Here is a 57,671-nt window from a genome sequence, read left to right as displayed (position 1 = left end):
TTATGCGGTTTCCGCGATGCATTGCTTGAAATGCGTATTCCGGTTGATTTAAGTGAATTTGCTCCGATAGATATCGTAGGAACCGGAGGTGATGGAAAAAATACATTTAATATTTCTACAGCTTCCTGTTTTACTGTTGCCGGAGCCGGTTTCCCCGTTGTGAAACATGGTAATTACGGAGCAACATCAGTCAGCGGTGCCAGTAATGTAATGGAGCAACACGGTGTAAAGTTCACCAGTGACGTCGATCAACTGCGCCGTAGCATGGAGAAATGTAATCTTGCCTATCTGCATGCTCCTTTATTCAATCCGGCATTAAAGGCAGTTGCTCCGGTTCGTAAAGGATCGGCAGTGCGCACTTTCTTTAATATGCTCGGTCCGTTGGTTAATCCGGTATTACCGGCCTATCAGCTTTTAGGAGTTTACAACCTCCCGTTACTTCGCCTCTATACCTATACTTATCAGGAAAGCAAGACGAAATTTGCCGTTGTTCATAGTCTCGACGGATATGACGAAATCTCTCTGACAAATGAGTTTAAAGTGGCGACCAGCGATCATGAAAAGATTTACGCTCCCGAGAGTCTCGGATTCTCCCGCTATAAGGAAACTGATCTGGATGGTGGACAAACACCGGAAGATGCAGCTAAGATTTTCGACCAGATCATGAATAACACGGCTACGGAAGCTCAAAAAAATGTAGTGGTAGTCAATTCAGCTTTCGCCATCCATGTGATTTGTCCGGAGAAGACTATTGAAGAATGTATTGCTCTCTCCAAAGAGTCATTGGAAAGTGGACGCGCATTAGCTACCCTAAAAAAATTCATTGAATTGAACAGTTAATGTTTTATTTTTGCAAATCCATCATTTACAATTAATAATCCCACATCAATGAAAGATATATTATCAGAGATTATAGCAAACAAACGATTTGAAGTTGACCTGCAAAAGCAGGCTATCTCCATCGAGCAATTACAGGAAGGTATCAGCGAAGTTCCGACCTCTCGTTCTATGAAGCAGGCATTAGCCTCGTCTGCATCGGGTATTATCGCTGAATTCAAGCGTCGGTCTCCATCCAAAGGATGGATAAAGGAAGAAGCATGCCCGGAAGAAATTGTTCCCTCCTATGCAGCAGCAGGAGCTTCTGCCCTTTCCATCCTCACCGACGAGAAATTTTTCGGAGGAAGCCTGAAGGACATCCGCACTGCACGTCCTTTGGTAGAGATCCCCATTCTTAGGAAGGACTTCATCATTGACGAATACCAGCTTTATCAAGCCAAAATTGTCGGTGCCGATGCCGTACTTCTTATCGCAGCCGCATTAGAACCGGAGAAATGTAATGAACTTGCAGAAAAAGCTCATGAACTAGGTCTGGAAGTTCTTCTGGAGATTCATAGCTCCGAAGAATTAATATATATCGACAAGAAAATAGATATGGTAGGAATCAACAATCGTAATCTGGGTACTTTCTTCACTGATGTAGAAAACTCTTTCCGCTTGGCCGGACAGCTTCCCCAAGATGCTGTATTGGTATCCGAAAGCGGCATCTCCGATCCGGAAATAGTAAACCGACTTCGGGCAGCCGGATTCCGTGGATTCCTGATCGGTGAAACATTTATGAAAACACAGCAACCGGGAGAAACTTTACAGAATTTCCTGCAAGCAATCCAATAAACTAATTATTCAAAACGGACAGCCCTATGATTAACGGAAAAATTATCAAAGTATGCGGTATGCGTGAAGCTGAAAACATACAGGACGTAGAGTCTATCGAAGGCATAGATATGCTGGGATTCATCTTCTATCCTAAATCTCCCCGATATGTCTACGAGCTTCCGGCTTACTTGCCCATTCATGCCCGGCGTGTCGGAGTTTTCGTCAACGAAGACAAGCAGATAATCAGCATGTATGCTGATCGTTTCGGACTGAATTATGTACAGCTCCACGGAAATGAATCGCCGGAATACTGCCGGTCCTTACATTCCACTGGATTGAAAATCATCAAGGCCTTTTCAGTAGACCGTCCCAAAGATTTGAGAAAGGTATATGACTACGAAAAAGTCTGTGATCTTTTTCTGTTCGATACCAAATGCGAACAGTATGGTGGTTCGGGAAATCAATTCGACTGGAGTATTCTGGATATGTACAATGGACATGTAACCTTCCTTTTGAGTGGAGGTATTAACTCATACAGTGCCAATGCCCTGAAAGAGTTTAAACATCCCCGGCTTGCCGGATACGATCTCAACAGCCGTTTTGAATTGAAACCGGGAGAAAAGGATCCGGAGCGTATCCGGACATTTTTAAACGAATTAAAATCATAATCAAAAAATTCCAACGTCATGAATAGAATTAATCAACTTTTCAATAGCAACAAGAAAGACATACTTTCTATTTATTTTTGTGCCGGTACTCCTACTTTGGATGGTACCGCTGATGTAATCCGCACGCTCGAAAAGCACGGAGTGAGTATGATTGAAGTCGGCATTCCTTTCAGTGATCCGATGGCAGATGGCATTGTTATTCAGAATGCCGCTACGCAGGCATTGCGCAATGGTATGTCTCTAAAACTTCTTTTTGAACAATTACGGGATATTCGCAAGGACGTAAAAATCCCACTTGTGCTTATGGGATATTTAAACCCAATCATGCAATTCGGATTTGAGAATTTCTGCCGTAAATGTGTGGAATGTGGTATCGACGGCGTCATTATCCCTGATCTCCCTTTCCGTGATTACCAAGAACATTATCGTATCATTGCCGAACGCTATAACATCAGAGTGATTATGCTCATCACACCGGAAACCAGCGAAGAACGGGTACGCGAGATAGATACACATACCGACGGATTTATTTATATGGTTTCATCAGCAGCAACCACCGGAGCGCAACAAGATTTCAACGAACAAAAACGGGCTTACTTCAAAAAGATTGAAGGTATGCATCTGAACAATCCGTTGATGGTGGGATTTGGTATCTCCAATAAAGCAACATCCCAAGCAGCTTGCGAACACGCTTCCGGAGCTATCATCGGCAGTAAGTTCGTCACTCTGCTCGAAGAAGAAAAAGACCCGGAAAAGGCGATTACCAGACTGAAAGAAGCCCTGAAGTAAGAGCCTCGGATGAAAATTTCCGCAGGCCGCAGGGCTATTTCCGCAAACCGTGGGGCTATTTCTGCAAGCCGTGGGGAGGCCGTACTTCACCCGTGGGACGAGCAGAGACAAGCCGTGAGCTGAACAAAAACAAGACGTGGACTGAACAGGATCGAGGCGTGGGCTGACAATCTCGTTGCCCCTGTCATTCACCGAATCCGAAGTCCGAACAACAACAGCAGCAGTCTTCCTTTCCTCGCCAATATTGCTGCTGTTGTTTACAACAGTAGTAATATTTCTCTTCTCTTCTACTCTACTCTCTTGGGTTTCATTCGGTTTTCGCCCTTTATCCATCGGCGTTTCAGAGGTTTTTTCCACTGCACTTTTTTCCACTGGTTTTTGCATACTATTAACCACTGATTTGCTGTAGTCATTCTTTGCACACAGATACAGCAACAACACATAAATCCCTACAAGTTGCACTCCCCCTATCTGATACATCATGACGCTCAAATTGTCGTCCGCCCCAAAACAGATTTCTAACGGAAAATACCGGTCATTTTTCATTTTCTCTTTCGTTTTTTATTTAAAGCCGGACACTTCGTCCAACCTGCCCCAAAGATGAGGACATTTTTTCATACTACATATCGCAAAAATGCAACATAGATATTTTTTATAGCCTTGTCCTTCCAACTTTATATAATTCGTCATTTACCACTCATTATTCGCATTTAATCCGTATCTTTGCCAATGTTTTAACAGTAATTCAACAATTATGAGAGCAGAAACTCCTTCCGTTTTGTTAATTTACACGGGTGGGACTATCGGAATGATAGAGAATCCGGAAACAGGTGCCTTAGAAAATTTCAACTTCGATCATTTGCTTAAGCACGTCCCCGAACTGAAAAGATTCAACTACCGCATTTCCTCCTACCAATTCGATCCCCCTCTCGACTCTTCGGACATGGAACCTGCTTACTGGGCAAAACTGGTAAAGATCATCAATTACAATTATGATTATTTCGATGGTTTCGTCATCCTTCACGGAACAGACACAATGGCTTACACTGCCTCTGCACTAAGTTTCATGCTCGAAAATCTAAGCAAACCTGTCATCCTCACAGGTTCCCAGCTCCCGATCGGGACTTTGCGCACAGACGGAAAGGAAAACCTCATCACAGCCATCGAAATTGCAGCAGCTAAAAATCCGGATGGTACAGCCATTGTTCCGGAGGTTTGTATTTTCTTTGAGAATCATTTGATGCGTGGTAACCGTACCACCAAAATCAATGCGGAGAATTTCAATGCTTTCCGCTCTTTCAATTATCCGCCATTGGCACGGGTAGGTATCCACATTAAATATGAGCCTAATCTCATTCGGAAACCAGACCCGACAAAACCGTTAAAACCGCATTACCTGTTTGACACCAATGTGGTTATTCTAACACTTTTTCCGGGCATTCAAGAGAGTATCGTGACTTCTCTGCTTCATGTTCCGGGATTGAAAGCGGTTGTCATGAAAACCTTCGGTTCGGGAAATGCTCCGCAAAAAGAATGGTTCATCCGCCAACTAAAGGAAGCTACCGATCGTGGAATTATCATTGTCAACATTACACAATGTGCCTCCGGAGCAGTAGAAATGGGACGTTACGAAACAGGAATGCATCTTCTGGAAGCAGGTGTAATCAGTGGATATGACAGTACCCCCGAATGTGCCATAACAAAGCTCATGTTTTTATTGGGACATGGATTACCCAACAAGGATATCCGATATAAAATGAACTCCTGCTTAATAGGAGAAATCACCAAGTCTTAAGTTAAATCCATTTATTGTAACCCCCTGATTTTCATTTTAAACAGTTGTATAAAAGTGAAAATCAGGGGATTTCTCTTCATCATCATCAAGGCCGAATCAAACCTAAAAGAGCCAAAGAAGAACCAAAACGGAAGTATAGTTGTTTTCACTCCATAAAATAACAGAAAAAACATTTCCAATAAAAGATATGCAGTTATTTTTGTGATGGATTTGGTTACAAACAATCAAGCAATAATACATTATGATGAAGAAAACAATTCAATTTGTACCCATCATTGCAATAGCGATGGCAGGTACTATGTCTAGTTGTGTTGACTCTGGAAAGGATCTCTATGATCCGTCTTACGAAACACCTAACCCGATGGGAGATGGCTTTGCTGCTCCCGATGATATCGATTGGAACATGATAACCACTAAAAATGTCTCGGTCGAAGTGAAAGATGAAGAAGGAGGACTATTTGCTTATTTAGTTGAAATATATGCAGAAGATCCTTTGACTAATGAAAGCGCTTCCGTGCTCGCTGCAAGGACAGCTAATAAAGAAAACAACTTTAAATTTACAACCGCTGTCAGTCTGCTGCCAACTCAAAAGGGTATTTATGTGAAGCAAACCGACCCTAGAGGACGTGAACAGGTATATCAGTTCGATGTGCCGGAAAACAGCGATAATATTACCTGTAAACTCTATTATGCAGGATCTACTGCACAAAATAGAGCGTTGATGAGTCGTGCCGCTGCTACAAGAGGCCTTTCATTTGAAAAGCCGGATTACTATTCCATACCTGCTAATGCAAAAGAAGTGACTGAAATGTCAGGAACCACTTTGCTGCGTGATGCTTCTTACAAAATCACCTCTGACTATGCCGGCACATTCAAGTTTGACGGTTATGACGGTGAAATTGCAACCAAAGTTTATGTAGATGCTAAATGGACGATTCCCGCAACATTCCAATTCCAAAACGGTATTGAAATCATTGTGATGAATAATGCTAAAATTGAAGCATCAGGAACCATGACGTTCATTAGAAACTCCATGTTGACCATTATGGAAAAGGGAGAAGTGAATGCAGAGGATATATCATTCACCAATGGAGCGCCTGCTGCATTAAGAAACTGGGGTGCACTGACTGTAGCGAACACAATGACACTACATTCCGGTGCAACACTCTACAACAAAGGAACCATAACCAGCAAGAATATCTCAATCAATTCCAATACGAAAATTGTAAATGACAATAAAATCAGTTTGGAAGGAGAATTAAATCTGCCGTCTAATTTCTCTTTGGAAAATAACGGAGAGATTTATGGAGAGAAATTAATTGCAAATTCCGACGCTGTTGCTACCAACAACAACATCATGAAGTTTACAACCATCAGTCTCACCAATACGACTGTCAACAACGCTTGTAGCATGGAAGCAACGACTTCTTTCTATGCCAACGGAGCGACGTTTAACTTTACTCAAGGATATTTGAAAGCTCCTAAAATGGAGTTTGTTAATGGAACAGTAAATTTAAGTGATGGTTCTATGCTGGATGCTACGACAAGTATCAGCATACCTCCCGGTTATGCCAAGTTTTATGGAAAAGGCGAAAATACTTCTATGATAAAATCACCGGTTATCACCGGACAAGGTTTCACATATGATGGAAATTTGGTTATTGAATGTGATAGCCACGTTGAAAAGAACCAATGGTGGGAAAACTTCCATGTACTGAATGGCGCATACTTCACCAAAATGGGAGACTCTAAAGTCATCATCGATGTTTGTACAGGAATTAAAAATGGTGGAAATGAAGGAGGAGATCCTGAAGATCCTAAGTTCCCGATCATCATGGATGATAATCGCAATTATGCTTATCTGTTTGAAGACCAATGGCCTTTATATGGGGATTACGATATGAACGACCTTGTTCTGATTATCAAGGAAAGAAAGATCTCCATCAATAAGAGCAATAAGGCAGAAGAGTTCACGTTAAGTCTTGATTTATCGGCTGCCGGAGCTACCAAGAGTATTGGAGCTGCTATCATGCTGGACGGTGTTCCTGCCAGTGCCATTACGCAGCCGGTGGAATTCAGTGACAACTCTCTTTTTAAAGGTTTCAATGTGAATAGTAATCTGATTGAGAACGGACAGGACTATGCGGTTATTCCATTATTTGACGATGCTCACAAAGCATTGGGAAGAGACCGTTACGAACAGATCAATACGATTGCAGGTCACTCTGCCAATACGAGTCCTAAAAATATCAGTTTCACTATAAAGTTCAGCAATCCTATCTCTGTGGATGAGCTTAATATCAATAAACTGAATGTTTTCATTTTCGTAGAAGGAAACAGAAACCAGCGTAAGGAGATTCATATTGTCGGTTATCAACCAACTAAGTTGGCAAATACCGACTTGTTCGGAGGCAACAACGACGATAGTTCTACTTCCCGCAAGAGATATTACATCAGCAAAGATAACCTGGCATGGGGAATCATGGTTCCGACAGACTTCAAATGGCCTTTGGAATATGTGAATATCAAATCAGCTTACTCGTTATTCGAAAGTTGGGTGACCAGTGGCGGTACTAAGAATGAAGAATGGTGGAAAACTTTTGATTCATCAAGAGTATATAAATAAGCCTAACAATTAATCTTTAACACGGATTCCAGTTTTTATGGAATCCGTGTTTTTTCATTAAGATGCTGTAAGTTGCAATTAATAGAAAAAAAAGATATATCACGAATTTTACTCTCCTGATTGGGGATTATTCTAAAATAATATCTATATTTGCAGTGTATCACAAATATTATGTGACAACAATCTTAATCTATAAATCAAATAACAAAGCAAGCGATAGAAAGGTCTATTCGTATGAAGAAAAAAATATTACTAGTCGACGATAAATCGACAATCGGAAAAGTGGCCGGTGTGTATCTAGAAAAAGAGTATGATTTTACCTATTTGGAAGATCCCATCAAAGCAATAGAATGGCTTAATGAAGGCAATGTACCTGACCTCATTATTTCAGACATTCGTATGCCTCTCATGATGGGGGATGAATTCTTAAGATACATGAAGAACAATGAATTATTCAAGTCAATTCCTATCGTTATGTTATCCAGTGAGGAAAGTACAACGGAAAGAATCAGACTATTGGAAGAGGGAGCAGAAGACTATATCCTGAAACCATTCAACCCTTTGGAACTCAAAATCCGAATCAAAAAGATTATTGACTAATACCGGGTCTTCTACACATGCAATATTTTGTTTATATAGGCAGAGATAGCAAAACAATAGAACTACTCTCCCGACTAAGTATTGGGGTATTCTATGCTGCACCCAATTGTAGCAAAGCTGTCAAAGTATTGGAGAAAATACGCGAAAAATATGACGCAGCTCTATTTTTCGAACAAGTGAACATATCCAAAGATATTGCAGATATCCAATACATGCGTAAAAAGTATCCGGGGCTTTATATGGTACTCGTTATCGACTCCTTATCTAAGGAAGAAGCATCCGAATATCTTAAAGCCGGTATCAACAATACGATAAAATATGAAACAAGCCAGGAGGCTTTAAAAGATTTATCAACTTTCCTTAAACGAAGAAAAGATCAGAAAATAAAGGCACTTCAACTTAAAGCACAAAATATAAATGCTTTCCGCCTGCCTTTATGGAAAAGAACTTTTGATATTTTCTTTTCAGGAATGGCGATATTATGTCTTTCTCCTCTCTTAATATTTACTGCACTAGCTATCCGGATAGAAAGTAAGGGTCCTATTATCTACAAATCCAAGCGCGTAGGGAGTAATTATCAGATATTCGACTTCCTCAAATTCCGTTCGATGTATACTGATGCCGACAAGCATTTAAAGGATTTCAATGCCCTTAACCAATATCAGCAGGAAGATGAGGATATTTGGGGAGAAGAACCGGAAGCGGAAGTGAATGAAGAAATCGATGAAGAAGAAATCCTCTTGATATCTGACGATTTTGTAATCTCCGAAGAAGACTACATTAACAAGAAGTCCAAGGAAAAAAGCAATGCTTTCGTTAAGCTGGAAAATGACCCTCGAATAACTAAGATTGGACGTATTATACGTAAATATAGTATTGACGAGTTACCCCAGCTTATTAATATTTTAAAAGGGGATATGTCAATAGTAGGCAACCGCCCTCTCCCACTCTATGAAGCCGAGTTGCTGACAAGCGATGAACACATCGACCGTTTCATGGGTCCGGCCGGATTGACCGGTTTATGGCAGGTAGAGAAAAGAGGCGAAGCCGGTAAACTTTCTGCTGAAGAACGCAAGCAATTGGATATCACCTATGCAAAGACATTCTCTTTCTGGTTGGATATAAAGATTATTCTGAAAACAGTTACTGCATTCATTCAAAAAGAGAACGTATAATCTCCTTCCAGATGATAGACTCTTATATCTACATAATAGATGATCTGGTATTCTTCTGTACAGGGCTTTTGCTCCTATACCTCTTTGTGATGGCCATAGCCTCACATTTCAAACATATCACCTACCCGAAGGCTCAAAAGGAATATGGTTGCGCCATTCTCGTTCCGGAGGGAAGTATTCTTCCGGATATGTATAAAGAAGAAGCGTACGAGTTTATCACATACAGCGATCTACATCAGACAATCAACAGTTTAGACCAGGAACGATACGACCTGGTTCTCTTCCTGTCCAATACAGCATGCGCTTTATCTCCGCAATTCCTGAATAAGATATATAATGCCTATGATGCCGGTGTACAAGCCATCCAACTACATACGATAGTAGAAAACCGCAAAGGCATCTGTAATCGCTTCCGGGCTATACGTGAGGAAATAAAAAACAGCCTCTGTAGAGCCGGCAATACACAATTCGGACTGTCATCCAATTTATTGGGGACTAATATGGCAATCGACCTAAAATGGCTACAAAAGAACATGAAAAGTTCTAAGACTAATATCGAACGAAAATTATTCCGACAGAATATATACATTGACTACTTGCCGGATGTGATTGTTTATTGCCAGTCCGCACCCGCCTGTCCTTACCGGAAACGTATCCGGAAAACAACTTCCTACTTACTCCCTTCCATATTTGAAGGAAACTGGAGTTTCTGCAACCGGATCGTACAACAATTAACGCCTTCTCCACTTAAATTATGTATCTTCGTAAGTATTTGGACTTCGTTGATTACCGTATATAATTGGACCTTATCATTCGGATGGTGGATTGCACTTTTCGGTCTATTAATCACTTATAGCCTGGCAATTCCTGATTATCTGGTAGAGGACAAAAAGAAGAAAAAACATTCAATATGGAGAAGAAAACACTTAAACAGCGAATTAAAGAAAACCCCGGCTTAAAACAGGCTGTACATCGTTTTATCATGCATCCCGTTAAAACTCGCCCTAATTGGTGGATACGGCTCTTCGATTTCATATACCTGAAACGCGGAAAGGGTTCTGTCATCTATCGGAGTGTACGCAAAGACCTCCCTCCTTTCAACCGATTCTCTTTGGGTAAATATTCTGTTGTCGAAGACTTCTCCTGTCTGAATAATGCAGTTGGCGACTTGACAATCGGAGATTATACACGCATCGGATTGAGAAACACAATCATAGGTCCGGTTAATATTGGCAATCATGTCAACCTGGCACAGAATGTAACGGTCACAGGACTCAACCATAATTATCAGGATGCAGAAAAGATGATTGACGAACAAGGTGTCAGCACACTGCCTGTTGTCATCGAAGATGATGTATGGGTAGGTGCCAATTCGGTCATTCTACCGGGAGTAACTTTAGGGAAACATTGCGTAGTGGCTGCCGGAAGTGTAGTCAGTCATTCCGTCCCACCCTATTCAATATGTGCCGGATGCCCTGCTAGAATCATAAAAACATACGATTTCGAGACTAAAGAGTGGAAAAAAGTAGAGAAAACACCTGCTACTAACCATAAATAGTGAGAATAGCTACAGAATATACCTCATAAAGGTGATTGTGACACATTCTGAAACGCATTATCTTTGCAGTATCAGAATTGAATTAATTAGTCATAATTTTATTACGTAGCCACATTTAAGTAAAAAATGAAATAGAGTCCCGCCGAAGCGATTTCGTCGGGATTTTGTTTTTTATTATCTTAATCCAATCCACAGACTTAAATCCCATATAAATAAAAAACGAGCTAATTCTTTTTATAGAACCACTCGCCACTGCATCAGAAAAGCCTAAAGGCTTTTCCATAGTACCTCAAATTTCCTGAAAACTAATCTTCTTTTTACCTAAAAACGTCTTACCTATTGTTATCCTTTTACCTTCTACTAAAAACTTATCCTATTGAACTAAACTAAAAAACTTTTAATACCTTAAACTGTCTAATCTAATACCTTATTTAATATTTTCTTTTACCTTATAAACTAACAGCAATTTCTCAACTGCTTTGCAAAGGTACGAATATTTTTCGTGTGCGCAAACGGTTTTATATTTTATAACACTTCCGCAGGCTATAAATCTTTCACATCGCTCAATGCAACCAGCTTATTTACAATAGCATAGATAGTCAAACCGGCAGCACTATGTATTTGCAATTTTTTGCTAATATTTCTTCGGTGTGTAATCACCGTATGAATCGACAAAAAAAGCTTTTCCGCTATTTCCTTATTTGTCATTCCCTTCACCACACAGATGACGATTTCTTTTTCCCGCTGGCTAAGCGTATCCTGATTATCCATCTCTTCTTCTTCGGAAACCACATTCAATAAACCTGCAATTTTCTTAGAAAGAGTTTCCAAATCATCGAATATCGAAATAGACTCATCATACTTACCCAATAATGAAGCATCTACGAAAGAAGTAACCAACGCTATTAAACGTATTCTTTTACCGGATATTTCTTCTCGAAACTTAGCTACATCAAAGTAATCACCAAAAGTAGGATTGACAATTAACATTTCGGGACATTGCGTTCGGACGCAATCGTGCAAAGCTTCAACAGACAGTAATTCTATTGGTTGTACTTTTACGTTAGAAAGACGCTTCAATGCAGCAGTCAACCCACCACGAATAATTACAGAGGTCTCTGCAATAGCTATTCGAACTACTTCGTTATTTTTCATTTTCCCTAATCCTCCTTTCCAAATTCAGAATAGCAGGAACAAAAATATAGTCCTCAACCTTGCAATGAGATTCCAGTCCGGCTTCGCAAGCATATATGTCGAAAAGAGCCGCGTTCAGAAGATTTTCATTTGCTTTGGCAGGGCAATATTTAATAATGATATTTTTCAGTTCTGTCAATTTCTCCCCTACCTGATCGTGATGCTTGGAAAATGTACTGATCTGATAGTTTTTGGGAGCAACTCCTTTAATCAATGAATCGACATACTTAAATACGGTTTTCTCTTCATAATCCATGTGCTTACGCACCTCTCGTGTATATTCATCGAAAAACTTAAGGATGAGAAAAGCAACATCGTCTTGCGAACAGTCGATTGCCTCGATCAATTTACGACGAATAGCGGGAAGAGAAAAATCCAGAAAATAAATATGTGCCTGCCGCAGATAATCAATCAATGCAGGTATGGAAATATCATCTTTATCTCCATCGAGCCGGGAAAAGCCTTCAGCCATAAAGTTGACTACAATCAGAAAGGTCCGGCAGTCTACTCCATTCAGTTCACACACCTCCTTGACTGTCTTGTCACCGAACCCCAACGAAAGCCCAAAACGACTCATCACTTGCAACAAAGAATAATTATCGCTGATGAGATCGATCATCTTATCAGTTGGCTTATATTTTTGTAAATTATCCATCATACCTATTTATATTAGAGACTGCAAAGGAACGGAATATTTTGCTGAAATGCAATCATCATTTATAGGTATTTTAATTCGCCGGAAATAGCCAAATACTAATTATATGCTACTATTTTGTAGCGTAACTTTAGGCAAGCTAGTCTTTTTTTAGTAATTTTGTCGCTATCAATTTGTAATTAGTAACTCGTAATTTGTAATTAATAAAATGGCAAACGAACTCGAACTGAAATACGGCTGCAACCCTAATCAAAAGCCTGCTCGTATCTTCATGAAAGAAGGCGAACTCCCCATCGAAGTATTGAATGGACGTCCCGGTTATATCAATCTATTGGATGCATTCAACAGTTGGCAACTAGTGAAAGAACTGAAAGAAGCTACCGGACTGCCGGCTGCCGCGTCTTTCAAACATGTCAGCCCTGCAGGTGCTGCTGTTGCGGTAGAAATGAGCGACACACTGAAGAAGATTTATTTTGTTGATGACATGAAACTATCTCCATTGGCTACAGCATACGCCCGTGCACGTGGAGCAGACCGTATGTCGTCTTACGGAGACTTTATCGCATTATCCGACACTTGTGACGAAGAAACAGCACGCATCATCAACCGTGAAGTATCCGACGGCGTCATTGCTCCTGACTATACTCCCGAAGCACTGGAGATTCTAAAGAATAAAAGAAAAGGAACCTATAATGTAATAAAGATAGATCCTGCATACCGCCCGGCTCCTATCGAACATAAAGATGTATTCGGAGTAACTTTCGAACAAGGAAGAAACGAATTGAAGATCGATGAAAGTCTTTTGAAAGAGATGCCTACGCAGAACAAGGAAATCCCGGCTGATGCAAAACGCGACTTAATCATTGCCTTAATCACTTTAAAATATACACAATCCAATTCTGTATGTTATGCCAAAGACGGACAGGCAATCGGTATTGGCGCAGGCCAACAGTCACGTATTCACTGTACGCGCCTGGCAGGAAATAAAGCAGATATCTGGTATTTACGCCAACACCCGAAAGTGATGAACTTGCCATGGATTGAAAAAATCCGTCGTGCAGACCGTGACAATACGATTGACGTTTACATTTCGGAAGATTATGACGACGTACTGGCAGACGGTATCTGGCAACAGTTCTTCACTGAAAAGCCTGAAATACTGACACGCGAAGAAAAACGGGCATGGTTGGATACGATGACAGGCGTAGCTTTAGGATCAGATGCATTCTTCCCATTCGGAGATAATATAGAACGCGCACACAAGAGTGGCGTCAGCTATATTGCACAACCGGGCGGATCAGTAAGTGACGATCATGTGATTGGAACTTGCGACAAATACAATATGGCAATGGCATTTACAGGCATCCGCTTGTTCCACCATTAAAAAGATCGACCATTTTTTATTCCATATATCCCCATTTATAATGAGAAGGAGACAAATCTTCCATTATAAATGGGGATTTCCTATTTCTTTAAGACCCTCTATCTTTGCAGCGTTACATTTAAAAACGAATCAAAGATGAATAAAATTGGTGTATTTTATGGTTCCACAACAGGAACAACAGAAGACCTTGCCCGTCGAATTGCAGAGAAATTAGATGTACCATCGGCAGATGTATTTGATGTATCCAAGCTAACAGAGGCATTAGTCAATGAATATGATGTATTGGTGCTCGGCTCTTCCACATGGGGAGCAGGCGAACTTCAAGACGACTGGTACGATGGAGTAAAAGTTTTAAAGAAGTGTGATTTATCCCACAAATCTGTAGCCCTGTTCGGTTGCGGCGACTCTGACTCGTATAGTGACACATTCTGTGACGCAATAGGTATTCTTTATGAAGATCTGAAAGATACCCACTGCAAATTCTGTGGAGCAACAGATACTGCAGGCTATACCTTCGATTCTTCCATTGCCGTCGTAGACGGTAAGTTTGTAGGTCTTCCACTTGACGAAGTCAACGAAGATAGCAAAACAGACGAACGTATCAGCGCATGGGCCGAACAAGTGAAACAAGAAATTAGCTAATTTTACCTTAACATAAAAAGAATACTTTGCATCATGGCAACTGAAAGAATCATCCCCGGCGAAATCCGAATTTTTCTTAATCATATTTATGAGTTTAAGAAAGGCGTACGCAACATGGTACTTTACACAATGAGTAAAGAGCACGAAGAATTTGCCATCCGCCGATTGAAAAATCAAAAGATCAGTTATATGATACAGGAAGTAGGTACCAATAAAATCAACCTGTTTTTTGGAAAGGCAGAATGTATGGAAGCCATGCGGCACATCATCATCCGTCCTTTAAACCAACTGACTGCTGAAGAAGATTTTATTTTAGGAGCCATGCTGGGATATGACCTTTGCCAGCAATGCAAACGATATTGCAGTAAAAAAGAAGGTATAAAGATGGCAGTTTAAGCGATAACCTTAGCATAAGTTTAGCTTTGTTTGTATGTAGTTTGTCTGAGTTGAATCGTTTCTGAAAAGGTAGTTTCCTGATGGTAGATATACTCAAGGAAACTGGTTGTAGAAGAAACGATTCGCTCAATTACAAACAAAATCGGTGACACTATGAAATAATAAAGACAACTCTACACACTAACAACAGACAAAGGTGTATATCAGTAAAAATTATCATACTGAAATACACCTTTGTCTGTTTTATTTTATCTACTACTATATTTTTTTTACTCTTTAGATTAAAATTACCTACATATACTGAATTTAAGAAACAACTATGCCTAATATTAGGTATTGCCACATTTTTTAACCTAATCTAACTTTGCAGCCGATAAAATTATTAAAAAGATGAGAAAAATAACAGCAATCGTTATTCTTAGTCTCCTACCTTCTCTTACAATTCCAGCACAGGAGACAAAAGAAATTTCCAAAAGTAGTAATTCTTCTTCTACAGAAGAATATACAAAATTCCGTTTTGGAGGATACAGTGAAATGGTCGCTAATTTTAAAGATTATGGCATCAACCGTTTCTATGGAGGAAACGATGGTAATCCAAAGAAAAACAGGAATACCATTTCAATTCCCCGTTTCGTTTTAGCTTTTGATTATAAGTTCAATTCCAAATGGATACTCGGTGCAGAGATTGAGTTCGAATCTGGTGGAACAGGTACAGCTTTCGAATTAGAAAACACCGAAAACGGTGAATACGAAACAGAAGTTGAAAAAGGAGGTGAAGTAGCTATCGAACAATTTCACATCACACGTTTAATTCACCGCTCCCTCAATGTACGTGCCGGACATATTATTGTTCCGGTAGGATTGACTAACGCACACCATGAACCGATCAATTTCTTCGGAACTTCACGCCCGGAAGGTGAAACAAGCCTTTTGCCTTCTACCTGGCATGAAAATGGTCTGGAAATCTTTGGTTCTTTCGGAAAAGGGTATGCAAGCTTCGATTATCAAGCTATGGTGGTAGCAGGCCTGAATCCTAATGGATTCGATCGTAACACATGGGTAGGTAGTGGCAAACAGGGAATCTTTGAGGAAGACAACTTCACTTCTCCCGCGTATGTATTTCGTTTAGATTATAAAGGAGTTCCCGGTTTACGTGTAGGTGCATCATTTTATTATTGTGCAGATGCAGGAGCCAACTCTGATAAAGAACAGACTTATGCAAACTATGGAAAAATTCCGATAAGAATCTTCACCGCAGATGCACAGTATCGCAATAAATATGTAACGGCACGCGGTAATATCTTATATGGAAATTTAGGAAATTCATTAGGAGTAAGTCAGGCAAATGTCAAATTATCCAATAAATCGCCTTACAGCCGTCTGGCTCCGGTAGCGAAGAATGCCGTAAGTTATGCAGCAGAAGCCGGCATTAATATCCGCTCGGTCTTCGGAGGCAATAAAAAGATTCCGGTAATCTATCCATTTGCCCGCTATGAATACTACAACCCACAAGAGAAAGGGGAAAAAGGGCAAACGATGGAAAAACGTTGCCAAGTAAGTATGTGGACAGCGGGATTAAATTGGTACGCTTTGCCAAACTTAGTGATAAAAGCAGACTATGCAACCCGCCAGATTGGTACAAATAAAGTTTTTGGCGTATCAAAGTCATACAACAGTGAAAACGAATTTTCTATTGGAATTGCCTATATAGGATGGTTTATTAAGAAATAACAAATAATCAATTATTTAATTTTTATATGATGAAAACAAAATTCTTTTATGTCGCAGCCCTAATATTGGGATTAGCATTCACAACAACTTCTTGCAGCAGTGATGATGACAACCCAACAGTAGATCCTGCCAATATTGATTACACTCCTGAAAACGCATCAAGCTGGCATAACTACATGAGAAATGTAGCAGCACTTCTAAAAACAGATGCAACCAATCTCTACAACGCATGGAATTCAAGCTATAAAGGAGGTGAAAGCTATGCTTCCCTGTTCAAGGCTCATAGTGGCTCTCCTTACGCAAGCGCCTTGAGCTGTGTGGAAGAAATCGTGGATAAATGCGCGGAAATTGCCAATGAAGTCGGTACTGCCAAAATTGGTGACCCATACAACTTGTATAAAGCCGGAAATACTGAAGAAGCATTATATGCTGTGGAATCCTGGTACAGCTGGCATTCTCGTGATGACTATACCAATAACATTTATTCCATCCGGAATGCATATTACGGTTCTTTAGACGGTAATATAAATGCTAATTCTTTATCTACTGTTATCGCCGGTGCTAATTCATCATTAGATACCAAGATAAAGAATGCTATCCAAAAAGCGGCAAAAGCCATTCAGGATATTCCGCAACCTTTCCGTAATCATATTCCCAGTAACGAAACGGTAGCAGCTATGGATGCTTGTGCAGAGCTGGAAAGTATACTGAAGAATGACTTAAAATCCTATATTGCAAATAATAGCAACAATATCAATACGGACGCAGTACTTAATCCTGTAGTAACACAATATGTAGATGCAGTAGTAGTGCCTACCTACAAAAGTTTGAAAGAAAAAAATGACGCTCTCTACAATGCAGTAATAGCCCTTGCAGACAATCCGTCAAATAGTGCTTTTGAAACAGCTTGTGATGCTTGGATCACTGCCCGTGAACCATGGGAAAAGAGCGAAGCTTTCTTATTCGGTCCGGTAGACGAAATGGGACTTGATCCTAACATGGACAGCTGGCCTTTGGATCAGAATGCTATTGTACAAATACTGAATTCTCAAAGTTGGAGCGATCTCGAATGGAGTGAAGGTGATGATGAAGCTGCTGTCGAATCGGCACAAAATGTACGCGGTTTCCACACATTGGAATTCCTTCTCTACAAAAACGGTGAACCACGTAAAGTACAATAAAGCTTTATCTTAGCTAAGATATTATTGAGAAGTAAAGGTTGGAATTCAATGATCCACCTTTACTTCTTTGGTATGTTTAAAACATATTATTGAAACAAAGTCAATAAACAATGAATCACTTTCTAAAATATTCATTCTCTTTCTTTTGCCTGTTGGCATGCTCTGCCTGTAATGATGACGGAATTGACATATTGGATATCGAGATTCCGGAGGGCTATGCTCTATCAGCCGGAACATCAACTATTTTCTTGAATTCGTCTGTTGCTTATGACACGCCTGCAGATTGGATAACAGGAGCATACGATGTACGTTTCACCCGAGGTGACAGACTATATGACGATGTACGTACAAGTAACAACGGTCATGGCGGCGGACTTGGTCCCGTTTATGCCGGTTATTCGTGCGGCAGTTGCCACCGGAATGCGGGACGTACCAAACCCTCTTTATGGACAGAGGGTGGATCGGGCAGCTATGGATTCTCTTCCATGCTAGTCTACATATCCCGTAAAAACGGAGCTTTCTTTCAAGATTATGGACGTGTGCTTCATGACCAGGCAATCTATGGAGTGCAACCGGAAGGCAAACTGTCTGTGGAATACACTTACGAGACATTTTCTTTCCCTGATGGAGAAGCCTACACACTTTGCAAACCCAATTATACTATATCTGAATGGTATGCCGAAGAAATCAAACCGGAAGATTTGTTTTGTACCGTACGTATTCCATTACGCCATGTAGGCATGGGGCAAATGATGGCACTAGATCCTGTTGAAATTGAAGCACTTGCAGCAAAAAGTAATTATCCCGAATATGGAATCAGCGGACGATGTAATTACATCACCGAACGCGGAGTGAGAAGTCTGGGATTGTCCGGCAACAAAGCTCAACATGCCGATTTAACTGTAGAATTGGGATTCTCCAGTGATATGGGCGTTACCAACAGCCGCTATCCGGAAGAAATCTGTGAAGGACAAATACAAGTAAACCAAGGTAGCATGATGGGGCTTTCTTACGACCAACTGGATGTCAGCACAGAAGAGATGGAAAACGTAGATCTCTATATGCAAAGTCTTGGTGTTCCCGCCCGGCGTAATGTAAACGATCCGCAAGTAATCAAAGGGGAACAGAACTTCTATAAAGCCAAATGTCATCTCTGTCATGTGACCACTTTACACACTAAGACACGTGGTAGTGTTTTATTAAATAATACTCAACTCCCGTGGTTAGGCGGTCAAACGATTCACCCTTATTCTGATTATCTATTACATGATATGGGTTCTGAAATTATGGGAGTCGGACTGAACGACAACTATATAAGCGGGCTGGCACGTGGAAACGAATGGCGTACTACCCCTCTTTGGGGAATCGGCTTACAAGAAAAGGTCAACGGACATACTTATTTCTTGCATGACGGACGTGCCCGCAATCTGACAGAAGCCATCATGTGGCATGGCGGAGAAGGAGAAGCATCAAAGAACTTATTTAAGAATATGAGTAAGGAAGACCGGGATGCGCTGATTGCATTTTTAAATTCACTTTAAACTAAAAGTAGTATATATAAAGTAATTATGAAGAGATTTATAATCATTGCCATGCTGACTGCCATAATGCCTTTGGCCGCTATGGCACAACATGAAGAAGATACAGAAAATGGTGTAGTATCATTAGCTGGAAGAGAAGGATTCACTATCGAAACCAAGAAAGGAGATTTTGTATTCAAACCCTATCTGCTCGTACAGACCAGTGCAAACTTCAATTGGTACGACGATGAAGGACTGGATAAAGCATACAATCAAGATAACATAGCCAACTCCGGATTTTCAGTTCCTTACGCCGTACTCGGATTCACCGGAAAGGCTTTCGATAAAGTATCTTTCAACCTTTCCATAAATGCGGCAGCCAGTGGAGGCGCATTACTTCAACAAGCCTGGTTTGATGTTCAACTGAAAAAGCAGTTTGCCATCCGGGTCGGTAAATTCAAAACTCCGTTTTCACATGCCTACCTGACAACACTGGGAGAAACATTGTTACCTAGTTTGCCAGTATCACTGACTGCTCCCGTTATCCTCCCCTATTCTTTGAATGCGGTAACACCCAATATTGGCACCGGATTCGATTTAGGTGTAGAGATTCACGGTTTGGTAGCTGATAAATTCGGGTATGAAATCGGTTTATTCAACGGTACGGGTGCAGCGGTAAATACAGCAACAAAAACATTTAGTGATGACTGGCACATTCCGTCTTTACTGTACGCCGGACGTTTCACCTATATGCCTAAAGGAGTGATGCCCGCTACACAGGGAAATCCGAACAGGCTGAATGAAGACAAAATCATGTTTGGTATTTCTACCTCTATCAATGTAGAAAGTGAAAATGAAAGTACCAATGATTATCGTGCCGGATTGGAGTTTGCAATGCTAAAGAACAAACTTTACCTGGGTGCTGAAGTCTATTATATGAATGTTGGCTTCACAAAAAGACAAAAGATTTCCGAGTCATATAATTACCTGGGCGGCTATGTACAAGGTGGTTACTTCGTTGCCCCCCGTCTGCAAGCAGCTGCACGCTATGATTTCTTCAACCGTAACGGAATGGACACCAATGGTTTTCTAAATATGCCAGCCGTGGGTATGAACTATTTTTTCAAGAACTGTAATCTGAAGTTACAAGCGATGTACCAGTATATTGCCCGTAAAGGTCATGATACCCAACTTGATCGGGATAACGACGATTTAGGTTTGGCAGTACATTCGGCCAGTATTCTACTTCAGTATACATTCTAAATAGCACAAGAAAGGATTTGTTTATGAAAAAATACATTCTTTTCGGAGGTTATCTACTGTTATTGGCATATATCACATCATGCGATGACGGACGTATTTACGAAAAGACAGAGACCCTATCAGAAGAAGGACGCACGCTGAAGATGAGCGGTAAGATCAATGGTATCAGTAAATGGCCCGATGGTTATAGTGTTGTAGTGGCAGGCTTCAATGATGAGAGCGAGTATGCCGTTGTCACCAAAACAATTCCGGCGGTCGAAGATGATGAGATCCAGGTTACGATGACAGGAGTCAGTGATAAAGTAACCACTATTGAATTGTGCGTTATTAATAAATTGAGAAAACGAGTTATCAGTTTTCAGTCAATGGACGACCTTACAGCAGTTGACGACACCATCCTTATGGATGTGGGAACTGTAAATGTAGGTATGTACCATGGCATTCAAGAAAAAGTATTTAATACGACATGCGCACACTGTCATGGCGGAAGTAGTTCGGCAGCAGCCAACCTGTATCTGACAGAAGGCAAAAGTTACGAGGCACTGGTCAACCGCCCGTCGAAGAAAGTAGATGGCATGTTACTCGTCAAGCCGGGCAGTGCGCAAGAAAGCGTATTGCACACATTATTGAATACCACTATTAGTTCAACCTGGGGATACGATCACTCAAAAGAAATAGTATCATCTCCGATTTTGACCCTTATTGACGACTGGATCAATAACGGTGCGCAAGAATAAATAGTTATTTACCCAACTGATATGAACAACAAAAAACAACAGAATATTCAGTCTGAAAAGACGCTAACAGAGATTTTTAAATATAATGCAGGAGGAGAAGCTTCAGAGTATCATATTATCATTCATTCTACTAAACCGGAAGATACATACGAAGAACAGCTGAATGCAGTATTAAACACCTACGATTATTTACTTACCCAAGAATTGAAAGGAGCAGTTGCCATCCTCAAACGTTATTTCCTTAGTGACGCTGCCAATCAGGCAGATACACTACTGGCATTGACAACCGAAGGTTCGGACTGCGCACTTTCCATTGTGGAACAGCCCCCGCTGGACGGAACAAAAATAGCCTTATGGGTTTACCTGTTGACAGATGTACAGACACAAGTCTTACATAACGGGCTTTTTGAGGTGAAACACAGTGCCTATCGCCACTTCTGGGGCGGTAGTGCATTCAATCGTGCCGCCAATTCGGAATACCAGACCCGTCTATTATTGAACGACTATGTGATGCAACTCATGGAACAAGGTTGTAAACTGGCAGACAATTGTATCCGTACATGGTTTTTCGTGCAAAATGTAGATGTGAATTATGCCGGAGTAGTGAAAGCACGTAATGAAGTTTTCGTCACCCAAAACCTGACAGAAAAAACACATTATATTTCCAGCACAGGCATCGACGGCCGGCATGCCGACCCGAAAGTACTGGTACAAATGGATACTTACGCTGTAGCAGGAATGCAACCGGAACAGATTCATTTCCTCTATGCTCCTACCCATCTGAACCCAACTTATGAATATGGAGTAAGCTTTGAACGTGGCACGTATGTAGATTATGGAGACCGCCGACAGGTATTTATTTCAGGAACGGCAAGTATCAACAACAAAGGCGATGTGGTATATCCCGGCAACATCCGCAAACAGACAGAACGAATGTGGGAGAATGTGGAAACCCTGTTGAAAGAAGCGGACTGCACGTTTGAAGATTTGGGACAAATGATTGTATATCTGCGTGACATAGCCGACTATACAGTTGTTAAAGCAATGTATGACAAACGTTTCCCACATACTCCTAAAGTATTTGTTCATGCTCCGGTATGCCGTCCCGGATGGTTGATTGAGATGGAATGTATGGGAGTGAAAGAATGTAAGAACAAGGAATACGCTCCATTTTAATATCATAAAAGATTATACAGTTGAAAAGGTTACTTATTATCTTATATATCTGTCTGGTGGGACTACTCGCTGTGACTACTTTCGTAGAACAAGCGTATGGGACAGATTTTGTAGAAAGAAATATATATCATACATGTTGGTTTTGTTGTTTGTGGGGAACAATTGCCACCATTGCACTTGTTGCTCTCATCCGACGCGCTTTATGGCGACGGTTCCCCATATTGTTGTTTCATGGCTCTCTCCTCGTTATCTTGGTGGGGGCCATGATTACGTTTATCGGAAGCAAAAAAGGATACGTACACTTGCTTCCGGGGGCAACGATAGACAGTTTCCTGGAATCGGAAAGCGGCAGAAAAGCTGATCTGCCATTCACAATACAACTAGATAGTTTCCGTATAGCATACTATCCCGGAACAGAAGCACCGGCAGACTACATCAGCTATATCACCTACTCTCTTCCCGGACAGAAAAATGTTCTATTACACGAACAGATTTCAATGAATCGTATATTTACATCACAAGGTTTCCGTTTCTATCAGTCATCTTTCGATGATAACGGAAAAGGGAGCTGGCTGACTGTCAATTATGATCCATGGGGAACAGGAGTGACTTATGCAGGATATATCCTGCTCGGTCTCTCCATGATTTGGCTACTATTTTCCCGCAGTAGTGATTTCCGACGCCTGCTAAACCACCCGCTACTTAAAAAAGGAGGTGTATTTATACTGTTTATTTTCTGCCTTGCAGGTAACATGCAAGCACAAAAAAAACTCCTTCCTGCATTGAAACGAACACAAGCGGACAGTTTAGCACAGGAACAGGTTATTTATCACGACCGGGTAGTACCTTTCAACACATTAGCCCGTGATTTCATTCAGAAACTGACAGGAGAAGCTTCATATAAAGGATTGACACCTGAACAAGTGATAGGTGGCTGGTTACTTTATCCGGAAGTGTGGAGAAATGAGCCATTGATATACATCAAAAATACAGAATTACAGCATTTATTAAACTTACAAACACCTTATGCTCGATTAACTGATTTATTTGACGGTTCTGTTTACCGTCTTCGTGAACATTGGCAACGTGAACAAGGACAACAAAACAAACTCGCCAAAGCAATCCAGGAAACAGATGAAAAAGTAGGCCTGATCCTGATGTTGGAAAAAGGAACATTCATCCATCCATTACCCACTGATGGCAGCGTGCAACCTCTCTCCGAACTGGAAGTGAAAGCAGAATTACTCTACAACCGGATTCCGTTCAGCAAGATTCTTTTTATGATAAATCTGTCATTGGGAGTGTTGTCTTTCCTGCTTCTACTTCATAACAGCCTGCAAAGAAATATCCTCTCGCTCAAAGCCAAAACGATTTCCCGCACAGCAGGAACTTTCTTTTCTGTTGCACTCTATCTTGCTTTCATATTCCATTTAGCAGGATATTGCCTGCGCTGGTACATCGGCGGTCGTATTCCACTTAGCAACGGTTACGAAACCATGCAGTTTATGGCTCTTTGTATTCTTTTGATAGCCTGTCTGCTCCATCGAAGATTTTCATTTATACTTCCATTCGGATTCCTCCTCTCCGGCTTTGCTTTGTTGGTTTCCTATCTGGGACAAATGAATCCCCAGATAACCCCATTAATGCCGGTGCTCGTCTCTCCATGGCTAAGTATTCATGTTTCATTGATTATGATGTCTTATGCCCTATTGGCATTCATCATGCTAAACGGAATACTGGCATTATGCCTCCGGAAAAAAGAATCGGAAAACAATGTCTCCGGAAACGACGCTATACAAGACAACCGGATAGAACAGTTGACGCTAGTCAGCCGCTTGCTGCTCTACCCTGCCACCTTCTTTTTAGGAGCAGGCATCTTTCTGGGAGCAGTTTGGGCAAACGTTTCCTGGGGACGATACTGGGCGTGGGACCCGAAAGAAGTATGGGCACTGATTACTTTTCTGGTATATGGAGTAGCCTTCCATTCACAAAGTCTGCGCATTTTCCGCAAGCCTCTATTCTTCCATATCTATATGATTCTTGCTTTCCTGACCGTCTTAATGACCTATTTCGGGGTAAATTATGTTCTTGGAGGGATGCATAGTTATGCAAACGCCTGAACCACTATATATAGCTAGTAATTGATAGAAGAATACCCATTTTAGGGGATTGCGGGAAAAGCGGAAAGCCCCTATCTTTGCAGTATCAGAATTAAATTAATTAGTCATAATTATATTACGTAGCCACATTAAAAATACATAGAAATCGGCCGAAGTGATTCACCCGCATTTCTTTTATTTGGTTGTTAAGTTGAAAAACCATATAATGTATTCATTTTGGAATATGAATAGATGACATATTCTAAAAGAGGCAAGGACGTTCGGCTTGTGAAAGCCGGACGTTTTTTTATATCAGTAAGAGAATAAAGTGAGAGAGCTCATGCATTCATGAGCTCTTTCCAACCAGCCGTTTCAAAAGCGATATACTCCGCTATAAACTTCTCCATCTCTTCTTTCTTCACAGGATGCAACACCAGCTCTTCGAGTAGGGCAAACAACCATACCGTATTCAGGTGAATAAAGAAGTTAGTTATTGCTATATTGATATGCGGATATTTCTGCTTCATTCCTTGAAAAAAACAGAAATCGTACGCGTCATCAAATCTGTATATTCAGAACGGAAGTTCTCCAAAACAGAACCTTGTGCCTGAAAAAGCAGCAACCGCAAACGGTCACGATGTTCAGAGACCAATCTGATATATTCCCGTACAGACATTTTCTGATAATCCGAATCCATAAAGACGTCTATCGTCATCTGATCTGCATCGTGATTATAAATCATAGCATACAGATCATTCAATACCGGTTTCAGAATCGTACGGAATATCTCATCCTTATTGGTGAAATAATGATAGATATTACTCACCGTCACCCCTGCCCTCGAAGCTATTTCACGCATAGAGGCATCCTTGTATCCCTTTTCCAGAAACACTTCTTCGGCTGCCTTCAAGATTCCCTCTTGTATATCTCCTTTCAAAAATTGCATAGTATCGTTGCTATTTATCAATTCATATTTGTAACCTGTCTGTTCACCATCCGGGCAAATATACCATTTTTCTTTTTCAATTCCTCCGGTGTTCCCATTTCAGCAACACTTCCATTCTCCAATACTACAATTTTGTCGGCATTGGCAACGGTGCGCATACGGTGCGCAATAATCAGCACCGTTTTGTTACGTACCAATTCAGATATACCTGCCTGTATCTTGGTTTCATTCTCAACATCAAGCGAAGCCGTAGCCTCATCCAACAGAACAATCGGAGCATCCTTCAACAAAGCGCGGGCAATGGAAATACGCTGACGCTCACCGCCGGATAATGTTTCTCCATTCTCACCGATAATCGTCTGGTATCCCTGCGGCATTTTAGTGACAAACTCATCACATTGTGCCAAGCGGGCAACTCTCCGGACTTCCTCATCCGTAGCATCCCGTTTGCCAATACGGATATTATCCATAATGGAAGCATTGAAAAGAACTACATCCTGAAAGACAACGGAATAGTTTTTCAACAAAGTTTCAGGATCAATCCGACTGATATCCTGCCCGCCGAGGGTAATCTTTCCCGACTGGATATCCCAGAAACGTGCCGCCAACCTGGCCGCCGTACTCTTGCCACTACCTGAAGGACCAACCAAAGCCGTTTTTTCACCTTGCCGGGCAATAAAAGACAAGTTATTCAGAATTTGTTTTCCCTGCTCATAAGCAAAGTCTACCTGTCTGAATTCGATATCATAACCTTGAGGAGTGAATTCGGTAGTCCCGTTTTGTACCGGCAATGCTTCCATCTCATTCATTCTATTGATACGCACATCCAAATAGAACAAAGCGGCAATATTATTCATCACCTCACTGACCGGAGCATACACACGCGACCCGATAACCATAAATATAAGATAGGTAAACAAATCAACCGTACCCGAAGCCAAGAGATTGGCACCAACGATAATAACGCTTGCCAGTCCGAGTTTCAATACACTCTGGAAACCGTTTACCAACATGCCGAGCACCAGTTCATTACGAGTCAATACCTTTTCATAGGTATCAATGCTCGCATCCAGTTTTTCCAGATAGTCTCTCTCCTGATTGTAGGATTTTATCTCCTGAATGGTATCGAGTCCTTCCTGGATATGCTCGGTCACCATCCGCTTGTTCAGATAATTACTTTCATTGCTTTTCTGTATTTCCTTCTTCGAGAAAAGAAGGATTGCGGCAGCAAGCGGCACTACCCAGAACAAAGCAATCGTCAACTGCCAGTTATAAAATGCCATGCCGACGGTAATAAGCAGAATACTGATAATGGAAGCAAACAACTGGGGAACCGCATGCGAGAAAGTATGCTCGAGATCAGTGCAGTCATCCATAATCGTGGCGGTGAGGTCGGAAAGATTCTTTTCGCCAAAGAAAGCCAGAGGCAACTTGCGAAGTTTTTCCGCCAATGAGATACGCCGGTTTGCACTCTCATCATAAACGGTGGTATAGGTACTACGATATTGCAATACCGCAAATATATACATGACTATCATAAAGACAATACCGAGTATGCTATAATAGAGAATACCATGCGTCACCGAAGCCGAAGGCTGAAACACAGGACGAAGATATTCCTCAAGAAAAAGAAAAACAAATACCGCCGGCAACATCAATACAATATCGAGCAGTGTAGTGAAAAACACACCTTTACAGAAATCTTTCGCTCCTTTAGTTGAAAGGGCAAAACGTCTTTTTATTACTTCAATCATTAGAAACCTCCTTTCCTATTGTCCAGCGAACAGATTGCTGGTATTCATTCCACATATGATAATAGATGCCTTGTTTTCCAAGCAGGTTGGCATGTGTACCTTGTTCCGCAATCTTCCCCTTGTCAATGACGAGGATATTGTCGGCATCAGTGATGCTTGAAAGACGATGAGCAATCATCAATACGGTTTTTCCTTTTGTCAGTTCTTTCAAGGCTTGCTGGATGAGATGCTCATTTTCGGGGTCGGCAAAAGCAGTCGCCTCATCCAGTACAATGATGGGAGCATTTTTCAGGATTGCACGTGCCAGTACGATCCGTTGCTGTTCCCCGCCGGAGAGATATGTTCCCTCCGTACCAATCTTCGTATTCAGTCCGAGCGGAAGTTTATTGATAATTTCCCGGCATTGTGCCATATCTACTGCCCGTTCCACTTCCTCCATTGTCGCGTCGGGATTACCATATTTGATATTTTCGAGCAGAGAAGTCTTGAACAGCTTTGTATTCTGGAACACGAAAGAAATATATTTCATCAGTTCTTCGGGAGCGATTTCTCTTACATTGATGCCACCTATTAAAACTTTCCCTTCCGTTGCCTCCCAGAAACGGGGAACTAGACGGGCAATCGTTGTTTTCCCTCCGCCCGAAGCTCCGACAAGAGCTACTGTGTTTCCTTGCGGAATAGTGAAACTAACATCATCCACCGCCTTTTGATTAGCTCCCGGATAGCTGAAGGAAACTTTTTCGAACTGAATACTGAATTCCTTTACCGGTTGTGGATGCTCTACAACAGTCAGGTGCTCATAAGCAACCAGATTCTCAAGACGTCCGATAGCTTCACTCGCCTGCCCCAAAGCCTGATTGAGATACATACTCTTCATGATACTTTGGGAGAATACAGGAGTAATGAGAACAAACAGGAAGAAATTAAGTAATACCGATGCATAATTACCTGAATAACCAATCAGCAAAATAGCCAACGGAGCAAGGAAAAACACAAAACCATTGATTATTACGGTATAGAGCGACATCGGCTTCTCCCACATTCGTGTATAGCCGAATACCATTTTATTATAATTCATGATACAGCGGTGAAAGTTTTTGAAAGAGTAAATAGTCTGCTGGAAAACCTTCACTACGGGAATTCCTCTCACATACTCTACAGCTTCGGTATTCATTTCCTCCAGAGAGGTCATGTAGCTTTTCATAAACTGCCGTCCCTCCGCATTCATCATAAAACCCATAACCAGCATGGCAATAATTACAGGGACGATACATGCCAGACCGAGTATCCAATCGAACACAAAAATCAGTATGGCAGCTACCAACGGCACTAGAAAAGTAGCCGCAAGGTCGGGCAACTGATGTGCCAGAAAACTATGGGTAACCCCTGCATTGTCATCTATAATCTTGCGAATACGTCCGCTCGTATTAATGTCAAAGAAGCCGAGAGGCATACGCACTATCTGGCGCATGGCTTCTTTACGCAAATTCGATTCAACCCGAAAAGCTGCAAGATGCGAAGACATCAATGCGGCAAAATAAAGGACGATGCTCGCCACGGCCATGCCTGCCGCCCACCAGGCATACGTCACCACATTACCGGAAGAGGTTATCTCTCCGTGTTCAAGCAGTTCTCTCACAATCAGCCAAATAAGGATATAAGGCAACATGCCCGCCAGGGCACTTAGGGCAGACAGCAGCATTGCCGCAGGCAAAAGCACTTTCCGTTTACCCATGTAGTTCTGAAGTTTTTTCAATGTACTCATAACGTACGTTCAATCTATATTAAGTTCGACAATCATTTAACTTATCGCTTGTTTTCAAAAAAGAACAATATTCGAAATCGTTCAAAAAAAAGAGAGCTTATATTTCTATAAGCTCTCTTCATCCCATTCAATCCGGTGCATGTGCACCTTTGATATATGATTAATCTCGACTCGTCTCTCACTGATTCGCATAAGTTTTCAAATATTTTCTGCAAAGGTACAGCTCGCCGGCAAGACGGACAATACCTAAAAATAATGAAATTTGCTATTCATGTTTCAGCCATGCACTTGGCAATACTTCTTTTTCACCTTTTTCATTCACCAGTTCCATCTGCAATACGCCTCCGTTACAATCGAAGTAACGTACCTCTATCGGATGAAGCCCGGCTTTCAAAGCCTTCTGCACAATAATCTCTACCGGCGAATGTGCTCCATCATTATCTCCCAACAATTCACCGTCAAGCATTAATGTGCTACCGTCGTCCGAGAGAAGGGCAAATGTATAGATACCATCGGCAGGAACTTCCAGATAGCCGGTCAATACCAGACCGATATTTCCTTTCACCTTTTCGGGAATGGATACCGATTCCACCACATACTCCCCTTTGACAGGAGCTGCATCAATATCCGCACAAAGATTACCACGGAAATCGTGCCATACTGCTTTCAAGCCGGGCTGCAAAGCAGCCGGAGCAGTCACCGCCTCCGCATAAGGAGCCTTTACATACTTGGTACGCACCGCATCCGAAGGAGAACCATCCGGACGAAAAGTGCGGAAAGCGAAATCCGTAGTCTTCCCAACTTCCAAAGCACCGTTATAAAGAGCTGATTCTTTGGTAGGCATACTGCCGTCTGTCGTATAACGTATTTCAGTACCGGGTAACGGGCAGGTCAATTCCACAGTTGTTTCATCAATAAATGCATTCACTTTATAGAATCCCTGCAAATCAGGCACCCTATAATTTACCCTCATCACATCCATCCGCTTAAATTGCGGAACAAGCTGACGATAAAATTCTTCGAGACCCGGTTTAGCTGTCGGCTCCGCCCAAGCTATTTCACTCAACGCTATCATACGGGGAACAATCAAATATTCAATGCGCTTCATTGTCGGAATCCATTCAGCCCAGAGATTCGCCTGCACACCCCAGATATATTTCTTCTGTTCCGGCGATAACCGCTCGTCTGCACACGGATCATACGCAAGTATTTTCTTTACTGAATTCTGATCCTGCGCATAATCGAAATAGAAATATTCATTCGGACAAGCAATCACTTTCTGCTTTTGTGCAGTTGCCGTAGGCAATGCATCTTTCGCCCAACTTCTCCACCAGGTAATGGCAGCATCGGAAGATAATCCGTCGGATACCACTTCATCCCAGCCTATGAGTTTCTTTCCGTTGGCAAGGAAGAATTTCTCCATGTCACGTACAAACCATGCCTGAAGTTCTTCTACCGAACCCAGTTTCTCCGTACGAATCCGTTTCTGACAAAGAGGACATTTCTTCCAGTTGGCTTTTTCCACTTCATCACCACCCATGTGCACATATTCATAAGGGAAAAGTTCAAAAACTTCTTTGAACACATTCTGACAGAACTCCAGCGTTGTATCTTTGCCCGGACAGATAGGAGAAGAGAAAGTTTTCCCCCACCCGATTAATCCGTCACACACCAATTCCGGATATTGACCGATAGCTGCCAGGAAATGTCCCGGCATATCGATCTCGGGAATGACATCGATACCTCTTTGCGTAGCATAGGCTACTATTTCTTTTATATCATCATGAGTGTAATAACCTCCATACAGCGTATCTCCTTCCACAATGCGTATCTTATCTTCCGGAATCAGGAAATCGGTATTATCTTCTTCTTTCGCACGTGCCATACAGGTACGATCCTGCGTATTGAATTTACGCCAGGCCCCTTTTTCTGTAAGCAACGGGTATTTCTCGATCTCTATACGCCAACCCTGATCGTCGGACAGATGCCAGTGGAACTTATTAAGTTTATACAAAGACATCAGATCTAATACATGCTTCACTTCTTTTTTATTCCAGAAATGGCGGGAAGCATCCAACATAAATCCACGCCATTCAAACCGTGGCGCATCTTCTATTTGCACGACAGGGATAGAATAATTCTGTTTCTCTCCCTGCACTTCTATCGTTGCAGGAAGCAACTGGCGAATAGTAGTAATAGCAGAAATAATACCCGAATAGTCAGTTGCCTCTACCCGAATATACTCCGGTGTAGACTCAAGTTTATAAGAGCTAGGCTTTCCAACAGTATCCTTCAACTGAAAATACATATCTACCTGACTCTTATCGGTAGTGACTTCAACAGAAGACGATATGACATTCCGAAGAATCTCCTGCAGATACCCGGCAGCCGGAAACAAGGACTGATCGGAAACCCCAATCTTCATTCCATCTTTTAAAACAAACGAGCCAGACTGCTCGGTCAGACTAACGGGGGTAGGTAAGATTGCAATCTCTTGCTTGACGGTAGGCGTGCAAGAAGAAAAAATACAAGCTGACACAATGAGAAAAGAGCTACTTAGTTTTTTGAACATGCGGTTAACTATTTAATAAATTAATTGTCCTGTTTTTAATTGACCATCTATATATAATACAACTAAAACGTATAAACTACTAAAAAGGCAGAAAAAGTTTTTTGCGACTTCATATCACAGACTCCTATTAATGTTTATCTTTGCTCCCCAATCCCATTACAAACAATTATAAAGAGTCACTTCAATGTCAAGAGAGAAAATACTAATCACAACCTCGTGGATCAGCACAATTGGCAATGCAATCTTGTCCGTATCCAAAATCATAATCGGTTTATTTGCCGGTAGTTTAGCCGTAGTCGGCGACGGTATCGACTCGGCAACCGACGTCGTTATCTCTATCGTTATGATTTTTACGGCACGCCTCATCAACCGCCCTCCTTCAAAGAAATATGTATTCGGATATGAGAAAGCGGAAGGGATCGCAACAAAGATTCTATCACTCGTGATATTTTATGCCGGTGTACAAATGTTGCTATCATCCACTAAAAACATCTTTTCAGATGAAGTGAAAGAGATACCATCGGCTATCGCCATCTATGTCACTATATTTTCTATTATCGGTAAACTCTTACTGGCTTCATACCAGTACAAACAGGGAAAGAAGATCAACAGTTCCATGCTCACGGCAAACGCTATCAATATGCGTAATGATGTTGTCATTTCAACCAGTGTTTTGTTAGGATTGATATTTACTTTTATCTTCAAATTGCCGATACTCGATTCGATAACAGGATTGATAATCAGTCTCTTTATCATCAAATCTTCCATCAGCATCTTCATTGATTCCAATGTGGAGCTAATGGACGGGGTGAAAGATGTCAATGTATATAATAAGATATTCGAGGCTGTAGAGAAAGTGCCCGGTGCCAGTAATCCGCATCGCGTCCGGTCACGAATGATAGGGAATCTCTATATGATTACCCTTGATATAGAAGTGAATCCACAAATCACGATCACGCAAGCCCATGAGATTGCCGATGCAGTGGAGAAGAGCATCATTAATTCGGTAGATAATGTATATGACATTCTGGTACATGTGGAACCTGCCGGTAAATGTCAGACAGGAGAAAAATTCGGGGTCGATAAAGATATGGTTTGATCCATCTCTACACAGAGTTTCTTTCACTTTCCTCTATCACCTATCACCGACACTTCCAAAAGCTCTTATTCATGGGGATTTCAGGGGTGGTGACAGGTTGTTTGCAACCTATCACCGCATCTATCACCTATCACCACCCGATCAATCAATGATTAACAAGGAGAAAAGAACAAGTCTCTATACGACATATTAGTTTCAGCCGCTTGAAACTTTTAGTTTCAAGGCTTGGAACAAAGTGTTTCCCGGTGTGAAACAAATCGTTTCACTATTTGAAACAAAGTGTTTCAACGCAGGAAACAAAAAGTACCGTGCCGGGAAACTATTTTTATGACCGATTAATAGCTGATCTTTACTCCGGCAAAGAAACTTCTCGGCAAAGAAGGACCGTAAATATAACCGGAATCCCGGTTAGCTCCTCTGTCAAAGTCCTTCTGATAAGACTCAAAAATATTCTGAACTCCGCCGTTTAATTGCAAATCAACCGTTTTGTATAACTTGAAGTCATAAGCCAGTTTCACTCCCAAATCAAAGAAACGAGGTGTTCTGATTGCTTCCGCTTTTCTTTCAGGCATTTTACCCAGTTCGGCATTCTCGGCGGTGATATCCATACGTTGCACCAACATCCTGCCGGTATAGGTTCCTGACAAAGCAATAGATAAAGGTTTGATGGGGGTACAAGTAGCAGTGAAATAACCGTATGTATCGGGAGTACGGAAAATCTTCTTTTCTGCCGGTGCATCGTCATGCCACTTATGCGGTTCATCGTACCGGCTACGTTGTAAAGTTAATCCCGCTTGTATTTGCAGGATAGAAAGATAAGCCACTTTACCTTCCAGTGTCAATCCCATCACTTTAGCACCGGGGCCATTGCTACGTGTTTTCACTAATATACCATCACCACGGTCGTAAGGTTTGCCCAATACAAAAACATCGGTCAGTCTTGTATAAAAACCCTCAATCAACAAATTCGTCTGGAATGCTCCGAAACGATGATACATGTCTGCAGAAACACTGAAACTTTGGGATTTCTCTTCTTTCAAATCCTTTGCACGCTCGATCATAGCCACCGTTCCGCCCACATTTTCAATATGCATATCCTCATCAAAAGCCTGCGGAGCACGAAATCCGGAAGAATAGCTTAAACGCAGGTTAATATTCTGGGTAGGATTAAAACGCAAGTTGGCACGGGGACTAAAGATCACATTATCCACCATATTATGCTTATCCAGACGACCACCAATCAGAATCCCCCAACGGTCGTTCTTCCATTCGTTCTGCAGAAAAGCACTGTAAATATTCACCGTCTGATCCGTGTGACGGTTATATCCCCACATGTTATCTTTTAGGCGGTCACGGTTATATTCAAGCCCTGCCGTGAGATCAGAAGGCATAAAAAAGCACTTGTCAAACGTATGTACGTATTGTGCACCACCCATAGCGGTTAAATCCGTTGTCTTTCCATAGGCTTTCAGAGGATCGTTACCCGGTCCGTAATAACTGTCCCGGTCTGTATTGGCAGCCGATGCAAAAACACTTAGACGGTTCTTTTCATCCGGAGAGAAATAATCGAATTTCAAACTTCCACCATCAATAGAATGTTGCAACTGCTCCGCAATATGCGCTTCGTGAGGAGGACGGTTCAACATATCCCCTCCACGACGGAATTCCTGCATGTGGTGATATTCAAAGGTCAGTTTGGAATAAGTACTTGTTTTCAGATAAGAGCGGAAACCCACTGTCTGATTCTTCAATTTGGGCAGTTCGGTAAATCCGTCTCCGTCATAATCATATCCCGACCGATAACGGTTCTGACCAAAGATATACAATCCGGCACGATGATCGTCCGTCACCAATGAAGCATTCAGCGAGGTGTTGTTATCGAATGAGGAGCTTCCTCCTAAAGAAGTTATGGTGTGCGACAGCTGACCCGAATTACGTAAAGGCTCTTTGGTGATTATATTAATCGTTCCTGCAATAGCTGAAGAACCGAACAAGGCGGAGCCTCCCCCACGCATCACTTCTACACGTTCAATCATACTGGCAGGAATCTGTTCCAGTCCATACACTCCGGAAAGGGCGCTGAATACGGGACGCGAATCTATCAGAATTTGTGTATATGGTCCGTCCAGACCATTGATGCGGACTTGCTGGAAGCCACAATTCTGGCAATTTGTCTCCACACGCACTCCGGGCTGGAAGTTCAGTCCTTGTGATAAAGTGGAAGAGTTGGTGGTTTCAAAAAGTTTCAGGTCGACAACATTCACCAAAGTAGGAGCCATACGACGTGTCGTTTCACTCCGGTTGGCGGAAACTACTACTCCGTCGAGAGCAATCGCATCCTCTTCTATTTCAAAATCTTCTTCCAGTGTCTTTCCTTTTTTCAGAGTTACGTTGCGGGTCACTGTCTTGTAACCTACTGAACTAACTTCCAGTATAAAATTTCCTTCCGGCAAATTCTTCAAAAAATAATGCCCGGTAGCATCGGTCACGGTTCCTATGGTCGTTCCTTTCAGTGCGATAGTGATGTACGGAAGATGTTCTTTCGTTTTTTTATCCAGTACATGACCTATTATATTCGCATCGGATTTCTTCAGTTCAGGGTAGTCCGGACGTTCAGCCAATGCGTATGACAAGACACAGCACAGGCCGACCAGGACTAAAAGATATTTCTTCATTGTCGTTAGTCTTTTAATGTTTTAATTCGAAAAATAATAATAAAGGGAAAGGGAAGCAGCGATCGTTAATCGTTGATCCTAATACATTAATACTGTTCCCCCAAAAAGATAGACTAAGCGATAGGAGGTGCTCTAAGAGATATTACGCCCGGACAAGAACGGTAAAATTGCTCAATTTGCGGGCGGACAAACAGGATGCATAATAGAGATAAAGCAGCAACAGAGAATGTTGGTATCAAACCGCTGTCGGTCACCAACACATGACTCAAGAGATGAATTAGTTGGAATTCAACCGTCGTATGGCTATGTTCGCTGCCTTTTTTAAATGGATGTGAATGGACAATTGTAACCCCGTTGACCACATGGGAGTGAGTAAACAAAGTGATTCCTGCCATGTACGAGATAAACAGTACAGGCAGAAACCACTTCATTATATGTAGGTACAATTGTTTCATTCGGTCATCTTGCACATTTATTCTGTGCACCTAAGTCAAGGTTTAGTTTGTTTTTTGCAAAGATAAGGATTGTCTCCATGCAAAACAATCCCTATTTATAACGATTTTAAATCTTAACCGAATTTTAATAACTTATCTTCACTCCGGCAAAGAAACTTCTCGGCAATGACGGACCATAGATATAACCGGAGTCACGGTCAGCCCCTTTGTCGAAGTCGTTCTGGTAGGCATTGAAAATATTCTGTACACCGGCATTTACCTGCAAGTTCATCGACTTGTAAAGTTTGAAATCATAGGCAGCCTTCAAACCGATATCGAAGAAGTCCTTCGTATTCACCGTTATCGGTTTTTCAAGGAATCCCGGAACTGGTTCGTGGGGAACCAGCATCGAACCGGTATATGTACCGGAAAGAGCGATAGATAATGGTTTTATCGGGGTATAGGTTGCTGTAAAATAACCGTAAGTATTCGGTGTACGCATCATTTTCTTTACAGCCGGAGCTTCTTTGTTCCATACATGCGGTTCGCTATAATGGCTCTGTTGCAGGGTGACTCCTGCCTGAACCTGGAATTTAGTCAGATACGCCATCTTTCCTTCCAATGTCAGTCCCATCACACGGGCTCCCGGTGCATTGTAGCGTGTACGTGTCAGGATTCCATCCACTACCTCTCCGTCGGTAAGGGCAAATACATCTGATAACTTTGTATAAAATCCTTCTACCAAAAAGTTAACCTGAAACGCACCAAAACGATGATAAATATCTGCCGAAGCACTCAAGCTCTGTGATCTTTCTTCTTTCAGATTATCGGCCAATTCAACCATCGCCACATTACCGCCTACATTCTCCACATGCAAATCCTCGTCGAAAGCCTGCGGAGCACGGAAACCGGATGAGTAGCTGAAACGAAGATTGATATTTTCCGTCGGATTATAACGCAGATTGGCACGCGGACTGAATATCACATGGTCAATCAGGTTATGTTTATCCAAACGACCGCCAATCAGAAATCCCCAATGCTCATTCTTCCATTCATTCTGAAAGAAAGCACTACCGATATTCACTTTTTGGTCTACTGTACGGTGGTATCCCCACATATTGTCTTCCAGTTTATCCTGATTGAATTCTATTCCGGCAGTCAGGTCAGCAGGCATGAAAATACATTTTCCGAAACTATAGACATATTGCGATCCTGCCATCCAGTTTAAGTCGGTAGTGTTTCCGTAAGCATTCGGATCTTGGCCGCCACCATAATAGCTGTCACGATTGATATGCTGCGCTGATGCAAACACATTGAAACGATGTTTCTCGTTAGGTGAGAAATAATCAAATTTCAGTCCTCCACCATTGATCGAGTGTTCGGTCTGTTCCGCTACATTCGCTTCGTGAGGTGGACGGTTCAACAAGTCTCCTCCCCTACGGAATTCTTCCATGTGGTGATATTCAAAAGTTAGTTTCGAATATGTCGTTGTTTTCAGGAATGAACGGAAACCGATGGTTTGGCCGTGTATCTTGGGAATTTCAGAATATCCGTCACCATCATGGTCATACGCGGAACGATGGCGATTCTGACCGAAGATATACAAACCGGCACGCTGGTCGTCCGTCACAAGTGATGCATTCAGCGCCGTACTGTTATCAAAAGCATCGCCATCACCAATACCTGTAATGGTATGCGATAACATACCGGAATTGCGCATCGGTTCTTTGGTAATGATATTGATTGTTCCGGCAATAGCAGACGAGCCGAACAAAGCAGATCCGCCTCCACGCATCACTTCCACACGTTCTATCATGCTGGCAGGAATCTGCTCGATGCCATACACACCGGAAAGTGCACTAAAAATAGGACGGGAATCGAGCAGGATTTGCGTATAAGGGCCATCCAGTCCATTGATACGCACTTGCTGGAAGCCGCAATTCTGACAATTAGACTCTACACGGACACCCGGCTGAAAGCTCAATCCTTGTGCCAAAGTCGTAGAATTGGTATTCTCAAAGATTTTCAGATCCACCACATTCACCAGTGTCGGAGCCAGGCGACGGGTAGTCTCGTTACGATTGGCAGATACTACTACGCCATCCAAGGCAACTGCATCTTCTTCTATCTCGAAATCTTCTTCCAATGTGCGCCCTTTCTTCAGCGTCACATTCCGTCTGACGGTTTTATACCCCACCGAACTAACTTCGAGCACAAAATTGCCTTCGGGAAGATTCTTCAAGAAATAATGCCCGGTAGCATCGGTTACCGTTCCGATGGTAGTACCTTTCAAGGCGACTGTTATATAGGGCAAGTGTTCTTTGGTGTTTTTATCAAGAATATGGCCAACGATATTGGCGTCTGACTTACGTAATTCAGGATGATTAGGATATTCATGAGCTTGTCCTTCAAGGGCAGGCAACAATGCGCAGCACAAGCAGACAAGCGAAAAGATGTATTTCTTCATTTTTCGTTTGTTATTAGTTTTCGATAAGTACTCACATGGATAGACAGATAATGCCCTACCTCATGCAAGGTACGGTATCATCATTCAAAGAATGGAGAAACGAATAGCCGGAGGTGCTCTAAGTCCCACTACCCCATGATACGGACAGTGATAGTGAGCATACGGCGAACGGCCGAGCAACAAATACAATAAGAAAGGAATAAAAAGGGAAAGAGCAAAAACTACGGCTGCACCGTCTGCCGTTAAATGAGACAGAAAATGAATCAGTAGCAGTTCGACTGTAGAGTGTTTATGTGCCGCCCCTTTCTTAAATGGGTGTGAATGGACGATTGTCACGCCATTGACCACATGCACGTGGGCAAAGAATGTGAAGCTTACCAGATACGACACAAACAGTATCGGTAAGAAGTAGCGTGTAATATTCAATAACAATCGTTTCACCTCATTTTTTCTTTGAGGCGGCAAAGATACGAACTATTTATTTAACAATCAATGAATCTACAAAATTCTGTTAATATACTGCCGAAGCTATGATTTGAATAAACAGAATCAGAAATACCATGGCAATCGGATAAACAGTTGCGTAAGCTACGCTCGGTATGTTACTGTCCACCATTGAATCGGCAGCTGCAAGTCCCGGAGTACTCGTCATACCTCCCGTTATCGTTCCCAGCAAATCGAGCAGACTGATTTTAAATACCAGACGTCCGACAATAGCTGCTACAAGCATCGGTATCAATGTGATGGCAGCTCCTACTCCGAACATCAGCAATCCGCTTTCCTGGAAAGTGGCTACCAGATTCTTACCGGCAGAAGTTCCTACTTCGGCTAGAAAAAGAAGCAGACCTAACTGGCGCAACAACTGATTGGCAGGTCCGGACATAGACCAGATGATGGGGCCTGTCTTACCAATCGCACTCAACACAAGGGCTACCATCAGCACTCCGCCGGTCAGTCCCGGAGAGAATGACAGACTATCAGAGAAAGATATATTTATTTTGCCGAACAGCACTCCCAGTACAATACCCATCGCAATGGGGAAGAAATCCGTATCAGACAGTTTCTTCGCATTGTTACCCAGCAGGCGGGCTACTCCTTTAAGTCCTTCTTTCTCACCGACAACCATCAATTTATCACCAAACTTCAAAGCGAGATCTGGAGATGGAGACAAATCAATACCGCTTCGACGGACACGAGTCACTGTACAACCAAAATTTTTCTGTAAGTTCAAATCACCCAGTTGTTTATTTATCATGTCCTTTTTGGTCAACAGTAAAGATTCTATTTCCTGCGTTTTATCCAAAGGCAGTTCGCCTTCTTCTCTCTTACCGATTAACACAGCAAGCTGATTCAATGATTCTTCGCTACCTACGGCTTGTATGTAGTCTCCTTCACGCAGCACTGTATGGGCTGTAGGAATAGATATTTCATCATTGTGCTTCAGACGGGAAATAACAGCGCCCGTCATACCGCGTGCATTAATTTGCATCAGGTTACGGTTGAACACATGCGAATTGGTGACACGGTAGATACAAGTAGTCAGTTCTGGAAATTGTCCGCGACGTTCTATCTCCAGGCGACGGGCTTCTTTATTCAAATCTACCCGCATAATTTTAGGTAACAGTTTGACAAACAGAATCACGCCGATTACTCCAAACGGATATGCGATACCGTAAGCAATGGATGCCAAAGGAGAATTGGTACTGTCAATAGCAACCGCCAGACCCGGCGTACTGGTCAACGCACCGGCAATCAGACCGACAATACTCGGTGTATCAATATCAAATGCGTACTTCAACCCGACTGCGGTCAGGCAGGCGGAACAAATTATAAGCATAGTAATGAGAATAAGCGTCTTTCCTTTACTGCGGAAAGAATCGAAGAATCCGGGCCCTGCCTGAATACCGATGGTAAAAATGAAGAGCACCAAACCGAAGTTTCCTAATTCTTTAGGAATGATAACACCAAAATGCCCGAAAAGAAGGGCAATGAAAATAACTGCCGACACATCGAGAGATAATCCTCTGATTTTTATTCTTCCCAGCATAAACCCTAATGCGACAATCAGGAAAAGGGAAAAATAAGAGGAATGCAATAAGTCAGTAAACATAAAAATAAAGGTTAGTTAGTTTAAGGGCGCGAAGGTACGGATTTTATTTAATCCTCACAACATTCGTTGCTGCAAGTAGCTCTTTCGTCTTCAAACTCCAAAGTGGCATGATGAATGCCTGCCTCTTCGAGTGCTTCCTTTATATGATGTTTCACTTCCTCCAACTGTGTGATATTATCAATGACAACGTGGGCAGTCAGAGCGGTTTCCGTTGTGCTTAACGCCCAAATATGCAAGTGATGGCAATTCTCCACACCGGGTTGTTCCACGATAAGTTGCTGTATCTTTTGAGCGTCTATCCCCACTGGTACTCCATCCAAAGACAACCGGAGACTGTCATGAAGCAATCCCCAGGTAGAGACAATAATAATAACAGCAATGCCAAGTCCGATAATCGGGTCAATGATGCTCCATCCTGTATACGTAATAATAATACCGGAAGCAACTACACCGACAGATACCAGTGTATCTGCTGCCATGTGCAAGTAGGCCCCCTTCACATTCAGATCCTTATCTTTATCTTTCATGAAAAGCCATGCAGTAAGCGCATTGATGACCACTCCCACCCCAGCTGTCCATGCGATAGCGGAACCATCAACCGAAACCGGATGAAATAATTTGTCTATGCTCTCGGCAATAATAATGCCAACAGCAATCAACAGTATAACTGCATTTAATAAAGAAACAAGTATCGTACTCTTCTTATATCCATACGTGTAACGACTATTAGGGTGAACTTTCTCCAACCGGAAGGCCAACATGGCAAGTACCAGACTGGCTACATCACCCAAATTATGCCCGGCATCGGAAAGTAACCCCAAAGAATTATAATAAAATCCTACTCCGAATTCTACTATGACAAAAGTTATATTCAGAGCGATGCCTATGATAAAAGCTTTATTGAGCGATGTCAACCGATGACTATGTTCGTGGTGATGATGAGGTTCCATATTATATATTGTTATTACATCTAATATACAAAAAACATCTTACCCGGAGATTAGTTCATCCTTTTCCACTTTTGGCAGTATTAACGACTGGTTAGTTTTTCCATAAACTTATTCCGGTCTACCACATAACGTATATGTGTTCCTTCACCAATTTTACCCTGTGAATCAGAGGCTACTACGGAAAATGTTAACTTTCGTCCCTCTACCTCAAGAAGTGTGGCTGTTACAAGAACCGTGTCTCCCAATGCAGTGGGTTTAAGATGTGTAGTCTGAATCATTGCTCCTACCGTTGTATTGCCTTCCGGCAGTTGATCTTCAACAGCAGACAAAGCTGCATTTTCCATGAATGCTACCATAGCGGGAGTAGCAAGAACAGGGAGATCACCCGATCCCATTGCCACTGCCAGATTTTCCGGTTTGACCACTACTTCCTTTATAAATTGCAATCCTTTTTCTAACATAATTTCTGATTCTATATTTTAGTTATGACTATTCTTCTTTTTAGCAGACTGGTAGAACAGAAATGCCAACAGAGCTAAAAAAGCCAAAAGTATCGTAATCATCTCTGTTGTATATGCCATTGGTTCTACCCATATTTCATGAAAGATATTCCAGCGTCCCAATACTTCTACAAAAGTCCAGAACACTACTACCGTAGCAATAGAAAAGCGCATGGCATATCCCCATTGAGTGATTTTCAACAGGCGTTTAAACATAAAAAATGAACCTGCCAGACAGCCGAAAGCAACTATAGCAGTAACAGGGCTATGCTCGCCGACAAAATTCTCATCATAACAGAAGAGTAGCACGAGATAGCTCGTCCACATGATGAGATTTAACTCCATAAAAGTAACAATCGAGGTATGACGTGTCATCGGCCGTACTACAATCGTGGTGGTACTCTTACGGAAAAAGACTTTTTGAAGATAGGTAAAGAAGTCGCATCCGCTTTTTATACTGAAAATGTAAATCAGCATAAACATCACCCAAAAGCCGAAGGAGGAAGGCATGATTAAATATTCCGGTTTTGTCACGACTTCACCGGCAGCGTTCAGCAATGGTTGCACTTCATAACGATGTGCATAATATACGTAGATAAACTCTACCCATCCGGTCCAGAAGAGTAGTCCTCCGAATAATCCCCATAATGTCTGTCGTGTATCTCCTTTTGCAAACACTCCAATAATCACCATCACCAGACCTACTGCTCCCATCGTGAAAGCCGCATAGTGAAGAGCTGTGGATGAGAGCACATGCTCCATAAAAATCATTAATGCATGCCCCAACGGCATAGTAAACAATACAATCAGGAAAGAAGTAATCCCTGTCAATACACTTTTTCTACTGTAGCCGCCTTTCATTTTCTTCTCATTTTAATTTTTTAATCATCAATTTAGTAAAAGACTGCAAAAATAACGAGTTAATCCACTCCTCCCAATACCTACATATAATTAAAGCCTCTCATTTTTTCATTTCTTTTAGGTATTTCCCCCGTATATATATCCCCGTAACTTTGCAGCTGGAAATTTAATTAATCATTATCTATCAAAATTAAGTATGAAAATCTTAAACTTTTGGATGGTTGCCCTTATGGCACTATCTCTTTCTTCTACTTTCGTTTCTTGTAGCGACAACGACGACGATGAACCTAACCTTGCCAAAGAAATAGCAGGAGCTTATAAAGGTTATTCAGTCGGCGCATGCAATATGTTCTCTGATTATTTGTTGGGTGATGAATCCACAGCAACAATCACTGCCAACGAAGATGGTACCATCAATTTGGTATATAAATCCGGATCTGGAGATTTCACTCTGAATAATTTAAAACTTTCTTCTAATAAGTCTTTCAGCGGTTCCGGTGAAGTTGCCATGTCTATGGGCGGCAGCACAGGCGGTAGCTACGACTACACATTAGAAGGTAGTGTAGATGGTTCTAAAGTGTTAAGTTTGAAAGCCAATGTTGATATTCCTGTACCTATGGGAAAAATGGAGATTGATTTCATACAAGGAGAAACTCCTGTTGGTTATTATATAAAAGACACTTATAAATACCAAACTAATTTGAGCCTTAAGGTACAAGGAGGAGAAGTTGGCTCTACTACAGATTGCCAAGTAAAGATTGAAAACCCAACAGGTAGTACCGTAAATGTTACAATCAGCGGGTTTAATAATGCAGGAGGTTCAATGAGTAACTTTGAAAAATTCACTGTTACCAGAGTCAATGTTACTAAAGCAAACAATGGTAGTTACTCGCTCAGTCTGGGTGCCTTTGAAGCAGATACCCAAAAAACTACAGGTGAAGCTCTTGCTATTAACGGCACAAGTCTGAACGGTACAATTAATGCAGACGGAACAGCCACTGTTAGTATCGTTTTCTCACCGGGAAGTATGCCAATGCCAATTACAGCAGAATTTACGGGAAGTAATACTCAAAGTAGCGCACAATAAACGATTAAATAGCAATGAAAAGAAGCAGGAACGCTATTTTCAAATATACTATAGTACTGGGAGCGGCAATGTCGCTCTCTGCTTGTAATGGAATATTTGAAAATATTTATGATGCCCCCATCGAAACGGAGATGGAAATCAAGGAAAATAGCTTTTCACAAGTCAAGACTGTTGAATATACAGAATGGGCCTACATTAACCTTTCGGAACGTACGGTTACTACCGTTAAAATCGGAGAGGAATATGAGAGTCAAATTCCTGACAAGTGGGATTTCGCTATTCATCGTTATGATATAAAAACCAACGAGGGTGCTGCCTACAAAACAACTTACACAAGTATCGACGAGTTTAAAGCAACAGGTAAACTGCCTAAAGCGGAAGATTTTGTAGAAGATGAATGGACAACCGATAAAATAGCCATTGACATGTCGGGCATGATGGACGGAAACATTATCTACACAGAGTCTTACCGTAATGCTGTTCTTTCCAGCTGGCTGGACGTTAATACCGCAACGATGCCTCCGGTATACACCATGTCAAACCAAGTTTTTTTGATACGTTTGAAAGACAATACATACGCAGCGATCCGTTTTACCAACTACATGAATGCCAGAGGTATAAAAGGATATATTGACTTCAATTTCCAGTATCCGCTTGAGTTCGAGGACAACAACAATGAAACCAATCAACAAGAATGAAACCTACATTTATAATATCATTATTGCTTTTTTCATTTATAGCAACTTGCACCACATTAGCACAACACTCAACTTATCACATCAGCGGACGTGTAACTGATACAGAAGGGGAACCTCTCCCCGGTGCAACGATTTCCATCAAAGGTAAAGGAACCGGAGCCGTCACATCCGTCGACGGCACATATACATTACAACTCCCCGGAACCGGTACATACCTCATCACCGCCTCGTATGTAGGCTATCAGCCACAAGAAAAAAGACTGACTGTAGGGAAAGAGAAAAGACTAAGTTTCCGCTTATCGGAAGATCAGTTTGACCTGGGAACAGTGGTTGTCACAGGTACACGTACTCCCAAATTACTGAAAGATGCTCCTATCATCACTCGTGTAATCACAGCAGACGATATTAAGAAGGTAGATGCAACCAACGTAGGACAATTATTACAATCGGAACTGCCGGGCATTGAATTTTCCTATTCAATGGATCAGCAGGTTTCTATCAATATGCAGGGATTCGGAGGAAACTCTGTACTCTTCCTGGTAGATGGCGAACGTCTGGCAGGGGAAACTTTAAACAACGTCGACTACAACCGATTGAACCTCGATAACGTGGAACGGGTAGAAATTGTAAAAGGGGCTGCCTCTACTCTCTATGGTTCCAGTGCAGTAGGTGGCGTAATCAACATCATCACCCGTGATTCCGAGGACCCATGGAATTTAAATGTAAACAGCCGCTTCGGTGAACATAACGACCAACGATATGGCGGAACTTTCAGTTTCAAAGCCGGTAAATTCAACAGCCAGACGAATGTGCAACATACAATGTCCGATTCTTACGACGTACCGGAAGGAGATGTGACAACCATCTTCGGAAACCGCACATGGAATGTGAAGGAACGTCTTGTTTACAGACCGATTGAACAGTTGAAACTGACTGCACGCGGAGGTTATTATTTCCGCGAACGGGATAAGACCGGAGACAGCAAAGACCGTTATCGTGATTTCAGCGGAGGTCTGAAAGCCAACTATGATTTCAACATCATGAGTAATCTGGAAGTTGCCTATACATTCGACCAATATGATAAAAGTGATTATCTGACCTCATACAAATACGATGTCCGCGATTACAGCAATGTGCAACATAGCGTACGCGCACTCTACAATTACACCTTCAACGATAAAAACATTCTGACCGTAGGAGGAGATTATATGCGTGACTATCTATTGTCTTATCAATTTACCAACAATGGAAGTTATACCATGCACTCGGCAGATGCATTCGGACAGTTCGACTGGAACCCGACCGAACATTTCAACGTAATCAGCGGGGTACGTTTCGACTATTTCTCACAATCTAACGTACGTCATATATCTCCGCACATCGGACTGATGTACAAAATAGCCAACTGCTCCCTCCGTGGCTCATACTCACAGGGATTCCGCTCTCCTACCCTCAAAGAAATGTATATGAACTTCGACATGGCAAATGCCATGATGATTTATGGTAATCCCGACCTGAAATCGGAGACGAGCCACAACTTCTCGCTCTCGGCGGAATATACCAAGAACCGTTACAATTTTACCGTTTCAGGATATTACAACCTTGTCAATGACCGGATCGACCTGACTTCATTCCGCGACACTGACGGAAGATGGGCACAGCTATATATCAATACAGAGAAAGTAGACATCGCCGGTGTGGATATCAACGCCTCCGCCAAATATCCTTGTGGTCTGGGAATACGTGTTTCTTACGGATACCTCCACGAGTTTATGCGCGACGGACAAATGAAATTCTCCAGTACCCGCCCACATTCAGCGACCGCACGTATCGAATACGGCAAATCATGGGATAATTATCAATTCAATCTTTCCCTGAACGGACGTGCGTTATCCAAAGTAGAAACCAATAAATATGTGGGCAATAATCCGGATGAAGGGACTACCGGAGTGACTTATCCGGGATATACGATGTGGAACCTGACGTTGACACAAGGGATCTGGAAAGGAGTCAGCCTGAATATGGCCGTCAACAACATATTTAATTATGTTCCAAGCTATTATGATGCAAACTCTCCTTATACCCGGGGAACCAACTTCTCCATCGGACTTGCATTAGACGTAGACAGGTTCTTCAGAAAATAGAAAAGATAAAACTACATACAAAGCTAAAAATAAGAGAAATGAAAAAGAAAAGTAAAATCATCTTAGGTGTATGCACCGTTGCTGCAGCTCTGATAGGGATGTCCGTATGGAATATCTGGTTCAGTCCTACAAAGATTGCTTTCATCAACTTCCAGACCATACAGCAGGGAAGTATATCGAAAGCCAACGACAATTTATCCATCAAACTCAGTGAAGTATCGCTCGACAACCTCGACCGTCTGACCGGTTACGACATGGTATTCATCAACGGAATGGGTCTGCGTATCGTCGAGGAACAACGTCAACAAATACAACAGGCTGCCGACAAAGGTATTCCTGTATATACTTCCATGGCTACCAACCCGGCCAACAACATTTGTAATCTGGACAGCGTACAACAGAATCTGATACGAGGTTATCTGACCAACGGAGGAAAGACCAACTACCGGAATATGCTGAATTATATCCGTAAAGCTATTGACGGTAAAATCTCTTCCATACCGGAAGTGGAAGACCCGGCAGAAAGACCCAGCGACATGCTCTATCACGCCGGACTCACCAACCCGGATGATGAACTGGAGTTCCTCACCGTGGCAAATTATGAGAAATTCATGAAGGACAACCGTCTTTATAAAGAAGGAGCACGTAAAATCATGATAACCGGACAAATGGCTGATGCCACCGGACTTATTGAGGCTCTTGAAAAAGAAGGTTACAATGTTTATCCGGTTCAGTCAATGACGAAATTCATGTCATTTATTGACGAAGTGCAGCCAGACGCAATCATCAACATGGCACACGGACGCATGGGAGACAAAATGGTGGATTATCTGAAAGCTAAGAATATCCTCTTGTTTGCTCCGCTCACCATCAACAGCCTGGTAGACGAATGGGAGAAAGATCCGATGGGAATGGCAGGAGGATTTATGTCACAAAGTATCGTGACTCCGGAAATCGACGGTGCCATCCGTCCTTTCGCTCTCTTTGCACAATATGAGGATGAAGAAGGATTGCGCCATTCGTATGCAGTACCCGAACGCTTGAAGACTTTCGTATCCACAATCAATAATTATTTGAATCTGAATACTAAGCCGAACAGCGAGAAGAAGGTAGCTATCTACTATTATAAAGGTCCGGGGCAAAATGCATTGACCGCTGCCGGTATGGAGGTGGTTCCTTCCCTATACAATCTTCTGGTCCGCATGAAACAGGAAGGATACAACATATCCGGTCTGCCTGCAAATGCTGAAAAACTGGGTAAAATGATACAGGCTCAAGGCGCTGTGTTCAACTCTTACGCAGAGGGAGCCTTTAATGACTTTATGCAAAAAGGACATCCCGAACTTATCACCAAAGATCAATATGAAAGTTGGGTGAAAGAGTCACTCCGCCCTGAAAAATATCAGGAAGTGGTGGATGCTTTCGGCGAATTCCCCGGCAACTATATGGCGACTAACGACGGTAAATTGGGTATTGCCCGTCTGCAATTCGGGAATGTAGTCTTAATGCCACAAAATGCTGCCGGAAGCGGGGACAACTCCTTCCAAGTGATTCATGGCACTAATATGGCTCCTCCTCATACTTATATTGCTTCCTATCTATGGATGCAACATGGTTTCAAGGCTGACGCACTGATCCATTTCGGTACACATGGAAGTCTTGAATTTACTCCCAGAAAACAAGTGGCATTGTGCAGCAACGACTGGCCGGATCGCCTGGTTGGAGCAGTTCCGCACTTCTATATCTACTCTATTGGTAATGTTGGTGAAGGAATGATGGCTAAACGCCGTTCGTATGCCACCATACAGTCGTACCTCACTCCTCCTTTCCTTGAAAGCAGTGTGCGTGGTATTTATCGGGAGCTGATGGAAAAAATCAAGATTTACAATAACTCTCACAAAGAGAATAAAGATCAGGAATCATTAGCTGTCAAAACGCTGACTGTGAAAATGGGAATTCACCGTGATTTAGGTTTGGACAGCATTGCCAACAAACCATATACGGAAGATGAAATCGCCCGTGTAGAAAACTTCGCAGAAGAACTGGCTACCGAGAAAATCACCGGACAACTCTACACAATGGGAGTTCCTTATGAAGCGGAACGGATCACTTCTTCCGTCTATGCAATGGCTACAGAACCTATCGCATACAGCCTGCTGGCTCTTGACAAGCAACGTGGTAAAGCGACAGATGCCGTTAGCAAGCACCGCAGCCTCTTTACACAACAGTACTTGACTCCTGCTCGCCATCTGGTAGAAAAGTTGCTCGCTAATCCTGCACTGGCCACAGATGAACTAATTTGTCGTACAGCCGGTATCACCGCACAGGAACTAGCCAAGGCTCGTCAAATAGAGGCAGACCGCAATGCTCCGAAAGGTATGATGGCAATGATGATGGCTGCATCGGCAAAGAGTGAACAATCCGACGAAAAGAAAGCAGGTAAAGGACATCCGGCATCTGTCTCCAAAGAGGGTTCTCCTCATGGTCAAATGCCCGAAAGCATGAAAGAGGCCATGAAGAAAATGGGCGCCAACATGGATCCTGAAAAAGCAATGGAAATGGCTAAGTCTATGGGAGCAAGTCCGGAAGCATTGAAGAAAATGGAAGCCGGAATGAAAGCTAATAAAGAAAAAGCTGCCGGATCTTCTGACAAACAGGGAAACAGTGGAAAGCAAGAAAAGCCTCAAGGTATGGCTGCCATGATGGCCGCTATGGGAAAAGCTCCGAAAGAATACAGTAAAGAAGAAATCGAACTGGCACTTGCCATCGCTGAAGTAGAGCGTACAATCAAGAATGTAGGCAACTACAAGAACGCACTTCTGACAAGTCCCGAAGAAGAGTTAAGCAGTCTGATGAATGCATTGAAAGGTGGATACACCGCTCCTACTCCCGGAGGTGATCCGATTGCTAATCCGAATGCTTTACCAACCGGACGTAATATGTATGCTATCAATGCCGAAGCAACTCCTACAGAATCCGCTTGGGAAAAAGGTATCGCTTTAGCCAAACAAACGATTGATACTTACAAGCAACGTCACAATGATTCAATCCCACGTAAAGTGAGTTATACTCTCTGGTCTTCCGAATTTATAGAAACCGGTGGGGCTACTATTGCTCAAGTACTGTATATGCTGGGAGTAGAACCTGTTCGTGACGCATTCGGTCGTGTCAGTGATCTAAAACTGATTCCTTCAGCCGAACTGGGACGTCCACGTATCGACGTAGTAGTTCAGACTTCCGGACAACTCCGTGATATCGCCGCTTCCCGCCTCTTCCTGATTAACCGTGCAGTAGAAATGGCTGCGGCAGCGAAAGACGACAAGTTTGAAAATCAGGTAGCTGCCAGTGTGGTAGAAGCTGAAAGAGTGTTGACCGAAAAAGGTGTCAGTCCGAAAGATGCCCGCGAAATGGCTTCTTTCCGAGTATTCGGAGGTGCTAATGGCATGTATGGTACAGGAATTCAAGGAATGGTGGAATCCGGCGACCGCTGGGAAAGTGAATCGGAAATTGCAGATACTTACCTCAACAATATGGGAGCCTTCTACGGTGACGAAAAACACTGGGAAGTCTTTCAGAAATTTGCCTTTGAAGCAGCATTGAACAGTACTGATGTTGTCGTTCAGCCCCGCCAAAGTAACACTTGGGGAGCATTGAGCCTCGACCACGTATATGAATTCATGGGAGGTATGAATCTTGCCGTACGCAATGTTACCGGTAAAGACCCGGACGCTTATCTTAGCGACTACCGGAACCGCAACAACATGAAAATGCAGGAACTTAAAGAAGCAGTCGGTGTAGAAAGCCGTACAACGATTCTGAATCCTACCTATATCAAAGAGAAAATGAAAGGCGGTGCTTCTGCAGCAAGCGAAGTTGCCCAGACTGTAACCAATACGTATGGCTGGAACGTGATGAAACCTGCCGCTATCGACAAGGAACTTTGGGATAATATATATGATGTATATGTCAAAGACGAATACAAACTGAATGTAAAAGACTTCTTTGAAAAACAGAATCCCGCAGCTTTACAGGAAGTGACTGCCGTTATGATGGAAACTGCCCGCAAAGGATATTGGAAAGCTTCTCCGGAACAACTCTCCAATATTGCCAAACTGCATACAGACCTTGTCAGACAATTCGGTCCTTCGGGCGAGCGGATTTACCGGAGACAATGCCAAATTACAGCAGTTCATCGCCTCTCAAGTAGATGCGCAAACCGCAGCCAACTACAACAAGGAACTGAAACAAATGAAACAAGCCACCCTGGACGGAGAAGCGACCAAAGGAGGCATGGTATTGAAGAAACAATCGAGCGATGCCGTACAAGGGGCACAGGAAGAACAAAATTCTTTGAATGGAGGCCTTATCGCAGGTATTGTTCTGGTAGCATTTGTTGTCATGTTGCTAATACTTAAAAAGAAACGGAAAAAGTAATGTAATATGGAGTTAATTATTCACATATTAATGCTGTTTATCGTGATTAACTGCAGTTTCAAACTCAGTTTCTGGAAACTTTGGCAAACCGTAATATACAGCCTGATAGCCGGTCTTTTTGTAGCCGGCACCTGGCAGTATGCTATTCTCCAGTCAAAGACACAGATTGCTGATTATCTGCAGAACACGGAAGCATTGCAAAACATGGCTATTATCATAACGCTTGAGTCAGCACTCTGCTTCGGCTATTGCGTGGCTTTCCTGCGCGGACTTTATGGTAAGAAGAATTTATGGTGGGCGGAATTACTTCGCTGGTATCCCAGCTTGTTGCTCTTCCCCGTATTATTCTACTATCTCACAGAAGCTATCTTCCGGTTACCTGGCGTAGACTTTTCAGTGACAGCCTGGTCATTTGCAGGGATAGTGGTTATCGCCATCCCATTATTAAGCCGGCTGATGAAGTATCTTGTACCCGAAGACGATCTCCGGTTGGAAGTTCATTTCCTTGTCAGCTTATTCATCTGTATCCTCGGACTACTGACCACTGTCAATGGGAAAACGACCTATGCCGCCACCGAAGAGGCGCTCAACTGGAAAGCGATTATCTTGTCCATCGGTCTGTTCGTTATCCTGTTTCTCATTGGATTTGCCTGGAACAAGCTGAAATGGCCTTTATTACAACGTAAAGAATTAAAAAAAAGAAGTAAAATCAATCAATAAAATATTATATGGAACTCATCTCTAAACTTTTATTCTGGGTAGCGAACAGTTTACTTATACCCGATATCATTATTTTGCTGTGCCTGTTCGTTCGTTCACTTATTTTGATCGGAGGCACCTACAACATGTACATGACCAAACGTAAAAATGACAAAGCACTGGACCAACTCATTAAAGATGCACGGATAGACGATCTGAAAGCAGCTTTACCCGACAAAGACAATTCACTATATATGGGTTATCTCCGCGATCTGCTCTACCATCCGGCCAGTGCAGATTACTCTGACTTCCTGATAACAAAATTCGAGAATGAAGCAGAGAAAGATGTGTCTCTTTCTAAAATGCTGGCTAAGATAGGTCCGGTTCTCGGATTGATAGGAACATTGATTTCCATGAGTCCGGCACTTGTGGGACTTTCTACAGGAGATATCTCCGGAATGGCATATAATATGCAGGTAGTATTTGCAACGACTGTTGTAGGTTTGGTTATTAGTGCTGTGGGACTGATATCCATGCAGTTCAAACAACGTTGGTATGCCAAAGATGTCAACAACCTCGATTATGTATCAAGAGTATTAAACGAAACAACCGGAGAGTCCAATAATGAAAAGAAATAGAAGAGTCAGCAAATTCCTCAAAGAAGAGGATACCGACCCGCTAAGTGTAGTAGTAAACTTGTTCGACGTAGCGATGGTATTTGCCGTGGCATTGATGGTAGCAATGGTGATGCACATGAATATGACGGAAGTTTTCGGACAGGAAGATTTCACCATCGTGAAGAATCCTGGTAAAGAAAATATGGAAATCATCTCCAAGGAAGGAAAGAAAATCAACACTTACAAGCCTTCCGGTCAGAAAGAGGAGGATTCAGGGAAAAGAGGAAGAAAAGTAGGGATAGCCTACGAACTGGATAACGGTGAGATTATTTATGTTCCGGAATAACCATTAAAAGTATATTTCCTACCAATAATCAATAGTATCGGGCAGGACAATCCTATTCAGGCATTGTCTGCCCTTTATTTCTTTCATTTTACATTGATAACTATCAGAACAAAACATGGTTTCTTCTTTATCAAAACCCGACAAAAGACACACACATTATCGCAGAAATCTACTAATCATCTGCCTGTTATTAGGTATCGTTCTCATTACTTTCTGCTTTTTGCTTTGCCAGCACGACAGTCAGGATATGGACTGCGATTGCTTAAGATGCCTGTTAAGTGCTCCTCCCCAGGAGGGAGAGTATCTCTACAACCGTTATCTGCTCCTCATCAGTGTTCTCTGCTTCTTGTTAATATTCCTGCCCATTTATATATTCGAACATCGACAACATATAAAAAGGAAATAAAAAAACAAGCCACCGAAATGAGTCACTCATTCCGATGGCCTATCCCCTTTAAACACCTTTAAACAAAATGAAAATATGCCTCATATACTAACTAAACTAACTAACCCTCAAGGCATATTTTAAAAGAGACTGTCGCATCAACCTCTTTTTATTATAGATAGCTTTCGCTCTCTAATCTTATTTACGAGCTTCAGCAATATAGCCGAGAGCTTCTTCACATTTTGCAGTTACATAAGCCCAGTCTTCTGCTGCTACCTTATCTTTCGGGAACAGTTTAGAGCCCATACCTACGCAGAATACACCGGCTTTAATCCATGCAGTCAGGTTTTCCTTAGTAGGTTCTACCCCACCTGTTACCATCAGCTTAGACCATGGCATCGGAGCCATCAAACCTTTCACGAAGTTAGTTCCGTAAACATCACCCGGGAATACTTTGCAAAGATCGCAACCTACTTCCTGCGCAAAACCAACTTCTGACACAGAACCACATCCCGGAGTATAAGCTACCGAGCGACGGTTACATACCTTAGCAATTTCAGGGTTGAACAACGGACCTACCACGAAGTTAGCACCCAGTTGCAGGTACATAGCAGCAGTAGCCGGATCAACGATAGAACCGATACCGATTGCCATTTCAGGGCATTCTTTTGCTGCGAATTTAACGATTTCAGCAAATACTTCCTGTGCAAAGTCACCACGGTTTGTGAATTCGAAAGCACGAACACCACCGTCATAACAAGCCTTTACTACTTTCTTTGCAACTTCTGCATCTTTGTGATAGAATACAGGAACCATTCCTGTAGAGCCGATCTTATTCAATACGGCTATTTTATCGAATTTTGCCATCTTATTATTTACTATTTAAATGAATTGATTTTCTTTACTTTTCAACTCTCCAAATTATCTCTGTACGCGACCGCTTGCGTCACCACCAGCCAATGCTTCTACTTCTTCTACAGAAACAAGGTTGAAGTCACCATTGATAGTATGTTTCAATGCAGATGCAGCAACAGCGAATTCAAGAGCAGCACCCTGATTAGGTTTAGTCATCAAACCATGGATAATACCGCCGGAGAAAGAGTCACCACCACCTACACGGTCGATAATCGGATCGATATCATAACGTTTTGAAGTATAGAATTCTTCTCCGTTGTAGATCATAGCTTTCCAACCGTTGTGAGTAGCAGAGAAAGATTCGCGCAAAGTAGAAACTACATATTTGAATCCGAATTCTTTCATCATTTGCTGGAAGATACCCTTGTAGCCTTCAGCATCTGTGTGGCCAGCCTCAACGTCAGCATCCGGTTTGAAGCCCAAGCAAAGTTCTGCATCTTCTTCGTTACCGATACATACGTCTACAAACTGCATCAACGGTTTCATGATAGACTGTGCTTTTTCTTTCGTCCACAGTTTCTTACGGAAGTTCAAGTCAACAGAAACAGTTACGCCGTGACGTTTTGCAGCTTCACAAGCCAGACGAGTCAACTCGGCAGCCTTGTCAGAAATAGCCGGAGTGATACCAGACCAGTGGAACCAGTCAGCACCTTCCATGATAGCATCAAAGTCGAAATCAGCAGCGTCAGCTTCAGCAATTGCAGAATGAGCACGGTCATAAATAACTTTGCTAGGACGCATAGAAGCACCTGTTTCCAAGTAGTAGATACCTACACGGTCGCCACCACGGGCAATAAAGTCTGTCTTTACGCCATATTTACGCAATGCGTTAACAGCAGACTGTCCAATTTCGTGTTTCGGTAATTTAGTTACGAAATAGGCGTCATGTCCGTAGTTGGCACAGCTCACTGCAACGTTAGCTTCTCCACCACCATATACTACATCAAAAGAGTCAGATTGAACAAAACGAGTATTACCCGGAGTTGATAATCTAAGCATGATTTCGCCTAATGTAACGACTTTCTTTCCCATAATCTTATGTTTTAAATTCTAAGTTATTAATATTATGAACTTTCAATTTATCATTTCATCCCTATTTTAGGGGTTAACACGCTGATAATATGTCTATTAATCCATAAAAAGACTAACGCCACATACCTTTCGTGTGCGGGCACAAAGATACAACAATTTTCGTAATTACAAAAATTGTTATATATTTGTATCGAAAATATTAAGATTATTATTGTGTGCGAGCACAAAAACCTATATAAATAAAGGTTATCGTATGAATAAATTGCCCGAAAGGATCAGAATCAAAGACATCGCCCGTCTGGCAGATGTATCAGTGGGAACAGTAGACCGCGTTATTCATGGACGTAGCGGAGTGTCGGAAGCCAGCAAGAAACGCGTAGAAGAAATTCTGAAGCAGCTTGACTACCAGCCCAACATGTACGCCAGCGCTTTGGCTTCTAATAAGAAGTATACGTTTATCTGTCTGCTGCCGGAGCATCTGGAAGGCGAATACTGGACAGCGGTAGAAACCGGTATCCACGAAGCTATTGCCACCTATTCGGATTTCAATACTTCGGTGAAAATCAACTATTACGATCCGTACGACTACCATTCATTCGAGAATGCCAGCGAAGCCATTCTGGCTTTACAGCCGGACGGAGTGATGGTAGCTCCTACCGCTCCGCAATATACGAAAGGTTTCACCGATCAGTTGCAGGCATTGGATATACCTTATATATATATAGATTCCAATATCAAAGACGTTCCTCCTCTCGCCTTCTTCGGTCAGAACTCACGCCAAAGCGGATATTTTGCTGCCAGAATGATGATGTTACTGGCACGGGATGAAAAGGAAATCGTTATTTTCCGCAAAATACATGAAGGAATTGTGGGTTCTAACCAGCAAGAGAACAGAGAAATCGGTTTCAGGCAGTACATGAAAGAACATCATCCGTCTTGTACTATACTGGAGCTCGACTTGCATGCCGAACGCAACGACGAAGACAATGAGATGCTGGATGAATTCTTCCGTACCTACCCGACAGTGAAGAACGGAATCACATTCAACTCTAAAGCCTATATCGTCGGCGAATACCTGCAAAGTCGCGGAAAGAAAGATTTCAATCTGATAGGTTATGACCTTCTGGAACGGAATGTCACCTGCCTGAAAGAAGGAAGCATCTCTTTCCTCATTGCCCAGCAACCGGAACTGCAAGGCGCCAATGGCATCAAAGCTCTTTGCGATCACCTTATTTTCAAGAAAGAAGTGACCTGCATCAACTATATGCCCATCGACTTGTTAACGGTAGAAACAATAGACTATTACCATAGCAAATAACAACAAAGTACAACTTTACAAGTACATTACATGGAAACAAAGTATTTAAGAATTAATCCTGCCGACAACGTTGCCGTTGCCATTGTTAACCTCCCGGCAGGAGAGCATCTTTCTGTAGATGGCATTGAAATTACATTGAACGAAGACATTCCTGCCGGACATAAATTCGCATTGAAGAATTTTGCTGAAGGCGAAAATGTAATCAAGTACGGTTATCCTATCGGACATGCACGAATGGCAAAGAAACAGGGTGACTGGATGAACGAAACGAACATCAAAACCAACCTCGCCGGATTGTTGGATTACACTTACAACCCGATTCAGGTTTCTTTGGATATTCCTCATAAAGATCTTACATTCAAAGGTTATCGTCGCAAAAACGGTGATGTAGGGGTAAGAAACGAAATATGGATTATCCCGACAGTAGGTTGCGTAAACGGTATCATCGGTCAACTGGCTGAAGGACTGCGTCGCGAAACCGAAGGTAAGGGAGTGGATGCCATTGTCGCTTTCCCACACAACTACGGTTGCTCACAACTTGGTGACGACCACGAAAATACGAAAAAGATTCTTCGTGACATGGTGCTTCACCCCAATGCAGGCGCTGTATTGGTAGTAGGCTTGGGATGCGAAAATAACCAGCCGGACGTGTTCCGTGAGTTTCTGGGCGAGTTTGATGAAGACCGCGTGAAGTTCATGGTTACTCAAAAGGTAGGTGACGAGTATGAAGAAGGAATGGAAATCCTACGTGATTTATATGCAAAGGCTTCTAAAGACGAACGCACCGATGTTCCTTTGTCCGAACTGCGTGTGGGATTGAAATGCGGTGGTTCCGATGGTTTCTCCGGCATTACGGCAAACCCGCTATTGGGTATGTTCTCCGATTTCCTGATTGCACAGGGAGGTACAAGCGTATTGACCGAAGTACCGGAAATGTTCGGTGCAGAAACCATCCTGATGAACCGTTGCAAAAACGAGGAACTGTTTGAACAGACCGTCCATCTGATTAATGACTTCAAAG

The 57,671-nt window shown here is 42.3% G+C and carries 43 protein-coding genes and 4 pseudogenes (2 of these 47 cut by a window edge); 30 read left to right on the top strand and 17 right to left on the bottom strand.

Annotated elements, in window-relative coordinates; genetic code table 11:
• The 10 genes from trpD to BSCG_RS09080 all read left to right on the top strand — a co-directional run.
• A protein-coding gene (trpD, locus tag BSCG_RS09035; protein ID WP_008776586.1) for an anthranilate phosphoribosyltransferase crosses the window boundary here: on the top strand, positions 1–840 show its 3' portion. 156 nt of this gene lie to the left of the window's left edge; the window shows 840 of its 996 coding nt (coding positions 157–996); its start codon lies off the left edge, out of view; its stop codon occupies positions 838–840.
• 48 nt (positions 841–888) lie between these two features.
• Complete coding sequence (gene trpC, locus BSCG_RS09040; RefSeq protein WP_004303722.1) at positions 889–1,671, top strand: indole-3-glycerol phosphate synthase TrpC; 783 nt, start codon at positions 889–891, stop codon at positions 1,669–1,671.
• Between the two features lie 26 nt (positions 1,672–1,697).
• Positions 1,698–2,321, top strand: coding sequence for a phosphoribosylanthranilate isomerase (locus tag BSCG_RS09045; protein WP_004311858.1), 624 nt, complete (start codon positions 1,698–1,700; stop codon positions 2,319–2,321).
• A gap of 18 nt (positions 2,322–2,339) precedes the next feature.
• Positions 2,340–3,110: a tryptophan synthase subunit alpha gene (gene trpA, locus BSCG_RS09050; RefSeq protein ID WP_004311860.1), complete on the top strand. Its 771-nt coding sequence runs from the start codon at positions 2,340–2,342 to the stop codon at positions 3,108–3,110.
• A gap of 754 nt (positions 3,111–3,864) precedes the next feature.
• Positions 3,865–4,905 carry an asparaginase gene (locus BSCG_RS09055; RefSeq protein ID WP_004300111.1) on the top strand — a complete coding sequence of 347 codons (1,041 nt, stop codon included), beginning with the start codon at positions 3,865–3,867 and terminating at the stop codon, positions 4,903–4,905.
• Between the two features lie 241 nt (positions 4,906–5,146).
• Complete coding sequence (locus tag BSCG_RS09060; RefSeq protein ID WP_004303725.1) at positions 5,147–7,531, top strand: LruC domain-containing protein; 2,385 nt, start codon at positions 5,147–5,149, stop codon at positions 7,529–7,531.
• A gap of 234 nt (positions 7,532–7,765) precedes the next feature.
• Positions 7,766–8,131 (top strand): PleD family two-component system response regulator, encoded by a 366-nt coding sequence (locus BSCG_RS09065; RefSeq protein ID WP_008776584.1) that lies wholly within the window; start codon positions 7,766–7,768, stop codon positions 8,129–8,131.
• 17 nt (positions 8,132–8,148) lie between these two features.
• A complete protein-coding gene (locus BSCG_RS09070; protein WP_004300115.1) occupies positions 8,149–9,306 on the top strand; it encodes a sugar transferase in 1,158 nt (385 codons plus the stop codon).
• Between the two features lie 11 nt (positions 9,307–9,317).
• A complete protein-coding gene (locus tag BSCG_RS09075) occupies positions 9,318–10,265 on the top strand; it encodes a glycosyltransferase family 2 protein (RefSeq protein ID WP_008776583.1) in 948 nt (315 codons plus the stop codon).
• On the top strand, positions 10,217–10,864 hold the full coding sequence (locus tag BSCG_RS09080; RefSeq protein ID WP_004303727.1) for an acyltransferase: 648 nt from the start codon (positions 10,217–10,219) through the stop codon (positions 10,862–10,864). The genes BSCG_RS09075 and BSCG_RS09080 overlap by 49 nt, the downstream gene beginning before the upstream one ends.
• A 543-nt stretch (positions 10,865–11,407) precedes the next feature.
• On the opposite strand, the gene BSCG_RS09085 is transcribed toward BSCG_RS09080, so the two are convergent.
• The gene (locus BSCG_RS09085; protein WP_004300118.1) at positions 11,408–12,019 is read right to left on the bottom strand and encodes a helix-turn-helix transcriptional regulator; all 612 of its coding nucleotides are present in this window, start codon (positions 12,017–12,019) and stop codon (positions 11,408–11,410) included.
• Positions 12,009–12,713 (bottom strand): hemerythrin domain-containing protein, encoded by a 705-nt coding sequence (locus tag BSCG_RS09090; RefSeq protein ID WP_008651739.1) that lies wholly within the window; start codon positions 12,711–12,713, stop codon positions 12,009–12,011. Before BSCG_RS09090 ends, BSCG_RS09085 begins: the two co-directional genes overlap by 11 nt.
• Before the next feature lie 208 nt (positions 12,714–12,921).
• Between BSCG_RS09090 and BSCG_RS09095 the strand changes: the two genes are divergently transcribed.
• The 10 genes from BSCG_RS09095 to ccsA all read left to right on the top strand — a co-directional run bounded on the left by BSCG_RS09095 (position 12,922) and on the right by ccsA (position 24,863).
• The gene (locus BSCG_RS09095; protein WP_008776581.1) at positions 12,922–14,097 is read left to right on the top strand and encodes a phosphoribosylaminoimidazolecarboxamide formyltransferase; all 1,176 of its coding nucleotides are present in this window, start codon (positions 12,922–12,924) and stop codon (positions 14,095–14,097) included.
• Positions 14,098–14,232: 135 nt separating this feature from the next.
• Positions 14,233–14,739: a flavodoxin FldA gene (fldA, locus tag BSCG_RS09100; protein ID WP_004311873.1), complete on the top strand. Its 507-nt coding sequence runs from the start codon at positions 14,233–14,235 to the stop codon at positions 14,737–14,739.
• Between the two features lie 33 nt (positions 14,740–14,772).
• Positions 14,773–15,135, top strand: coding sequence for a DUF2023 family protein (locus BSCG_RS09105; protein WP_004300123.1), 363 nt, complete (start codon positions 14,773–14,775; stop codon positions 15,133–15,135).
• A gap of 390 nt (positions 15,136–15,525) precedes the next feature.
• A complete protein-coding gene (locus tag BSCG_RS09110) occupies positions 15,526–16,866 on the top strand; it encodes a hypothetical protein (protein ID WP_008776580.1) in 1,341 nt (446 codons plus the stop codon).
• A 26-nt stretch (positions 16,867–16,892) separates the two neighbouring features.
• Positions 16,893–18,047, top strand: a complete 1,155-nt coding sequence (locus BSCG_RS09115; protein WP_008776579.1) for an imelysin family protein — start codon at positions 16,893–16,895, stop codon at positions 18,045–18,047.
• A gap of 110 nt (positions 18,048–18,157) precedes the next feature.
• A complete protein-coding gene (locus BSCG_RS09120) occupies positions 18,158–19,588 on the top strand; it encodes a di-heme oxidoredictase family protein (RefSeq protein WP_004300126.1) in 1,431 nt (476 codons plus the stop codon).
• 27 nt (positions 19,589–19,615) lie between these two features.
• Entirely contained in the window at positions 19,616–20,830 is a 1,215-nt protein-coding gene (locus BSCG_RS09125) for a porin (protein ID WP_004303732.1), read from the top strand.
• A 23-nt stretch (positions 20,831–20,853) separates the two neighbouring features.
• Positions 20,854–21,567: a hypothetical protein gene (locus BSCG_RS09130; protein WP_004300128.1), complete on the top strand. Its 714-nt coding sequence runs from the start codon at positions 20,854–20,856 to the stop codon at positions 21,565–21,567.
• A gap of 21 nt (positions 21,568–21,588) precedes the next feature.
• On the top strand, positions 21,589–22,743 hold the full coding sequence (locus BSCG_RS09135; protein WP_004311876.1) for a Rid family hydrolase: 1,155 nt from the start codon (positions 21,589–21,591) through the stop codon (positions 22,741–22,743).
• A gap of 20 nt (positions 22,744–22,763) precedes the next feature.
• Positions 22,764–24,863 carry a cytochrome c biogenesis protein CcsA gene (gene ccsA / locus BSCG_RS09140; RefSeq protein WP_032849616.1) on the top strand — a complete coding sequence of 700 codons (2,100 nt, stop codon included), beginning with the start codon at positions 22,764–22,766 and terminating at the stop codon, positions 24,861–24,863.
• Between the two features lie 317 nt (positions 24,864–25,180).
• Here ccsA and BSCG_RS0127600 read toward each other — a convergent pair.
• From BSCG_RS0127600 to BSCG_RS09155, 4 genes and pseudogenes are all read right to left on the bottom strand, one after another.
• Positions 25,181–25,788, bottom strand: a pseudogene (locus BSCG_RS0127600) (TetR/AcrR family transcriptional regulator).
• Positions 25,789–25,805: 17 nt separating this feature from the next.
• On the bottom strand, positions 25,806–27,542 hold the full coding sequence (locus BSCG_RS09145) for an ABC transporter ATP-binding protein (RefSeq protein WP_008776574.1): 1,737 nt from the start codon (positions 27,540–27,542) through the stop codon (positions 25,806–25,808).
• Positions 27,535–29,307, bottom strand: a complete 1,773-nt coding sequence (locus BSCG_RS09150; protein WP_004300133.1) for an ABC transporter ATP-binding protein — start codon at positions 29,305–29,307, stop codon at positions 27,535–27,537. Before BSCG_RS09150 ends, BSCG_RS09145 begins: the two co-directional genes overlap by 8 nt.
• Positions 29,308–29,572: 265 nt before the next feature.
• Positions 29,573–31,879 (bottom strand): family 20 glycosylhydrolase, encoded by a 2,307-nt coding sequence (locus BSCG_RS09155; protein ID WP_008776573.1) that lies wholly within the window; start codon positions 31,877–31,879, stop codon positions 29,573–29,575.
• 184 nt (positions 31,880–32,063) lie between these two features.
• Between BSCG_RS09155 and BSCG_RS09160 the strand changes: the two genes are divergently transcribed.
• Positions 32,064–32,978, top strand: coding sequence for a cation diffusion facilitator family transporter (locus BSCG_RS09160; protein WP_004300135.1), 915 nt, complete (start codon positions 32,064–32,066; stop codon positions 32,976–32,978).
• A 335-nt stretch (positions 32,979–33,313) separates the two neighbouring features.
• On the opposite strand, the gene BSCG_RS09165 is transcribed toward BSCG_RS09160, so the two are convergent.
• The 9 genes and pseudogenes from BSCG_RS09165 to BSCG_RS09200 all read right to left on the bottom strand — a co-directional run bounded on the left by BSCG_RS09165 (position 33,314) and on the right by BSCG_RS09200 (position 42,975).
• Positions 33,314–35,653: a TonB-dependent receptor gene (locus tag BSCG_RS09165; protein ID WP_004300137.1), complete on the bottom strand. Its 2,340-nt coding sequence runs from the start codon at positions 35,651–35,653 to the stop codon at positions 33,314–33,316.
• A gap of 113 nt (positions 35,654–35,766) precedes the next feature.
• A complete protein-coding gene (locus tag BSCG_RS30510) occupies positions 35,767–36,108 on the bottom strand; it encodes a hypothetical protein (protein ID WP_008776571.1) in 342 nt (113 codons plus the stop codon).
• A 124-nt stretch (positions 36,109–36,232) separates the two neighbouring features.
• A pseudogene (locus tag BSCG_RS30915) lies at positions 36,233–37,549 on the bottom strand (TonB-dependent receptor plug domain-containing protein); the annotation flags it as partial.
• A gap of 342 nt (positions 37,550–37,891) precedes the next feature.
• A pseudogene (locus BSCG_RS30910) lies at positions 37,892–38,554 on the bottom strand (TonB-dependent receptor); the annotation flags it as partial.
• Between the two features lie 84 nt (positions 38,555–38,638).
• Positions 38,639–39,019 carry a hypothetical protein gene (locus tag BSCG_RS09180; protein ID WP_004317845.1) on the bottom strand — a complete coding sequence of 127 codons (381 nt, stop codon included), beginning with the start codon at positions 39,017–39,019 and terminating at the stop codon, positions 38,639–38,641.
• 46 nt (positions 39,020–39,065) lie between these two features.
• On the bottom strand, positions 39,066–40,664 hold the full coding sequence (locus BSCG_RS09185) for an aspartate:alanine exchanger family transporter (protein WP_004325699.1): 1,599 nt from the start codon (positions 40,662–40,664) through the stop codon (positions 39,066–39,068).
• A 47-nt stretch (positions 40,665–40,711) separates the two neighbouring features.
• Entirely contained in the window at positions 40,712–41,614 is a 903-nt protein-coding gene (locus BSCG_RS09190) for a cation diffusion facilitator family transporter (RefSeq protein ID WP_004300142.1), read from the bottom strand.
• 80 nt (positions 41,615–41,694) lie between these two features.
• Positions 41,695–42,075, bottom strand: a complete 381-nt coding sequence (locus BSCG_RS09195; protein WP_004303823.1) for a thioesterase family protein — start codon at positions 42,073–42,075, stop codon at positions 41,695–41,697.
• Positions 42,076–42,093: 18 nt separating this feature from the next.
• Positions 42,094–42,975 (bottom strand): hypothetical protein, encoded by an 882-nt coding sequence (locus BSCG_RS09200; RefSeq protein ID WP_004308057.1) that lies wholly within the window; start codon positions 42,973–42,975, stop codon positions 42,094–42,096.
• A gap of 196 nt (positions 42,976–43,171) precedes the next feature.
• On the opposite strand from BSCG_RS09200, the gene BSCG_RS09205 reads away from it, so the two are divergent.
• From BSCG_RS09205 to BSCG_RS09235, 7 genes and pseudogenes are all read left to right on the top strand, one after another.
• The gene (locus BSCG_RS09205) at positions 43,172–44,062 is read left to right on the top strand and encodes a calycin-like domain-containing protein (RefSeq protein ID WP_004308058.1); all 891 of its coding nucleotides are present in this window, start codon (positions 43,172–43,174) and stop codon (positions 44,060–44,062) included.
• A gap of 14 nt (positions 44,063–44,076) precedes the next feature.
• A complete protein-coding gene (locus tag BSCG_RS09210; RefSeq protein ID WP_004308059.1) occupies positions 44,077–44,760 on the top strand; it encodes an HmuY family protein in 684 nt (227 codons plus the stop codon).
• Complete coding sequence (locus BSCG_RS09215) at positions 44,757–46,904, top strand: TonB-dependent receptor (protein ID WP_004308060.1); 2,148 nt, start codon at positions 44,757–44,759, stop codon at positions 46,902–46,904. The genes BSCG_RS09210 and BSCG_RS09215 overlap by 4 nt, the downstream gene beginning before the upstream one ends.
• Positions 46,905–46,942: 38 nt before the next feature.
• Positions 46,943–51,338 (top strand): annotated as a pseudogene (locus BSCG_RS09220) (cobaltochelatase subunit CobN).
• A gap of 6 nt (positions 51,339–51,344) precedes the next feature.
• On the top strand, positions 51,345–52,058 hold the full coding sequence (locus BSCG_RS09225; RefSeq protein WP_004325695.1) for a hypothetical protein: 714 nt from the start codon (positions 51,345–51,347) through the stop codon (positions 52,056–52,058).
• Between the two features lie 8 nt (positions 52,059–52,066).
• Positions 52,067–52,675, top strand: a complete 609-nt coding sequence (locus BSCG_RS09230) for a MotA/TolQ/ExbB proton channel family protein (protein ID WP_004300150.1) — start codon at positions 52,067–52,069, stop codon at positions 52,673–52,675.
• Positions 52,662–53,000: a DUF2149 domain-containing protein gene (locus BSCG_RS09235; RefSeq protein ID WP_004300151.1), complete on the top strand. Its 339-nt coding sequence runs from the start codon at positions 52,662–52,664 to the stop codon at positions 52,998–53,000. The genes BSCG_RS09230 and BSCG_RS09235 overlap by 14 nt, the downstream gene beginning before the upstream one ends.
• Before the next feature lie 583 nt (positions 53,001–53,583).
• On the opposite strand, the gene BSCG_RS09240 is transcribed toward BSCG_RS09235, so the two are convergent.
• Positions 53,584–54,252 (bottom strand): bifunctional 4-hydroxy-2-oxoglutarate aldolase/2-dehydro-3-deoxy-phosphogluconate aldolase, encoded by a 669-nt coding sequence (locus BSCG_RS09240; protein WP_004300153.1) that lies wholly within the window; start codon positions 54,250–54,252, stop codon positions 53,584–53,586.
• A 54-nt stretch (positions 54,253–54,306) separates the two neighbouring features.
• Positions 54,307–55,332: a sugar kinase gene (locus BSCG_RS09245; RefSeq protein ID WP_007752090.1), complete on the bottom strand. Its 1,026-nt coding sequence runs from the start codon at positions 55,330–55,332 to the stop codon at positions 54,307–54,309.
• 253 nt (positions 55,333–55,585) lie between these two features.
• Here BSCG_RS09245 and BSCG_RS09250 point away from each other — a divergent pair, with 253 nt between their 5' ends.
• Together BSCG_RS09250 and BSCG_RS09255 are read left to right on the top strand one after the other, a co-directional pair.
• On the top strand, positions 55,586–56,650 hold the full coding sequence (locus BSCG_RS09250) for a LacI family DNA-binding transcriptional regulator (protein WP_004303832.1): 1,065 nt from the start codon (positions 55,586–55,588) through the stop codon (positions 56,648–56,650).
• 30 nt (positions 56,651–56,680) lie between these two features.
• Positions 56,681–57,671, top strand: the 5' portion of a protein-coding gene (locus BSCG_RS09255) for a UxaA family hydrolase (RefSeq protein WP_004303833.1). Its footprint extends 500 nt past the window's final position; the window shows 991 of its 1,491 coding nt (coding positions 1–991); its start codon is at positions 56,681–56,683; its stop codon lies off the right edge, out of view.

Origin of the sequence: Bacteroides sp. 2_2_4, assembly GCF_000157055.1 — a bacterium.
GTDB classification, from domain to species: Bacteria; Bacteroidota; Bacteroidia; order Bacteroidales; family Bacteroidaceae; genus Bacteroides; species Bacteroides ovatus.
This window is presented reverse-complemented; position numbering and strand designations above follow the sequence as displayed.

What these genes read in the sequence shown, in the direction of transcription:
- BSCG_RS09055 (WP_004300111.1), top strand. Translation starts at nt 3,865, where the DNA reads ATGAGAGCAGAAACTCCTTCCGTTTTGTTAATTTACACGGGTGGGACT.
- BSCG_RS09125 (WP_004303732.1), top strand. Translation starts at nt 19,616, where the DNA reads ATGAAGAGATTTATAATCATTGCCATGCTGACTGCCATAATGCCTTTG.
- BSCG_RS09230 (WP_004300150.1), top strand. Translation starts at nt 52,067, where the DNA reads ATGGAACTCATCTCTAAACTTTTATTCTGGGTAGCGAACAGTTTACTT.
- BSCG_RS09200 (WP_004308057.1), bottom strand. Translation starts at nt 42,975, where the DNA reads ATGAAAGGCGGCTACAGTAGAAAAAGTGTATTGACAGGGATTACTTCT.
- BSCG_RS09210 (WP_004308059.1), top strand. Translation starts at nt 44,077, where the DNA reads ATGAAAAGAAGCAGGAACGCTATTTTCAAATATACTATAGTACTGGGA.
- BSCG_RS09090 (WP_008651739.1), bottom strand. Translation starts at nt 12,713, where the DNA reads ATGGATAATTTACAAAAATATAAGCCAACTGATAAGATGATCGATCTC.
- BSCG_RS09250 (WP_004303832.1), top strand. Translation starts at nt 55,586, where the DNA reads ATGAATAAATTGCCCGAAAGGATCAGAATCAAAGACATCGCCCGTCTG.
- BSCG_RS09165 (WP_004300137.1), bottom strand. Translation starts at nt 35,653, where the DNA reads ATGAAGAAATATCTTTTAGTCCTGGTCGGCCTGTGCTGTGTCTTGTCA.
- BSCG_RS09085 (WP_004300118.1), bottom strand. Translation starts at nt 12,019, where the DNA reads ATGAAAAATAACGAAGTAGTTCGAATAGCTATTGCAGAGACCTCTGTA.
- BSCG_RS09225 (WP_004325695.1), top strand. Translation starts at nt 51,345, where the DNA reads ATGGAGTTAATTATTCACATATTAATGCTGTTTATCGTGATTAACTGC.
- BSCG_RS09190 (WP_004300142.1), bottom strand. Translation starts at nt 41,614, where the DNA reads ATGGAACCTCATCATCACCACGAACATAGTCATCGGTTGACATCGCTC.
- BSCG_RS09235 (WP_004300151.1), top strand. Translation starts at nt 52,662, where the DNA reads ATGAAAAGAAATAGAAGAGTCAGCAAATTCCTCAAAGAAGAGGATACC.
- BSCG_RS09060 (WP_004303725.1), top strand. Translation starts at nt 5,147, where the DNA reads ATGATGAAGAAAACAATTCAATTTGTACCCATCATTGCAATAGCGATG.
- BSCG_RS09115 (WP_008776579.1), top strand. Translation starts at nt 16,893, where the DNA reads ATGATGAAAACAAAATTCTTTTATGTCGCAGCCCTAATATTGGGATTA.
- BSCG_RS09160 (WP_004300135.1), top strand. Translation starts at nt 32,064, where the DNA reads ATGTCAAGAGAGAAAATACTAATCACAACCTCGTGGATCAGCACAATT.
- BSCG_RS09155 (WP_008776573.1), bottom strand. Translation starts at nt 31,879, where the DNA reads ATGTTCAAAAAACTAAGTAGCTCTTTTCTCATTGTGTCAGCTTGTATT.
- trpC (WP_004303722.1), top strand. Translation starts at nt 889, where the DNA reads ATGAAAGATATATTATCAGAGATTATAGCAAACAAACGATTTGAAGTT.
- fldA (WP_004311873.1), top strand. Translation starts at nt 14,233, where the DNA reads ATGAATAAAATTGGTGTATTTTATGGTTCCACAACAGGAACAACAGAA.
- BSCG_RS09245 (WP_007752090.1), bottom strand. Translation starts at nt 55,332, where the DNA reads ATGGGAAAGAAAGTCGTTACATTAGGCGAAATCATGCTTAGATTATCA.
- BSCG_RS09145 (WP_008776574.1), bottom strand. Translation starts at nt 27,542, where the DNA reads ATGATTGAAGTAATAAAAAGACGTTTTGCCCTTTCAACTAAAGGAGCG.
- BSCG_RS30510 (WP_008776571.1), bottom strand. Translation starts at nt 36,108, where the DNA reads ATGAAACAATTGTACCTACATATAATGAAGTGGTTTCTGCCTGTACTG.
- BSCG_RS09150 (WP_004300133.1), bottom strand. Translation starts at nt 29,307, where the DNA reads ATGAGTACATTGAAAAAACTTCAGAACTACATGGGTAAACGGAAAGTG.
- BSCG_RS09185 (WP_004325699.1), bottom strand. Translation starts at nt 40,664, where the DNA reads ATGTTTACTGACTTATTGCATTCCTCTTATTTTTCCCTTTTCCTGATT.
- trpA (WP_004311860.1), top strand. Translation starts at nt 2,340, where the DNA reads ATGAATAGAATTAATCAACTTTTCAATAGCAACAAGAAAGACATACTT.
- BSCG_RS09095 (WP_008776581.1), top strand. Translation starts at nt 12,922, where the DNA reads ATGGCAAACGAACTCGAACTGAAATACGGCTGCAACCCTAATCAAAAG.
- BSCG_RS09110 (WP_008776580.1), top strand. Translation starts at nt 15,526, where the DNA reads ATGAGAAAAATAACAGCAATCGTTATTCTTAGTCTCCTACCTTCTCTT.
- BSCG_RS09080 (WP_004303727.1), top strand. Translation starts at nt 10,217, where the DNA reads ATGGAGAAGAAAACACTTAAACAGCGAATTAAAGAAAACCCCGGCTTA.
- BSCG_RS09205 (WP_004308058.1), top strand. Translation starts at nt 43,172, where the DNA reads ATGAAAATCTTAAACTTTTGGATGGTTGCCCTTATGGCACTATCTCTT.
- BSCG_RS09240 (WP_004300153.1), bottom strand. Translation starts at nt 54,252, where the DNA reads ATGGCAAAATTCGATAAAATAGCCGTATTGAATAAGATCGGCTCTACA.
- BSCG_RS09070 (WP_004300115.1), top strand. Translation starts at nt 8,149, where the DNA reads ATGCAATATTTTGTTTATATAGGCAGAGATAGCAAAACAATAGAACTA.
- BSCG_RS09120 (WP_004300126.1), top strand. Translation starts at nt 18,158, where the DNA reads ATGAATCACTTTCTAAAATATTCATTCTCTTTCTTTTGCCTGTTGGCA.
- BSCG_RS09215 (WP_004308060.1), top strand. Translation starts at nt 44,757, where the DNA reads ATGAAACCTACATTTATAATATCATTATTGCTTTTTTCATTTATAGCA.
- BSCG_RS09195 (WP_004303823.1), bottom strand. Translation starts at nt 42,075, where the DNA reads ATGTTAGAAAAAGGATTGCAATTTATAAAGGAAGTAGTGGTCAAACCG.
- BSCG_RS09065 (WP_008776584.1), top strand. Translation starts at nt 7,766, where the DNA reads ATGAAGAAAAAAATATTACTAGTCGACGATAAATCGACAATCGGAAAA.
- BSCG_RS09105 (WP_004300123.1), top strand. Translation starts at nt 14,773, where the DNA reads ATGGCAACTGAAAGAATCATCCCCGGCGAAATCCGAATTTTTCTTAAT.
- BSCG_RS09130 (WP_004300128.1), top strand. Translation starts at nt 20,854, where the DNA reads ATGAAAAAATACATTCTTTTCGGAGGTTATCTACTGTTATTGGCATAT.
- BSCG_RS09075 (WP_008776583.1), top strand. Translation starts at nt 9,318, where the DNA reads ATGATAGACTCTTATATCTACATAATAGATGATCTGGTATTCTTCTGT.
- BSCG_RS09045 (WP_004311858.1), top strand. Translation starts at nt 1,698, where the DNA reads ATGATTAACGGAAAAATTATCAAAGTATGCGGTATGCGTGAAGCTGAA.
- BSCG_RS09135 (WP_004311876.1), top strand. Translation starts at nt 21,589, where the DNA reads ATGAACAACAAAAAACAACAGAATATTCAGTCTGAAAAGACGCTAACA.